We start from the raw sequence: 57,671 nt of genomic DNA, 5'->3' as shown, positions 1-57,671 counted from the left end.
GGTGACGATGGCCGCCGCCGGCGACAGGTAGGTGAACGACTTGTCCGACTCGTCGGCCTCCACCACGTAGTAGCGGCCGGAACCGGAGTGGGCGTTGGTGCCGTAGGCGCGCACGATGCCGCCGATGAGGAAGGTGGGGTCGGCCCCCATGGCATCCAAGGTGCTGGCCAGCATGGACGAGGTGGTGGTCTTGCCGTGGGTGCCCGCCACCGCGAGCGTGTCCAGGTTGCGGCCCAAGTGCGCCAGCATCTGGGCGCGGTGGCGGATGGCCAGGCCGCGCTCCTTGGCGGCGATCAACTCGGGGTTGTTCTCCAGAATGGCCGTGGATACCACGACCATGGGGTCGCCCTCGGGGATGTTGGCGCCGTCCTGGCCGATGAACACCGTGATGCCCGCGTCGCGCAGCTGCTTGGTGTAGCGGCTCTCCTTCAGATCGGAGCCGGACACGGCCATGCCCTGGTCGTGGGCAACGCGCGCGATGCCGCTCATGCCGACGCCGCCGACGCCGATGAAGTGAACTGTCTCTGTGCTCATGGGCAACCGTCCCCTCTGTGATGGGTTCAAACTTCGTTATTGTACCGTAGAGGGGCGACCCTCGGCCGCCGCCGTCACAACATCTGCCAACATCGTGGCCGCCTCCGCCGTTTTCTGGGCCCGGGCGGCCGCCGTCTGGGCCGCGCGCACCGCCTCATCGTCGATGAGGGAGAACACGGCCTCGGAAAAGGCCGGGGTGTCCAGCTCGGCATCGGGCACCATGAAGGCGCAGCCGGCATCCACGTAGGCCCGGGCGTTGGTGGTCTGATGATCCTCGGTGGCATGGGGGTAGGGCACGAGCAGGGCGGGGATGGCCCGGGCGGAGATCTCGGCGAGCGAGGTGGCCCCGGCGCGCGACACGATGGCGTCGGCGGCGGCCATGGTCTCCCCCATGCGGTCCTGGTATCCCAGAAGTGTCCAGCGGCCCGCCTCTTCCTCGGTCAGGGCCAAGGCCTCGGTCACGGCGTCCAGCTCCTTGGGACCGGTGATGTGCACGACGTGCAACCGAGGGCGGGACAGCAGTTCGTCTTTCAGGGCCACTACGGCCTCGTTGATGTGGCGGGCGCCCAGAGAGCCGCCGAACACGAGCAGCATGGTGTCGTCCTCGGAAAGGCCGAACAGGGCGCGGCCCTCCTCCCGGCTCGCCTCCATCACGCTGCGGCGCACGGGATTGCCCGTCAGGCGCGCGGAGGCATCGGGCGGCAGGCAGGCCATGGAGTGCTCGTAGGTCACACACACGCAGGCGGCCTTCTTGGCCAGGTACTTGTTGGCCATGCCCATGACGGAGTTCTGCTCGTGCAGCACCACGGGAATGCCCATCTTCTCAGCGGCGCGGGCCACCGGGATGGACACATAGCCGCCGAAGCCCACCACCACGTCGGGCTTGATCTCGCGGAACCATTGCTCGGCCTTGCGACTGGACGCGGCGATCTTGCCGACGCCCTTCACGAGCGACAAGGGGTGCTTGCGGTTGAAGCCCGAGGCCTCGAAGGCGGTGAAGGGCACGCCAGCGGCCGGAACGAGCCGGGCCTCCACGCCCTGGGGAGTGCCGGCGAAGCGCACGTCCCAGCCGCGGTCGGCAAGCTCGCTCGCCAGGGCGAGCGCGGGGTTGATATGTCCGGCGGTGCCACCGCCCGAGAGAACTGCCAGCATGGTCTACCTCCTGAAAGATGCGGGCCGCGACCCGGCGCGCCCGCCCTCGCTTCTCGATCGTCTTCCGCGCGAGCGGCCCGTACGGTCGTCGCGACCGCTGCGACCCGCACTGCCCCGACCGGCACCGCGCCCCGACGGACGGCCGGCGCGGTCGCCGCCCCAGCCCCCGTCGCGGCCGCGGTCGCGCTGGCGATCGCGGCTCGGAGCGCCGCCGCGCTCCTGCTTCACCAGGCGCAGGTCGGCCCGGCGCTGCTCGTAGATGCTCGGCTCGGCATCGGCCGCCGATACCGACAGCACGAGCCCCACCAAGATGAACGAGGCCAGCATGGACGTGCCGCCCGACGAGATGAAGGGCAAGGGCTTGCCCGTGGTCGGGAACACGCCGATCACGCAGGCGATGTTCAGAAACGCCTGGAACACCAGCATCACGGTGCAGCCGCCGGCGATCATGGACCCGATCTCGTCGGAGGCGCGCTCGGCGATGGACAGGCCCGCGAACAGCACGCCGAGAAACAGCGCGATCACCACGAGCGCCCCGACCAGTCCCAGCTCCTCCCCGATGATGGCGAAGATGAAGTCGCTCTCGGAGGCGAACAGGTACTGGAACTTCTCATGGGAGTTGCCCAGGCCCACGCCGACGAGACCGCCCTCGGCCAGGGCGTAGAACGAGCGGATGATGTTGTAGCCGCTGCCGTAGCCGCCCTCGCCGTCGTTCCACGGGTCGAGGAACACCATACGGTCGGCGCGGTATCCCGTGCCGAACACGGCCATGAGCGCGCCGGCCACGGCCACCACGAAGCAAGCCGCGATCACGCGCTTCGACACGCCGCCCATCCACATGACGGCCAGGATGCCCACGAAGCAGATGACCGTGGTGCCCAGGTCGGACTGGGTGCGGTACATGATGCCGATGGGAATGATGATCAGCACGAATGCGCGCAGAATGGTGGTCTTCAGCTCCACGTTGCCGCTGCGGTAGTCCACCAGCAGGCGCGCGGCCACCAAGAGAAAGGCGATCTTGCAGAACTCCGATGGCTGCATCTCCGAACCGCCGATGGTCAGCCAGCGCTGGGCGCCGTAGTGGTCGGTGCCCACGAGCCACACGGCCACGATGAGCACCACGGCGATGGCCCACACCACGAGCACCACCGGCCCGATCCAGAACCGATAGGGAATGATCTTCCACAGCACGAAGGCCGCGACCACGCCCAGAATGGCGTAGATCACCTGACCGCGAAAGTAGGTGGTGGCCGCCGCGCCGTTCTCCAGAGCCTTCACCATAGAGGCCGAGAACACCATCACGAGCCCGATGAGCACCAGGGCCAGCACGCACAGAAGCAGCAGAACACGAGGCCCCTGGAGAGAGGGGCCCGACTGCGCTGAGGTATGTCGCGAAGAGCGCGCCATGAGCCCTAAGCGCCGGCTTTCCGAGCACGGTCGGCCACGAGGGCCTTGAAGGTGGCGCCGCGCTCCTCGAAGCAGGAGAACTCGTCGAAGGAGGCGCAGGCCGGCGACAGCACGACCACGTCTCCCGGGGCTGCCAGGCCCAGGGCCTCATCGAGGGCGGCCTCCATGCCCGCGGCCTCGGCCACCACGAGCCCCTCGGCGACTGCGGCGGCGAAGGCGGCGGCGAAACGCTCGCGGGCCTCGCCGAAGCAGATGACGGCCCGGGCGTGGGCGCGGCAGGCCGCGACGAGCGGGGCCAGGTCGGTGCCCTTGTCGCGGCCGCCCAGAAGCACGATGGGGCGCTGGGGCTCGAAGGCCGTCAGAGCCACCAGGGTGGCATCCACGTTGGTGGCCTTGGAATCGTTGTAGCAGGCCACGCCGGCCACGGTGCCGGCGGGCTCGATGCGGTGCTCCAAGGGCGCGAAGGTGAGCAGCCCCTCGGCCACGGCCGTGGCCTGCGCCCCCAGGGCCAGAGCCGCCGCGGCCCCGGCCAGGGCGTTTACCTGGTTGTGGGCGCCCTTGATCTGCAGGTCGTCCACGGTGATGAGCGGGTATTCCCGCCCATCCAGCACCACGGTGAGCATGCCGCCGGCACCGCGGAAGGCCGCCGAGGCCGACCCGCAGGCCGCGCGCATATCGCCGCCCACGCCCGCCGCTGTGCCGATGGGCACGATGGCGCACGGGGCGCCCTCGGCGCGCAGGGCGCGAATGCGGGCCCGCACGGCGTCGTCGCCGGCGTTCAGCACCGCCGTGGTGGCGGCGCTCGCCTGGGCGAGCACCTTCCACTTGGCCGCCGCATAGTTCTCGTGGGTGCGATGCCAGGCCAAGTGATCGGGGGTGATGTTGAGCACCACGGCCACATCGGGGGCGAAGTCGCGGGTGGAGGCCAGCTGGTAGCTGGACACCTCGGCCACGTACACCGCCGTGGCACCTGCGGCCACCGCCTCGATGCAGGTCTCGCCGATGTTGCCCACCGCCGAGGCGGACATACCGCCCGCGCGCAGCAGATGACAGGTCAGAGCCGTGGTCGTGGTCTTGCCGTTGGTGCCGGTGATGGCCACCCAGCGGGCGTTGGCGCGGCTCTCGCGCCAGGCGAACTCCACCTCGCTGATCACCTCGGCCGCGGCCACGGCCGCACTGCGGTAGAAATCGGAGAACTCGGAAATGCCCGGGCTCGCGATGCACAGGTCGTAGGCGCCCTCGATCACCTCGTGGTCGAAGATCACCACCGCACCGCGGGCGCGGGCCCCGTCAGCCCAGGCCTCGGCATCGGCGCTCGGCGCGCCAGCGGCCACGGCCACGGATTCCACGCGATCGCCCAAACGGTCGAGACAGTATTCCGCCGCGGCCTTTCCCGACTTGCCCAGGCCCAGGATGAGCACGCGCCCGAGCGTTGCGGGCGCCTGCTTGAAGCCGTCCAGGCACTTCTGCGCCGCCATGCTAGGCCACCGCCAGCGACGAGGCGAACTGCAACACGAAGCCGCAGGCGGCCAGCATGCCCGACACGATCCAGAAGCGCACGACCACCTTCGTCTCCGACCAGCCCTTCTTCTCGAAGTGGTGGTGCAGAGGGGCCATGAGGAAGATGCGTTTCTTCGTCTTCTTATAGTAGAACACCTGGATCATGACCGAGAGGGCCTCGGCCACGAACAGGCCGCCGATGATGATGACGATGAACTCCACCTTGGTGACCACGGCCAGACACCCCAGCGCCATGCCCAAGGCCAACGACCCGGTGTCACCCATGAAGATGTCGGCCGGAAAGGAGTTGAACCACAGAAAGCCGATGCAGGCCCCGGCCAGCGCCCCGGCGAACAGAGCCGGCTCCAGCTGCCCAGTGCGAAACGCGATGGCCGCCATGACGAGCATGACCACCATGACCGTGCCTGAGGCCAAGCCGTCCAGGCCGTCGGTCAGGTTCACGGCGTTGCACAGGCCCACCAGCAGGATGAGGCAGTACACCAGGTAGAGCCAGGGGATCTCGATGCCCTCCCCCACGGGCACCACGGTGGTCAGCACGCCCAGATCAATGGTGCACACGAAGGGAATCTCCACCGTGGGAGCCACATCCAGCAGATTCACGGCGCAGATGACGAACACGCCGGCGATGAGGAACTGGCCGATGAGCTTCGCCTTGGGGGTGAGCCCCAGCGAGCGCTCGTGGGCCACCTTCGAGGCGTCGTCGATGAGCCCGAGCACACCGGTGGCCACTGTGGCGCCCAGAAGCAGCCACAGCTCCACGGTGGGCGCGCCCACCGAGGCCAGAAGCGTGAAGGCGATCACCGCCACCAGCATGATGACGCCGCCCATGGTGGGCGTGCCCTGCTTCACCAGATGGCTCTGGGGGCCGTCGGCGCGCACTTGCTGGCCGATGTGGCTCGTGCGCAGAAAGCGAATCCACGCCGGCATGAGCACCATGGTGAACACCATGGACAGCACCACGGCCAGAAAGATCATAAAAGTGGGATAGGACGAGAACAGAGAGAACATTAGTGGACCAATCCTTCGACAACACGGGTAAGCCCCATGAAATGGGACGCTTTCACGAGCACGGCGTCCCCGGGCTCCAACAGGGTATCAAGCTCTTCCAGCACATCGGCCACGGTGGCCGCCCGGCTGATGCGGGCGGCGTCCATGCCGGCCGCGGCGGCGCCCTCGGCGATGAAGGCCGCCAGCTCTCCCACGCAGATCACGCGCTGGATGGGCAGACCGGCCAGGTGCGCCCCCACGCCGCGATGGCAGGCCTCGGCGAAGTCGCCGAGCTCGCCCATATCGCCGAGCACGGCGATGCGGCGGCCGGCCACCTCGGTAGCGGCGAAGGTGGAAAGCGAGGCCCGCATGGAATCGGGGCTCGCATTGTAGGCGTCGTTCACGATGGTGAAGCCGCCGCGGGCCGCGATGACCTCCTGACGGCCGGGCTCGGGCACCGAGGCGCTCAAAGCCGCCGCGATGGTCTCCAGGTCCAACCCCAGCGCGTAGCCCACGGCTGCAGCCGCGCAGGCGTTGTCCACGTTGTGGCGGCCGGTGAGGGACAGCTCGCAGGCGCAGCGCTCCACGGGCGCGAACAGGGCCAGCTCCTCCACATCGGCATGGTCGCGGGCGCACAGGGTGAAGCGAGCGCGGCCCTCGGCGTCCAGAGTGACGTCCTCGGCCCACACCACTTCCTCGCACAGGGTCTCGTCGCGCTCGAGCAGCTCGCAGGTGGCCTCGTCGGGATGGCCCTCGAAGCCCACGAGCGCCACGGGGCGCTCGCGCAAATCGCCCGCGTCCATGAGGATGTCGAGCATCGGCTCGTCCAGGTTCAAGAAGGCCCGGCCCGTGCCCGCCGGCAGGGCAGCGTACAGCTCGGACTTGGCCCGGGCGATGTTCTCCCGCGAGCCCAGAAGCTCGATGTGGCTCTCCCCCACGTTGGTGACCACGCCCCAGTCGGGGCGCACGAAGTCGCACAGCGCGGCAATCTGGCCCGCGCCGCGCATGCCCATCTCCACCACGACGACGGCGGTCTCCGGGTCGGCGGCCAGAAGCGTGCGGGGCACGCCCAGCTCGTTGTTCTGGTTGGCCCGAGTGGCAACGGTGCTGCCGTAGGCGGCGCACACGTCCCGCGTGAGGTTCTTCGTCGTGGTCTTGCCCACCGAGCCCGTGAGCCCGATGACACGGCCGCGCAGGTGCCCGCGCCAGGCCCGGGCCAGATCGGTAATGGCGCTGGCCGTGTTGGCCACCTCGATGATGGCGGCGCCCATCTCGCGGGCGAGCAGGCTCGCCGCCGCGTCGGGCCGCTGCATGACCAGGGCTCCGGCGGCACCGGCGCGCAGGGCGGCGCCGACGAAGTCGTGGCCGTCCACCCGCTCTCCGGGCAGCGCCACGTAGAGCCACCCGGGGCGCACCTCGCGGGAATCCCAGGTGATGCCGCACATCAGCGCGCTGGGGTCGATGGGATCGATGAGAAACTGGCCGCCTGTGTATGCTGCGATTTGTTTGGCGTTAAGGCGCACGGTGTTCCTTTCCCGCTAGTCCTGCTCCTTCAAACCGAAGGCGCGCTCCAGCTCCTCGGCGGCCACCTTGCGGTCGTCGAAGGAAAGCGTCTCGGTGCCCACGATCTGATAGTCCTCGTGGCCCTTGCCGGCGATGAGCACCGCATCTCCCGGCTCGGCCCAGGCGATGGCCGCGGCGATGGCGCGGCGACGGTCGGGCTCCACGAGGAAGTTGTCGGCCCCGTCCATGCCGCCCACGATGTCGTCGATGATGGCCAGCGGATCCTCGCGGCGCGGGTTGTCGCTCGTGACCACGGCGTAGTCGGCAGCCAGGGCCGCCTGGCCCATGATGGGGCGCTTGGTGGCGTCGCGATTGCCGCCGCAGCCGAACACCACGCAGGTGCGCTGGTCGTTGAGGGCCTTGATGGACGCGATGGCCTTGGTCAGCGCATCGGGAGTGTGAGCGTAGTCGACGTACACGCTGATGGGGGCCTCTACGGCGGCGGCTACGCGCTCCAGGCGGCCGGGCACGGGCTCCATGGTAGCCAGGGCGTCAGCGATGGCCTCGGCGGAAAGGCCCAGCTGCAGGGCGCACCCGAAGGCCGTCATCACGTTCTCCACGTTGAAGCGGCCCACGAGCGGGTAGGTCACGGTGATGCGGCGGCCGCGCACCTCCAGATCGACGATGGTGCGGGAGGCCTCGTAGGTCACGTCCACAGGATGGATCTGGGCCGTGGTATCGAAGCCGGTGGTGATCACCTCGTCGCCGGCCTCGCTGCAGCGGCGCCACAGCTCGCGGCCCCAGGCACCGTCGATGCTGATGACGCGACGGGCGGGATAGTCCCGCGAGAACAGCAGGGCCTTGGCCTCGAAGTAGTCGTCGAAGGTATGGTGGTAGTCCAGGTGGTCCTGGGTGAGGTTCGTGAACGCCGTCACCGCGAAGGTCGAGCCCCAGGTGCGCACCAAATCGAGGGCGTGCGAGCTCACCTCCATGGCCACCACGTCGCAGCCGGCGTCGCGCATGCGCGCGAACAGCTGCTGCAGATCGGGCGACTCGGGCGTGGTGTGGTCGGACCTCTCCAGCACCCCGGCGATCTTGTTGCCCACGGTGCCGATCACGCCGCAGCGCTTCCCCGCCGCGTTCGCGATGTGCTCCACCAGGTAGGTGGTGGTGGTCTTGCCGTTGGTGCCGGTGATGCCCACGAGCGAGAAGTCGCGGGAGGGATGGTCGTAGAAGTTCGCGGCCACATGCGCCATGGCCTTGCGGGAATCGGCCACCACCACTTCGGTCACGTCCGTGGCGTCGGCCAGGTACACCTTGCGCTCCACCACGAGCACCGTGGCACCGCGATCGATAGCATCCTGGGCGAAGGAGTGGCCGTCCACCACGTTGCCCACGATGCAGAAGAACATGTCGTGCGGGCCTGCGCAATCGCTGCGGAACGCGAGCCCGGCCACCTCCTCATCGCCGTTGCCGATAATCGTGCATTCCATGCCCTGGAAGAGCTCAGCGCAAGTCTTGGTCATAGCTGATTGATCCCTCTACGATGAAGTGATGTTATATTGCTTGACAGCACTGGTCATTATAGCGTTAAACACCGGGGTGGTCTGGCGCGTGTAGGGAACCTCGTTGGCTCCTACAAAACAAACTAAATTGGTGGAAGCGCCGTCGATGAACCCGCAGAAGCCGAGGTTGTAGACGCCCTCCTTGTAGCCGCCCTGCTCCGAGGGCACCTCGGCGGTAGAGGTCTTGCCGCAGACCGGATAGCCCTCCACGTCGGCCTTCTTGCCCGAGCCGTCGGTGACCACCGAGCGCAGCATCGAGCGCAGGTCGGTGAGGGCCTCGGCGTCCTCGGTCACCACTTCCGTGGGGTACTCGGCCACTTCCCCGGTCTGAGGCTTGGAGATGAGGAAGTGCGGGGTCACCATGACGCCGTCGTTGGCGATGCAGCCGTAGAAGCGCACCATCTGCAGAGGCGTCACGGAGATGCCCTGGCCGAAGCTGACGTTGTAGCCGACGATGGTGCCCCAGTTCTCGAAGTCCTCCACGTGGCCCGAGCCCTCGCCCGGGTAGTCCACACCGGTACGCTCGGTCAGGTGATAGCGGCCGATGGCATCGTTCAAGTGCTCGAAGCCGGCCGCCTCGGTGGCCAGGGAAATGCCCACGTTGGACGAGTGGTTCAAAATCTCGCGCAGGGTGAGGGTCTCGTCCTCGCGCTCGTGGGCGTCGGAGACGTCGTAATCGTTGGCCGAGATGGAGCTGGGGCAGAACATGGTGGATTCCGGCGTCATCTTCTTGGCCTCGAGAATCGCCATGGCCGACACCGACTTGAAGGTGGAGCCGGGCTCGTAGACCTGGGTGATGGCCTTCACGTGCTCGCTGCCCACCTCGGAGGACTCCATGTCGGCGGGATTCATGAGCGGCAGCGAGCAGGCGGCGTAGATCTCGCCGGTGGAAGCGTCCATCACGACGGCGCTGCCCTGATCGGTCTCGATGGTCTCCATGCCCTCGATGACCGCCTGCTCCACGGTGTCCTGCAGCTTGATGTCCAGCGAGATCATGATGTCCTGGCCGTCCACCGCCGGCGTCTCCTCCTTCACGCCGCCGGGAATGGGAAAGCCCTTCTCGCCGCGCTCGGCCACATAGGTGCCGGCCGTGCCCTTCAAGATGTCGTTGTACTGCAGCTCCAAGCCGGTGATGCCGTCGCCGTCCACGTTGCAGTAGCCGATGACCTGGCCGCCGATGGAGCCGTTGGGGTATTCCCGGCGCGTGTCGGCGATGAAGTAGATGCCGTCGAGCTCCAGCGCCTTCACGCGCTCGCCCTCGGACACCTCGGCCTGGCGCTTGATGTAGACGAACGAGGTTCCCTCCTTGGAGAGCAGCGCCTCGAAATCGGCCGGCTCGCCGCCGAGCGCGCCGGCCAGGGCGCGGGCGGTGCCGGCCACGTCGGTGACCTCCACGGGGTTGGCGTAGATGGTGGTGGCCTCCACGCTGGTGGCCAGCACGATGCCGTTGCGATCGTAGATGGTGCCGCGGTGGGGGTTGGTGGTGAAGCTGATGGTGCGCGACTCCTCGGCCTGGGCCGAGTACTGATCGGCCACGATCACCTGCAGAAACACCAGGCGCAGAAAGAAGATGGCGGCGAAGGCGGCGAACAGCACGAGCACCACCTTGGCCCGCCCCCCCACAGCGGGCAGGGCCGCGTCGATGGCGCCTTGGGCGCGGCGGTAGGGGGAGCGCGGCGACGAGGCGCGGCCGGCGCGGGAGTCGTTGAATCGGCGATCCATGGGCGCTCCCTACTGAGCCGCCAGGGCCGCAGTGCTCTCGGACAGCGAGAGATTGCCCGCCTCGTCGGTGGCGACCACATCGGGCGGCAGGTTCAGCTGCTCGGAATAGGCGGCGCTCGGCGCCATCATGCCCAGGGCCATGGCCTGGGCCTTGATGCGGGTGGGGTTGGCCAGCACACTCTGGGCCACTTCCAGCTCGTTGCCCTGGGAGCGGGCCGTGTCGATCTTCTGGGTGATCTCGCGGGTCTCCAGGGCGCAGGAGGCTGCGGCCGAGGTGATGGCCACGCGGGCCACGGCGATCACGGCCAGCGCGATGCACACCACCGCGCAGACCTTCGCCAGGGTGAGCGCCGCGGCGGACAGGCCCTGCTGGGTCTGGGCACGGCGCCCGGCCCCGGGCACCACCGCGATGGAGGGCTCGTCGTAATCGGGCAGCGCCTCGGCCACGGAGGTGGGCACGTAGCGCGCCCCGCGATAGCCGGCGGCGAAGGAGGCGCCCCGGGCACCGGAGCGGCCCGCGCGGGGCGCAGAGCCGGCGGCGAAGGAGGCGCGACCGGCAACGCGCGAACGGGACGCAGTGTAGGCGCTCATGGTCTCCCCCTTTCTCGGGCCATCCGGCCGTTTAGGCTACACAAGCCCGATGACGATTTGTCCTCGGGCTTGTCGATCAATCGTTTCTTTCTTCAGGTCTTCCCTCGTCAGAAGACCTTTTAGCGCTTCTGCGCGATCCGCAGCTTGGCGCTGCGGGCCCGCGGATTCCGCGCAATTTCCTCAGGCGTGGGAAGCTGGGGCTTCCTCGTTACCAAATCGAGTATCGGCTGTTTCTCGCACACGCAGACCGGAAGCTCCGGCGGGCACGTGCAGCGGTTCGCGAAACTGGCGAACGTGTCCTTCACGATGCGGTCCTCGAGAGAGTGGTAGCTGATCACCACGATCATGCCGCCCGGATTCAGCCAGCGGACCGCCGCGTCCAATCCGCGACGCAGAACGGTCAGCTCCGAGTTGACTTCGATCCGAAGGGCCTGGAAGGTGCGCTTGGCGGGATGTCCGCCCGCGCGCCGCGCCGAGGCGGGAATGGCCGCCTTGATCACGTCGACCAGCTGCCCACTCTCCGTGATCGGGGCGTCCGCGCGGGCCTTCACGATGAAGTCCGCGATGCGGCTCGCCCATTTCTCATCCGAGTAGGCGCGAATGATCCGAGTGAGATCTGCTGCGTTGTAGGTGTTGACGATCTCTTCTGCGGTAAGGGTTTGTTTCCCCGGATCCATCCGCATGTCAAGCGGGCCGTTCTCCTTAAAGGAGAAGCCGCGTGATTGTGTGTCGATCTGCACTGAGGAGACCCCGAGGTCGAATAGGATCGCGTCGATCCCCGGAATCTCGCACGAGCACAGAAGCTCGTCGAGGTCTCCGAAGTTGCCGCGCAACAGCGCCAATTCGGGCCGCCTGTCGGCGGGAATCGATTCCAGTTTCTCGGTGGCGCTTGACAGGGCCACCTCGTCCTGGTCGATGCCGATGAGCAGGCCGTCGGAGCCCAGCTGCTTGGCTGCTTCGAAGGAATGTCCCGCAAAACCGAGGGTCGCGTCCACGAACACCGGGTGCTCCGGCAGATCGAGGGCGTCGATGCACTCGGTCAGAAGAACGGGTATGTGCCGATATTCGCTTGTCACGGTCCCCTGGCCCTGCGCTCTCACCTAGGTGAACAGAAGGCTCAAGTCCACCGAAGCGAGCTCGTCCTCATAACGCTGGGCATCCCAGATCTCGAACCGGCTGCCGTTGCCCACCACGACCACATCCTTGTCGATGCCGCAGGCCTCGCGCATGTCGGCAGAGAGCATGATGCGGCCGGCCGAATCGACCTCCACATCGCGGGCGCGACCTTTCAGGGCGCGATGGTACGCATCCTGCTTGCGGTCGTTGGCCTTCCGCTCGGGGAAGGCGCCGCTCATAACACTCTCGACCCACTGGTTGAAGCCCGGAGCCTCGAACGCGTAGATGCACTCGTCGAAGGGATCGCGGGTGACCGTGAGATCGCTGGAAAGAACCTTGCGGAACTTCGCGGGAAGGGTGACGCGCCCCTTGCCATCGACCTTGAGTCGGAACTCACCGTTCAGGTCTACCTCGGTGCGAGGCAGCTCTGCGGCGGCTTCCATGTCGACGGCTTGCGGCACTCACGTCCTTTCCCCTGCTGCGTTTTGAGTGGGATTTGAATTCGTGTGTAGTGCGTTTCGAAATCCCGCTCGGTCGTTTTCCATGGCATGCATATTAACCCACAACGCCCCACTTCGCAACATTTTGCGACACTTTAGCCATCATTTTGCCCCACTCGTTACCCGCAAGATATGGCGAGAACCTCTTCCGCGATACTAATAGAATCAATATCTTGTATTCGTATTACACGAAACGAACGACACACCACTAGATATGCCCAAACCGTGCAATGTCGGTGGAAAACTTTTCCCCAATCCGTTTTGGGAACACCCTGTGAGCAAGATTTGAAGATGCCGTGCAAACCCCGCCGCGAACGGCACCCCGAAAAGGCGGAGAGGGTGAAGCGACCGCAGGGGCGGCAGGGAAGCCGCGACCGTGGGGTACAATGGCACCCGTACGAAGGGAGGCACCGTGTTCGAATTAGAGAACGCCTTGGATGAATATATGTCCTACCTGCGCATCGAGCAGGGATCATCGCCCCGCACGGCCGAGGCCTACCGGCGCGACCTCGAGGAATACCTGGCGTTTCTCGACAAGCGCGGCGTGGACGCCCCGGGCGATGTGAAGCGCGACGACGTGGTGGACTTCGAGCACCACCTCGCGGAAGCAGGCCTGGCCACCACCACGGTGCGGCGGCGCATCTCGGCGGTGCGCGGCTACCACCGCTTCCTCGTGCGCGAGGGCCTCACCAGCGAGAATCCCGCCGAGGCCGTGGACATCCCCAAGGCGGCCGACCGTCTGCCCGACGTGCTGTCCATCGAAGAGGTGGGCCGCATGCTGGACACCTACATCGACGAACGGCCGAGCGGTCTGCGCGACCGCGCGCTGCTGGAAGTGCTCTACGGCTGCGGACTGCGCGCGAGCGAGATCTGCGGCTTGAATCTGGACAACCTCTATCTGGACGACGGCTTTCTCCGCGTGTTCGGCAAGGGCGCCAAAGAGCGCATCGTGCCCATCGCCGGCGCCGCCGACCGAGCGCTGCGCCGCTATCTGAACGAGGGCCGCCCCGCCCTGGCCCGGGCGGCCGGCGCCACGGGCGACAGCGCAAGCGCCGTCTTCCTCAACCAGCGCGGGGGCCGCTTGGGCCGCCAGAGCATCTTCAATCTCGTGCGCAAGGCCGGAGCCGCCATCAACCGCTACGATTTGCATCCCCACACCCTGCGCCATTCCTTTGCCACCCACATGCTGAAAGGCGGCGCCGATCTGCGCGTGCTCCAGGAAATTCTCGGCCACGCCGACATGTCCACCTTACAGGTGTACACCCACCTGGATCGCACCCACCTCCACGAGGAGTACGCCCACGCCCATCCCCGCGACAAGATGTAAGGGTTACTTCCCCACGGTCAATTCGCCGGCGAGGGGGCGCGTCATGGCGGCGGTCACCTCGGTGGCCGAAAGCCCCTGGCCGAACAGGTGCATGAGCTTGGTGAGAGCCGCCTCGCAGGTCATGTCGCAGCCCGACACCACGCCGGCCTTCGCCAGGGCGTCGCCGGTGGCGTAGCGCTTCTCTTCCACACCGCCCGCGGGGCACTGGGTCACGTTCACCACCACCTTGCCTGCACCCACGGCCTCGGCCACCAGATCGGTGAACCAGGTCTCGGTGGGGGCGTTGCCGGCGCCGAAGGTGCGCAGCACCACGGCCTTGGTGCCGGGAGCCAGAAGCTGGGGCCGCAGGGCCGCCTCGGTGATGCCCGGGTACAGAAAGGCCACGGCCACGGCATCGTCCATGGCGTAGAGAGGTGCCAGGGCCGTGCCCGCCGCCGGCCGGGCGAGCAGCCGCTCGCGGTACACGATATGCAGGTCCATATCGGCTAGAGGCGGGTAGTTGTAAGAGGCGAAGGCGCCGAAGTTCGTGGAGCTCACCTTCATGGCCCGGTTGCCGCGCCACAGGTGACGCCCGAAGGAGATGGCCACTTCCTGCACCATGGGCGCCCCGTCCCCGGTGCGGGCCGCGGCGATCTGCAGGGCCGTGATGAGGTTCTCGGTGCCGTCCTCGCGAATCTCGCCGATGGGCAGCTGGCTGCCCGTGAGGATGACCGGCTTGGCCAGGCCGCGCAGCATGAAGGACAAAGCCGAGGCCGTGTAGGCCATGGTGTCGGTGCCGTGGAGCACCACGAAGCCGTCGAAGTCGTCGTAGGCGTCGGCGATCATCTTCGCCACCTGGGCCCAATGGGCCGGGTTCATGTTCGACGAGTCGATGGGCGGATCAATCTCCACATGGTCGAGCGCGTAGCCGAGCCGCCCGATTTTCGGGACGTTCCTCACAAGGTGATCGAAGCTGAAGGGCACGAGCGCCCCGGTGGCCAAATCCTCGGTCATGCCGATGGTGCCGCCGGTGTACACGATGAGAATGCGCGGTTTCACGATCTAGTCCTTTCGCTTGCGGAAGAAGGCCGCACGAACGGCCGATTCGCGCCGGCGGTGCAGGGTGGCGCGGCGGAACAGCTCGCCGCAGAAATCCTTGGCGGCGTGGGCCCCGCGGGACACCTTCGGCGTCAGGTCGGCCTCGTCGGCGGTCTTCCAATCGAAGTACACCGACAGGTAGCGCAGAAACACCACGGCGAACACGCAGGCCACCGCCGCCAGCACGAGCGGTGCCCCGGCGAAGGCCATGGCCGCGAACACGAGTGCCCCGCCGAAGCCGGCCACCGCATAGAAGTTCGACCGCTGGAACACCCCCGGCGTCTCCCCCACCGATATGTCGCGCAGGGCGCCGCCGCCCACGCTGGTGAGCGCGCCCAAGATGACCACCATGACGAAGCCCTCCCCGCAGGCGAAGGCCTTGTTGGCCCCGGCCAAGGCGAACAGGGCCACCGACAGGGCGTCAGCGAAGAACAGCAGCTGGCCCGAATGGCGGAACAGCCCGCGGAAGTAGAACACGAACACGGCCAGGCCGATGCAGATGAGGATGACGCTCGGGTGCTCCATGAAGTACACCCCGTCGTCTTGCAGCAAAAGATCGCGGATGATGCCGCCGCCGTAGGCGGTCATGAGCCCGAGCACGATGGTGCCGACGATATCCAGTTTGCGGTCGCAGGCGAACATGGCACCGGTGATCACGCCCACGGCCACCGAGAAGAAGTCGGCGCCGAAGGGCACGGTCAGGGCCCCGTCCGAGAAGAGCTGCTCCATGATCAGCGGAACGAGCGCCGACTACTTGTGGTAGTAGCGGTGCTGCTCGTACTTCGGCTCGCAGCACACGTTGATGCCGAGCGTGCGGTACAGCTTCTCATCAGCCGCCGAGATGATGACCGAGAAGTAGGCGTCGCAGCCGCGCAGCTTGTCCGCATTGTCGATGAGCTCGGCGGCCAGCGGGTTGCTCACCGAGGAGATGGACAGCGCGAGCAGGGTCTCATCGGAGTGCAGGCGCGGGTTGTGGCTGCGCAGATGGGCCGTCTTCAGGTGGCAGATGGGCTCCAACACGTCGTCGGAGATGACGTAGAGTTCGTCGTCCACCCCCGATACGCCCTTGAGCGCGTTCATAAGCAGCGCCGAGGCGGCACCCAGGAGGTTACCGGTCTTGCCCGTGACCACCCGCCCGTCGGGCAGCACCATGGCGCCGGCCGGGCCTCCCGTGGTCTCCTCCTTCAGCAGCGCCGCCGAGCGGGCCGGCGACAGGTTCTGGTTGATGCCGGCCTGGTTCATGAGAAGCTCGATCTTCTTCAGGGCCTCCTCGCCGGTGCCGGTGCGCTTGATCTCCTCAGCCGTCTGGAAGTAGCGGCGCACGATCTCGTTGTTGCCCGCATCGCGGCAGGCCTCGTCGTCGGAGATGGCCACGCCGGCCATGTTCACGCCCATGTCCGTGGGCGACTGGTAGGGGCACGCCCCCGCGATGCGCTCCATAGTGGCCCTCAGCACGGGGAATATCTCCACGTCGCGGTTGTAGTTCACCGTGGTCTCGCCATAGGCCTCCAGGTGGAAGGGATCGATGATGTTGTCGTCGTCCAGGTCGGCCGTGGCCGCCTCGTAGGCGATGTTCACCGGGTGGGTGAGCGGCAGATTCCAAATGGGGAAGGTCTCGTACTTGGCGTAGCCGGCCGTGACCCCGCGCTTGTGCTCGTGGTAGAGCTGCGAGAGGCAGGTGGCCATCTTGCCCGAGCCGGGGCCGGGCGCGGTCACCACCACAAGTGGCCGCTCGGTCTCGATGTAGTCGTTCTTGCCGAAGCCCTCGTCGGACACAATATGGTCGATGTCGTTGGGATAGCCGGCGATGGGATAATGCAGGTAGCTCGTGATGCCCATGGCCGTAAGCCGCTTGCGGAACAGGTCGGCGTTGGGTTGGTTCGCGTAGCGGGTGATGACGACCGAGCCCACCGCAAATCCCATGGAGCGGAAGATGTCCATGAGGCGCAGCACGTCCTCGTCGTAGGTGATGCCCAAGTCGCCCCGCACCTTCGATCGCTCGATGTCGTTGGCGTTGATGGCGATGACGATCTCCGCCTCGTCCTTCATGGACTGGAGCATGGAGATCTTCGTGTCGGGCTTGAAGCCGGGCAGCACGCGGGAGGCGTGGTAGTCGTCGAAGAGCTTGCCGCCGAATTCGAGGTAGAGCTTGCCGCCGAACTGGTCGATGCGCTCGCGAATGCGCTCCGCCTGCAGCTCGATGTACTTGTCGTTGTCGAATCCTTCGCGCATAGGGCGACACTCCTTCGCATGAATGGGGCCAAGGCGGCGGGGACCACGAGCGGGCACCGGCAACCGCCAGCGTCGATGACCGATCCAGTATAGCGCAGGGGCCTGTTTCGCCTCCGTTAAATCATCGCGTTCGCGGCTTTTGCACAGAGCGATTCACTGAAAATGAGAGAAGAGGGGCTCGTTCAGCGCGAGCGTCGGGCAGGAGGCGCGCCCGGGGTCGCGCGCCTGCCGGCAACCGCACCGGGTTCGGGCACCCTACCGCTCGGCGGCGCGTTCTATGAGGGTGATGAGCTCTTGACGGGAATGGACGTCGCATTTGCCGTAGATATGCTTGATGTGAGAGCGCACGGTGTTGGTGGTGACGAACTGCAGCTCGGCGATGAAAGTGGCGGAGCGACCGGCGGCGAACAGCTCCAGCACCTCGGTCTCCCGCGGCGACAGCCGAAACCGCTCTGCCACAAGGGCCACACCTTGACCGTAGGGGCCCGAGGCGCCTTCCCCACGCACCGCTTTCGGGTCGCCGGGTGTCTCGGGATGCGTCGCGCCCTCCGCTCCGAGTCCTCCCGCCGCAGCTCGCAAGGCCCCCGCATCCGAGCCACCTTCCGATTTCCGCGCGATAGCGTCGCCGGCAGGCTCGTCGCCGCGGCCCCACAGCAGATCGTTCATGTGTTTCTCGGTGAACACCCACACGGCGCACACAAGCAGCGCGAGGGCCAGCACCACTGCTACCATGCGCTCGTCGAGGCCGCCGGAACCGGAGGCCGTCTCAAGCGAGCAGCCCGCCAGATAGCCCGCCGTCTCAATCAGATAGAAGGCCGACAGCAGCGAGAGCGATCGCACCCGCAGGGAGAGAGCCAACTCGGCCAGCACCAAGTAGGTCGTCATCTCAAAGAGAGAGTAGCCCGTGGACATGAGGGCGCTCGACAGCGGCGAGTAGCCGCCCTGGGCGAGGAACACGAGGAAAGCCGCCGTGGCGAAGGTGATGATCGTCTTGGCCAGCATGGCCACAATGGCCGATCCGAGCAGTCCCGCCACAACCACGAACAGCAACACGGCCGCGAACTTGGTGCCTGTGATGACGCCGACGACCACCCCCACGTCCTGCTGGTAGAGCAGCTGTTGGAGGAAGCCGAAACCCGCGGATACCACTGCCAGCCCCACCACGAGCGGAGGAGGGAAGGAGCCGGCCCGCTTGAACACCGGATCCGCGCAAGGTGCCCACACGCCGCACCGCCACGCCCGATAGGACAGCCCCAAGGCCGCTGATCCCGTAACGAGGAACGCAATGGCCCCCTCGAGGGGCGCGCCATCCCCGATGGCAGCCAGCGGCGCGTTGACGAGCGCGCTGCCCACCACCGCGCGAAGAACCCACAGCGACGAGCAGGAACACAGCAGCTCGAGCACCATCACGGTGAGCAGCGCCGAAGCCCCCTGCACGCAGGCGATGCCGATCCAAGCCGACGCGATGCCGTACGCGGAGTCCGATGCGCCCGCGCACAGCAACATGCCGAGCACGTTGGCAGCGGGAGCCACCGCGAAAAGCCACGGGCGGCTGACCGCGCTGCCGATGGGCCGAGCCGCTGCAAGCAGCAGTCCGTAAGCGATCACCGAGAGCAGCTCCGGTTCTCCAAGGGCCGCAAACGTCGGATCCGACGCGTGAGAGAGTGCCTGCAACGCCCCCACGGGAAAGGCCGAGGATGTCTCCATGGCGGCGAACAACAGCGCCATGGCCCACACGAGGGGCATGGTCAGCGTCGCACGCGCCGTTTGCAAAACGTTGTTTACCATGTCGCTCCTTCCGAGGGCATTATGCCAGACAACATCCCTCCCCTCCCCCAATTTCACCCAAAAGTGGGGATGGCCGAACACCCTGGCTGGCGACATTTTCACCAGTTTCGCGGCCTGGGCGACCGACCGCGGCCGCCGTAGGATGGCGGAGATGCCTGAGCCAAAAAGATGCGCAGGCCTTGAAGGGCAAAAGAAAGGATATGGGAGGATGAGCACAATGCACGAAACCCGAAACGACACAGCGCTCTCGCGGCGCGGATTCTTCAAAGCGGCGGCCCTCGGCGGAGCCGGGCTGGCCGGTGCCACCATGCTGAGCGGCTGCGCCCCCGCAGCGCCCTCTTCAAGCGGCGTCGCGGCGGGCGGAGACAATCTCGCCGCCACGGGAGAGCCTTCGTTTCTCACCGCCCCCGCGCCCGTGGGCGCCGACGAGATTGCCGAGACCGTTGATGTCGATGTGCTCGTCATCGGCTCGGGCATCGCCGGCGCCGTCACCGCGAGCAGCTGCACCGAGCAAGGCCTGAAGGTGTTCCTCGTGGAAAAGGCCGAGGCCCCACGCAACATCGGCTTGGACTACGGTCTCGTAAACCCCAGCATCATGGCCGAGAAGGACATTGAGCCTGTGGACGTATACGAAGTGGTGCGCGACCACATGGAGAAGTCCTGTCATCGCTGCCGCGGCGACAAAGTCTACCGCTTCATGAGCGAGTCGGGCGCGGCCGGCGACTGGTATCTCGAGAAGGCCCGCGGCTATGGATTCGTGCCCGAGGTCATCGCCATGAAGAGCAACAGCGACCACTTCAAGAACTACGTGCACGTTGTGGAGCTATGGCCCGACGAGGGCACCGTCACCGATGACGGGGACTGGTACGCGGCCACGAAGGCCATGATCGCGAACCTCCAGCAGGAGGTGGTAACGGCCGGCGGCGAGTACCGCAATCTCACCGAAGCTGTGCAGCTCCTCACCGACGGCGGCCGCGTAACCGGCGCTGTCTGCAAGAACGAGGACGGCTATCTGCAGGTGAACGCAGCCAAGGGCGTCGTGCTGGCTGCCGGCGACTATGCGGCGGACCCCGAGATGCTGAGCTACTACACCGCCTGGGATTTCGACAGCTTCGACCCCGACTTCTTCATCAACGAGAGCACCGGCACCGGTGACGGGCACAAAATGGGCCTGTGGGCAGGTGCTGCGATGCAGCCCGGCCCGCACCCTCTCATGACCTTCATGGCCTATGCCTATTCGTATTTGCGCGTGAACAACCTGGGCCAGCGCTACGTCAACGAGGACACAGGCTACACCGGCGGCGGCAATGCGCAGCTGATCCAGCCCGCAGGCGCTTCGTGGGCCATCTGGGACGACAAGTGGCGCGAGGAGCTGCCGGCTCAGATGCCCTATGCTGGCGGCATGAGCTGGGACCAAGACGGCCGGCGCATCCAAGATCCGTGGACGCCGGAGGGCGAGGAGGCGCTCGCATTCTCCTGGGAAACCGAGAGCGGACTGCTCGTGCAAGCCGATAGCCTGGAAGAGCTGGCGGGCGCCATGGGGCTTGCCCCCGAGGCCACCGAAACCTTCCTCGCCACGGTGAAGCGCTATAACGAGCTCGTCGATGCAGGCGACACCGACTTCGGCAAGCGTCCCGAACTCATGGCAAAAATCGAGCAGCCGCCCTTCTACGGCCTGCGCATGAACGTGGAGCTGGGCGTGAGCGTCGGCGGCCTCACTACGAACGCCGACTCCGAGTGCCTCACCGAGGCCGGCGAGGTCATCCCCGGGCTGTATGCCGTGGGCAACAACGCCGGCGGCCTGTTCGGTATCGACTACAACGAGGTAACTATCCCGGGCATCTCGCTGGGCCGTTGCGTCACCTTCGGTTGGCTTCTCGGAAAGCATCTGGCAAAGTAGAATGCTATTCTTGAGCTGAGTTCTTATTGAGGCGGCAACGACCTGACGGAACGTCTCGCCAGCAGCCACGACGAGGCGTTCCAGTCGATAAGCGTTTGCCGCTCAAACGATTGCACGCAAAAAGCGCCGGCCCTAAGGTCGGCGCTTGAGGTTGCACGTGCGTTTTGGAAGCTATGCTAGCACTTGCCCAGCTCGCACTTGAGCTCTTCCTCGTCCTTGATAGACAGCGAGGTCTGCAGGATGTCGCCACCGAAGGGACGCATAGCCTCGGCGAACTTGTCCTCGGTCATGGAGCTGACCACCATGAACACAGCCGCCTCGTCCTTCTGGGTCAGAAGGTTGCGCACGCGGTCCTGGAAGTCCTCATCCACGCCGCGCTTCACGAAAAAGCCCGTAAGCGCGCCCAGGCCCGCGCCGATGGCGGCGCCCCAGAAGGGGATGAGGAAGATGAGGCCGAAGAGCATGCCCCAGAACAGGCCCCACACGGTGGAGTTGCCGATGGGCTGTCCCGGGGTGACCACGTCGAACTTGTCGTTGTCGCGGCGGGCAACCACGGCTACCGACTGAAGGTTCACGATGAAGTCGTTGCCGAGGTTCAGCACCTCCTGGTAGGCCTCCTTGGCCTTCTCCTCGGTGGGGTAGCCCAAAACGAGCAGTGTAGACATAGGGATTCCTTTCTCGAAAGGTTTTCTGCATGCCCCCACTCTAAAGATGACCCATCCGCGAATGGCTGCGCCCCCGCGAGCCGTTGCCGCCCCTCCCCCATTCGGTTACCGCAGTGTTAAGGGGCTTCAAAGTCCGCGAGGGAGCTTGAAATGGCACCAAATCCGCAGTTATGAGCGTCTCTCAGAGCTTTTTCCAGGAACCTTCTTCCCTTCGACTGGAGAAACACCAGGTCAGTGAAGATTCAGGATGTTACCTTATAAAGGAATCGTAATATGGACGCTCATAACTGCGGATTTGTCGACAACGGTGCCCTAAAACGAAGGACCCCACCGTGGACAAGAGGCGGAGGACTCGCCTTGTTTCGGGCACGTTACAGTCCCAACGCGTTTCATGTCGGAAACATTCGGGGCGTATGCTGGATAAGCGTTGGGAAGTCGTGCGCGGGGCACGCCTTCGGGCGCATTTTTTTATGCCCGGAGGCGAGGGTGCGCCCGCGTCCGCGCCAGCTCCCCAAAGAGTCCAAGAGGTTCAAGGTAAGGAGTCGCATCATGGCCAAGCACATCTTCGTTACCGGCGGCGTTGTCTCATCGCTCGGCAAGGGCATCACCGCCGCGTCCCTCGGCCAACTGTTGAAGGCGCGCGGCTATAAGGTGACCATGCAGAAGATGGACCCGTACCTGAACGTGGATCCGGGCACCATGAGCCCGTTTCAACACGGCGAGGTGTTCGTCACCGAGGACGGCCACGAAGGCGACCTGGATTTGGGCCATTACGAGCGCTTCATCGACGAGAACCTGTCGCGCGAGAGCAACTTCACCCAAGGCTCCATCTACCAGACGCTCATCGCCCGCGAGCGCCGCGGCGACTTCCTCGGCGGCACCGTGCAGGTCATCCCGCACGTGACCGAGGCCATCAAGGAACGCATCCGCCGCGCGGCCGAGCAGTCCGGCGCCGACATCGTCATATCCGAGATCGGCGGCACCATCGGCGACATCGAGGGGCTGCCCTTCATCGAGGCGGCCCGCCAGTTCAAAAAGGAGATGGGGCCGGGCAACGTGCTGTTCGTGCACGTGACGCTCGTGCCCTACATCGCGGCGGCCCACGAGGTGAAGACCAAGCCCACCCAGCACTCGGTGAAGGAGCTGCGGTCTTTGGGCGTGCAGCCCGACTTCATCGTGTGCCGCAGCGATCACGAGATCGCCGATGAAGTGCGCGCGAAGATCGCGCTGTTCTGCGACGTGGACGCCGACGACGTGCTCGCCTGCCCCGATGCCCCTTCCATCTACGAGGTGCCCCTGAGCCTCTACGAGCAGGGCTTCGACATCTCGACCCTGGCGAAGATGGGCCTGGCGCCCCGCAAGATCAAGCTGGCACCGTGGCGCGCCTTCCTGAAGGCGAAGGATGCCTGCGCAGGCGAGCTGGACATCGCCGTGGTGGGCAAGTACGTGAGCCTGCCCGACGCCTACCTATCGGTCCACGAGGCCTTGGAGCACGCGGGCATCGCCTGCGGCCGCAAGGTGAACGTGCATCTCGTGGACGGAGAGGAGCTTACCGACGCGAACGCCGAGGGAGTGCTCGGGGCCATGGACGGCATCCTCGTGCCGGGCGGCTTCGGGCAGCGGGCCTTCGAGGGCAAGATCGCCGCCGCCCGCTATGCCCGCGAACGCGGCGTGCCCTTCCTCGGTATCTGCCTGGGCCTGCAGGCCGCCGTCTGCGAGTTCGCCCGCAACGTATGTGACCTCGAGGGCGCCACCTCGGCCGAGTTCGCCGACAGTTCGCCCGAGGGCGCGCCTTTTGTCGTCGATCTCATGCCCGAGCAGGAAGATGTGGAGGACAAGGGCGGCACCATGCGCCTGGGGGCCTACCCCTGCAAGGTGGTAAGCGGCACCCGCGCCGCGGCAGCCTATGGCGAGCCGATCATCTACGAGCGCCACCGCCACCGCTACGAGGTGAACAACGCCTACCGCGACCGGCTTACCGAGGCGGGGCTCGTCATCTCGGGACTTTCCCCCGACGATCGTCTCGTGGAAATGGTGGAGGTTCCCGACCATCCCTTCTACGTGGCCAGCCAGGCCCATCCCGAGTTCAAGAGCCGCCCCGGCAAGCCGCACCCCCTCTTCAAGGCATTCGTGGAAGCCGCGAACGGGCGCAAAAGCGGCGATTAGGAGAATGAAGCGGCATCGGGCGTCGGAGGCCCCGATCGCAGACCTCCGACGCCCGATGCCGCGAACTGCCCTAGACCGGCCGCTCGTGGCCCTCTTCGGTGGTGAGGATCACCGGGCCGTCCTCAGTGATGGCCACGGTCTTCTCGAAATGCACCGACGGCTTGCCGTCGCGCGTGCGCACCTCCCAGCCGTCGGCGCCCTGCACGGTGCGCCGTGTGCCCATGTTCACCATGGGCTCGATGGCCAGCACCATGCCCGGTACCAACTTCAGCCCCGTGCAACGGCGCCCGAAGTTGGGCACATTGGGGTCCTCGTGCATATCGCGCCCGATGCCGTGGCCCACATACTCGCGCACCACCGAGAAACCGGCAGCCTCGGCCATGGACTGCACCGCATGCCCGATGTCGCCGAGACGCTTCTTGGGGCAGGCGGCGGCCAGACCTTCCCACATGCACTGCTCGCCCACGGCCAGAAGGCGTGCCACCTCGGGCGCCACCTCCCCCACTGGATAGGTCCAGGCGTTGTCGCCCACCCAGCCGTCCACGATGGCCCCGGTGTCGATGGAGATGATATCGCCCTCGCGCAGCTTCACGCGCTTCGAGGGGATCCCGTGCACGATCTGGGCGTTCACCGAGGCGCAGATGCTGCCCGGGAACCCGCCGTAGCCCTTGAACGCGGGGATGCCGCCCTCGGCGCGAATAGTCTTCTCGGCGATGGCATCCAGCTCGCGCGTGGTGATGCCGCACTCCACGGCCTCGCCCACGCGGCGCAGGGCCAGAGCCGACACGCGGCCCGCTTCGCGCATGGCCTCAATCTGTGCGGGTGTTTTCAGCTTGATGCTCATAGGTGTGCCTCACGCGCGGTCGGGGTATAATCGAGAATCATAGCAAAGTCGGAAAGTTGGCCTTCATGAACATTCTGGTCGTACGCAATAACTCCAACCCCCAGGCGATCGACGCGTCGCTGCTGTTGGTAACCTACCTGACCAACCAGGGTATCAGCGCCTTCATCGTGGACTCCGCCTCTCTCGGCAACGACCAGGGCCGAGCGGCCATCCGCGCCCAGCTGCCCGCGACCGTGGACATGGCCATCGTGCTCGGCGGCGACGGCACGGTGCTGCACACGGTACACCTGCTCCACGACCGCCAGGCCCCCATTCTGCCGGTGAACTTCGGGCACATGGGCTTTCTGGCCAACACCGATGCCGAGGGCATCATTCCCCTTGTCGTGGAGGCCCTCGCCGGGGAACTGGCGGAAGAGCGGCGCACGATGCTCGCCATCGAAGTGGTCTGCGAGGACGAGGCTGATCCCTACGATGAGGACAACGACCTGGATCCCGAGACCTTCTGGGCGCTCAGCGAGGCGGCCTATGCTGCCACGGTCGATCCCGATGCCGCCACCATCGGAGGCGCGCTTATGCCGCCGGACAAATTCGGCGTGAACCTGCGCGGTATGGCCGGCATCCGCCGCTTCTACGCCCTGAACGAGGTGGCCATCACCCGCGGGGCCCTCGGGCGCATCATCGAGCTGTCGCTGGACATCTCGGGCATCCCCGTGTCGCAGATGCGCGGCGACGGACTCGTGGTGTCCACGGCCACCGGCTCCACGGCCTATGCCTTGTCGGCCGGCGGCCCCCTCACCTCGCCGCGATTCGACGGCATGATCGCCGTGCCGCTCGCGCCCCACACCCTGCGGGCCCGCACCATCGTCACCGATCGCAGCGACGTCATCGAGGTGCGCTTCGAAAGCCCCGAGTCCTACCGCGAGGCCACGCTGTTCGTCGATGGCGAGATCGTGCCCTTCGAGCGCCCGCTGCACAAGGTGTACGTGCAGTGCGCCCCCATGCCCGTCATCCTGCTGCGCGATTCCGACAGCAGCTTCTACAGGCGCATCTCCCGCGACTTCTTCGGAGAATAGCGCAGGGAGCGCGCGATCGCAGCGCCCTGGGCCCCGAGCCCTGCTCCTCAGCCGTCCCGCCCCAAGGTGCCGCACCCCCCCTTGCACGAAAAAGACCCCGCCGAAGCGGGGTCTTTCCATCTGATAGAGAAGCGAGTCGCTACTCGGCGGCCTCGGTGTAGGCGCGGGTCACCGAAGAGTCCACGGGCACACCCGGGGTCATGGTGCCCGAGACGGTGACGGACTTCACGTACTTGCCCTTGGCAGCCGACGGCTTCATGCGCAGGATCTCGTCGTACACGGCGCCGTAGTTCTCGGCCAGCTGCTCGGCGGTGAAGGACACCTTGCCGAGGATGACATGGGCGATGCCGTAACGGTCGGCGCGGTACTCCACGCGGCCGCCCTTCAGCTCGTTGATGGCCTTCGCCACATCGTTGGTGACGGTGCCCAGCTTCGGGTTCGGCATCAGACCACGGGGGCCGAGGATCTTGCCGAGACGGCCGACCTTGCCCATCTGATCCGGGGTAGCCACGGCGGCGTCGAAGTTGAACTCGCCGGCCTGGATCTGCTCCATGAGGATGTCGGTGCCCACGATGTCGGCGCCGGCCTCCTCGGCGGCCTGGGCGGCAGCGCCCTCGGCGAACACGGCCACGCGCACGGTCTTGCCGGAGCCGTTGGGCAGGCTCACGGTGCCGCGCAGCTGCTGGTCGGCCTGACGGGTGTCGATGCCGAGGCGGAAGTCGCCGGTCACGGTCTCGTCGAAGTTCGCGGTGGAGATCTCCTTCAGCAGCTGCATGGCCGCCAGCGGGGCCACGGGCTCAGCCGGGATCTGCTTCTCAGCCGCGTCGTACTTCTTTCCATGCTTGCTCATGTGAAACATTCCTTTCGTGGTAATGGCGGGCGCTTCTAGCCCTTCCACTGTTCAGATTCGCACGGGGCGAATCGCGTTTACCTCATTACTCGACGGTCTTGCCCTGAAGCATCGCGGCCACCTTGCGGCTGGGCACGTACTTCTTCTTCATCTCGCGGCCCTCGATGCGCACGCCCATGGAGCGGGCGGTGCCGGCCACGATCTCCATGGCGGCCTCGATGGTGTTGGCATTCAGGTCGGGCATCTTGATCTCAGCGATCTCGCGGAGCTGGTCCTCGGTCAGGGTGCCGGCCACCTGAATCTGCGGAATGGCGGCGCCGCTCTTAATGCCGAGCTTCTCCTTGATGAGCACGGCCGCCGGCGGGGTCTTGCACACGAAGGTGAAGGACTTGTCCTCATAGACGGTGATCTCAACAGGGATGATGGTGCCGGCCTGGTCCTGCGTCTGGGCGTTGAACGCCTGGCAGAACTGCATGATGTTGACGCCCTGGGCGCCAAGGGCCGGACCAACCGGAGGAGCCGGGTTAGCAGCACCGGCGGGGATTTGCAGCTTTACAAATCCGGTGACTTTCTTGTCAGCCATCTGTGACTACCTTTCAGATGTATCGACTACTACTTCTCTATCACTCAAAACTCGAGGTTCGCGAGAAGCCCCGGTCCACGCGGGCACAGCCCCTCGAGTCAAAGTGCTTGCAAAATTAGATCTTGGCCACCTGGTCGAACGACAGCTCGACGGGGGTTTCGCGGCCGAAGATGGAAACCATAACCTTGACCTTGCCGGCCTCGGGCATGACCTCGGACACCGTGCCGTCGAACTCGGCAAGCGGGCCGTGGGTGACCTTCACCGACTGGCCGACCTCAAGGTTGCTGGAGGTCTTCTTCGGGGCCTCGCGACTCGTACGCTTCATGATCTTGTTGTACTCGTCGCGGGTGAGCGCCTGGGGATTGCCCTGGCTGCCCACAAAGCCCGTGACGCCGGGAGTGTTGCGCACCGCAGCCCAGCTGCGATCGTCAAGCTCCATGCGCACCAGCACGTAGCCCGGGAACACCTTCTTCTCGCTCTCAACGCGGCGGCCGCCCTCTTTGATCTCGGTGACCATCTCGGTGGGAATCTCGATGCCGAAGACGTTGTTCTCAAGGCCCATGGCCTCGATGCGCTGCTCGAGGTTCGACTTCACCTTGTTCTCATAGCCGGAATAGGTGTGCAGAACGTACCACTTCTTAGCCATCGCTTACGCCCCAATCCCAGAGATCAGCACCAACAGCGGCGTGATGATCGCGTTGTCGAGAATCGCCACGAACACGCCGAAGAACAGCAGAGCCACCACCACGACGCCGCTCCAGCGAAGCACGTCGATGCGAGTCGGCCACGTAACGCGCTTCATCTCAGCCTTCACGTCGCGGAAGAACTGGAAGCGCTTCTTCTTCGGCTTCTCGTCAGCCTTTCGTGCGGGCTTGCCGCCCTCAGACACAGCGGGGGCGTCGCTCTCGACGCTCTTCTTGAACAGCGACAGCTTTTTCTTCCCGTCCTCGGTGGCCTCGGCCTGAACCGGCTGGGGATGTGCTGCCTCCAGCTCGCGCTCGATCTTGCGCTGCTGGCGAGCAGCGGAGGCCTTAGCTTTCTGTGTCTTAGATTTCTTAGCCATGGAATTCCTTACAAGACATTCTCTGTCTAATCGCCAAAAAAGCAGCCATTGGCTGCTCACGTAAACAAGCTGGCAGGCCAGGAGGGACTCGAACCCCCAACATGCGGTTTTGGAGACCGCCGCTCTACCAATTGGAGCTACTGGCCTATGCCTGTTTCAGAACCTAACCTCTTATCGGGTCTCTTTGTGCACAACGTGCTTGTTGCACCACTTGCAGTACTTCTTGAGCTCGATGCGGTCAGGATTGTTCTGCTTGTTCTTCTTGGTCGTGTAGTTGCGGCGCTTGCACTCGGTGCAGGCCAGGGTGACCAGAGTACGCATGAATTCTCCTTTTACCTATAAAACCAAAATGCAGAGTTGATCATACACATGAAAGCGGTGGGAAGCGAGGGCCTGCTCGAAAAGAACAGGCCCTCGCGAAAGATCATCGTAAGAAACTTACTTGAAGATCTTGGTCACGCGGCCGGAGCCAACGGTGCGGCCACCCTCGCGGATAGCGAACTTGAGGCCCTCTTCCATGGCGATGGGGTGAATGAGCTCGCCCTTGATCGTCACGTTGTCGCCAGGCATAACCATCTCGGTGCCCTCGGGCAGGTGAGCCACGCCGGTCACGTCGGTGGTGCGGAAGTAGAACTGCGGACGATAGCCATCGAAGAACGGGGTGTGACGGCCGCCCTCTTCCTTGGTCAGGATGTAGACCTGGCCCTCGAACTCAGTGTGCGGGGTCACGGAACCGGGCTTGCAGAGCACCTGGCCGCGCACGATCTCCTCGCGCTTGATGCCGCGGAGCAGGCAGCCGATGTTGTCGCCGGCCTGAGCCTCGTCCAGCAGCTTGCGGAACATCTCGATACCGGTGCAGACCGTGTTCTGGGTCTCGCGGATACCGACGATCTCCAGCGGGTCGTTCACGTGCAGAACGCCGCGCTCCACACGACCGGTGGCAACGGTGCCGCGGCCGGTAATGGTCATGGTGTCCTCGACAGCCATCAGGAACGGCTTGTCGACGTCGCGCTCGGGGGTGGGGATGTAGGAGTCCACAGCGTCCATGAGCTCCCAAACCTTCTCCTGCCACTCCTTGTCGCCCTCGAGGGCCTTCAGAGCGGAGCCACGGATGATCGGGGTGTCGTCGCCCGGGAACTCGTAGGAGTCGAGCAGCTCGCGCACTTCCATCTCAACGAGCTCGATGAGCTCCTCGTCGTCGACCATGTCGCACTTGTTCAGGAAGACCACGATGTAGGGCACGCCCACCTGACGGGCGAGCAGGATGTGCTCGCGGGTCTGGGCCATGGGGCCGTCGGTAGCGGCGATAACCAGGATCGCGCCGTCCATCTGGGCAGCACCGGTGATCATGTTCTTCACGTAGTCGGCGTGACCGGGGCAGTCCACGTGAGCGTAGTGGCGGGTGTCGGTCTCGTACTCGATGTGAGCAATGGAGATGGTGATGCCGCGCTCGCGCTCCTCGGGGGCCTTGTCGATCATGTCGAAGGCGGTGAAGTCGGCATTAGCGGTGCCGTGGGAGCCATCATTGTCAGACAGGGTCTTGGAGATGGCAGCGGTGAGCGTCGTCTTGCCATGGTCAACGTGACCGATGGTACCGATGTTAACATGCGGCTTGGAACGCTCGAACTTCTCCTTAGCCATGTTTCATCCTCCTTCAAGGGTGGTGGCGATTCGATTTCAACAAAATAAACGCGCCCGGAGGGCGCGGTAAATCTAATGGTAGCGGTGACTGGATTTGAACCAGTGACGCCACGGGTATGAACCGTGTGCTCTGACCAACTGAGCTACACCGCCAGGTGGAGCCTGCGACCGGACTTGAACCGGTGACCTCTTCGTTACCAACGAAGTGCTCTACCGACTGAGCTACACAGGCATTGAAATGGTGGGCGCGCTAGGATTCGAACCTAGGTAGGCATAACCAACGGGTTTACAGCCCGTCCCCTTTAACCACTCGGGCACACGCCCATTTCGGCGCTGAATTCATGTGTACTTTTCAAGCTGCCACTCGTTTGCATCCGTCGCCGGAACAAGCGAGCGAACGGAATAATACGCTACGGCAACGAACGTGTCAACCATTTACACGCCCCCGGGCGTGTCTCCATCATTCCTCCCCAAACGGCCCTCTCTCTTGCTGGAGCGCGGGACGGATCCCCCGTCTCTTTACTATATATAAGTAAGCTTTCGCCACCGAGGCCGCCGGAACAGTTGCGGCATGTGAAGCCCTTCTGAAAGGAACGTGAAATAAGGCGGGACGTGCTATGATGTGTAAATATTTTTGGATCATTCATGCCCGATGCTCAATCTAGGAGGTTTCTTTACATGACTGAGCACGTGTCGCTTGCCACGCATTCCTTTAGCCGTCGCGCCTTCGTGGGCGCCGCTGCGGCTCTGGGCATTTCCGTCTGCCTGCCCGCGATCACCCCCGCAACGGCCCACGCCGTGACGGCCGCCGAGAAGCAGGCCGAGGCCAACGCCGCCCTCGAGAAGCTGAGCGCCCTGCAGGACCAGCTGAACGCCGCCTCGGACACCTACTACGACGCCCTGAGCGACCAGGAAGCGGCCCAGGGCCGCATGGACGAGGCCCAGACCCGCATCGACGAGGCCTCCGGGCGCATCGGCGAGCTGCAGGAGCACCTCGGCACCCGCGCCCGCTCCATGTACCGCTCCGGCTCCACCACCTTCATCGACCTGCTGCTCGGGGCCACCTCGTTCCAGGCCTTCGCCTCGAACTGGGATCTGCTCAACGAGATGAACCAGAACGACGCCGACATGGTGCAGGAGACGAAGACCCTGCGCTCCGAGGTGGAGTCCGAGAAGGCCGTCTACGCCGAACAGCGCGACATCGCCGCGAGTAAGGCCCAGGAGGCCGAGGAAACCAAGAAGAAGGCCGAGGGGCTCGTGGCCGAGACCCAGGCCGTGTACGACTCCCTTTCCGAAGAGGCCGCCCAGCTGCTGGCCGAGGAGGAGGCTGCCCGCGAGGCCGCCGCCCTTGAGGCCGCCCTGCGCGCCGAGGAAGAGGCCCGTCGTCAGGCCGAGGAGGAAGAGCGCCGCCAGCAGCAACAGCAGCAGAACAACGGCAACAACGGCGGGAACAACAATAGTAACAACAACGGCAACAACAACAATAATAATAACAACAACAACGGCGGGAACGACAGCAGCGACGAGAGCGAAAGCAACAACGGCGGGAACAACAGCAGCTCCAACAATTCCCGTCCGCCCACCGTTTCCGGTAACGTGGTGGTCGATCGCGCCTATGCCCAGCTCGGCAAGCCCTATGTGTGGGGCGCCGGCGGCCCGGACAGCTTCGACTGCTCCGGCCTGGTGGGCTACTGCCTGCGCGGCACCCCGGGCCACTGGTGCACCACGGGCACCATCGCGGGCTGGCCGAAGGTCACCAACCCCCAGCCGGGCGACATCTGCATCCGCAGCGGCCACACCGGCGTCTACATCGGCAACGGCCAGATGATCCACGCCTCCACTCCCAAGACCGGCGTCATCATCGGCGCCGTGCAGTCGGGCATGTGGTACGTCCGCTACTAGGCACCACTCCCCTTCCGCACCCCTGCACAGATTCGGGGCCGCTCGCGCGAGCGGCCCTTTTTCGTGCTATACCCACATCTTGTGGAGGAAGTTTTCCGAGAACACAAGGGTATTCCATACACCGTAAGACTTGCGTGAATCCCATTTGGAAGAGCCATGGAGAGGCCATCCCCCGTGCTATCATGCACAAACTAGTTTGCACAAACGCACCACATGCTCAACCAGGAGGATTCTTCGCATGAGAGAGCACACCCGCCCCTTTAGCAGACGAGCGTTCATTGGCAGTGCCGCCGCCCTTGGCATTTCCGTGTGCCTGCCCGCCCTTACCCCCCACGAAGCCCACGCCGTGACGGCCGCCGAGAAGCAGGCCGAGGCCAACGCCGCCCTCGAGAAGCTGAACGCCATGCAGCAGAAGCTCGACGAGGCCTCCAACACCTATTGGGAAGCCTGCCAAGAGCGCGATGCCGCCCAGGAGCGCATGGACGAAGCCCAGGGTCGCATCGATGAGGCCTCCGGTCGCATCGGCGACCTGCAGGACCAGCTGGGCACCCGCGCCCGCTCCATGTACCGCTCCGGCTCCGCGTCGTTCATCGACCTGCTCTTGGGCGCCACCTCGTTCCAGGCCTTCGCCTCGAACTGGGACCTCCTGAACGACATGAACCAGAACGACGCCGACATGGTAGAGGAGACCAAGAACCTGCGCTCCGAGGTAGAGTCCGAGAAGGCCGTCTACGAAGAGCAGCGCCAGGTAGCCGACCAGAAGGCCCAAGAGGCCGAGGACACCAAGAAGCAGGCCGAGGAGCTGGTCGCCCAGACCCAGGCCATCTACGACTCGCTGTCGGCCGAGGCTGCCGAGCTGCTGCGCCAGGAGGAAGAGGCCCGCGAGGCCGCCGCCCGCGAGGCCGCTCGCCGCGCCGAGGAAGAGGCGCGCCGCCAGGCAGAAGAGGAAGAGCGTCGCCAGCGCCAGCAGCAGCAACAGCAGAACAGCAACAACAGCGGCAGCAACGGCGGCGGGGGCGACAACGGCAGCAGCAATAACAACAAGGCGCCGTCGGTGTCCGGCAACGTGGTGGTCAGCCGCGCCTACGGCGAGATCGGCAAGCCCTACGTGTGGGCCGCTGTGGGACCGGATTCCTACGACTGCTCGGGCCTGGTCAGCTACTGCCTCACCGGCCGCCACGCGCGTATCGGCACCACGGGCACCTTCATGGGCTGGCCCCGCGTGAGCAACCCGCAACCCGGCGACATCTGCGTAAACAGCCATCACTGCGGCGTCTACATCGGCGACGGCATGATGATCCACGCCCCGCGCCCCGGCAAGAACGTCCAGGAGGGCAGCGTTCATTCCGGCATGATCTACGTGCGCTACTAGCAGCGCATCGAAGCATTTAGCAACGGGGGGCGAGCTTGATCCGAGCTCGCCCCCCGTTTTAGCAGTGCAGCCCCTAGGCCAAGCCGTCCTCGATGAGCGAGAGCAGTTCTTGCTGGGTATGGATGCCGAGCTTGCGATAGAGGTTCTTGCGATGGGTGTTCACCGTATTGCGCGAAATGAACAGCGCCTGCTCGATATAGCCCACATCGCGCCCGCGGGCGAGCAGCGCGAAAACCTCCCCCTCCCGCTCGGTGAGGCCAAAGGCGCGAGCCACATCGCCGCACCGCTCGTCCAAAGATTCATGGGAAAGCCTCAGAAGGCGCGGCGACAGTAAGAGCAGCGTGCGCTCGGGCAGCACGAGCACGTAGGCAACCACCAGCACGGCGACCGCGGCGAAACCCACATAGGGCAGAAGGCCCGAGGACGCTTGAGCGCCAGCCCACCACTGCATGAGCTTGGCCGCGGCGAAACCGCAGGGAAGCGCCAGGTACTGCAAGCCGAACACGCAGCCGATAACACGCGGCGAGGGCACCTTCCGCATGAACGCCACCGACCAGGCAAGCATCCACATCGTAGCGACGATGAGAGCATAGGCTACGTAGATGACCGCGTAAGAGAAAAACAGGTGGTTGTAGGCAAGCGGGAGAGCCACCGAGCCGAGCACGCCAAACGCGAAGGCCATGCGATAGAACAGCTCCATGCGATAGGAACGCCAACGCTCCATAAGCCCCAGGATAACAACCATCGTCAGAGTGGAAACGACGAGCACGCAAACGTACACGAGCCAGAACAGCCCCTCGGAAAGCGGCTCTTCGCCCATGACGATATTGCAAGTCCAGACGAACTGCACGACAAAGGCAAAGCAGAAAAGGGCGGCGGCCACACGTCCGGTTACGAAATCGCCGCGGGCGATCCGGCCGGCTGCGCCCTCGCTGCGCGCACGTCGCGCCCCGAGCGCTGAGCGAGTTTGAGCAAGTTCGTCGACGAAGCCTCGCAGGCACCACCACGAGAGAAGCGGCAATCCCGCCGCGAGGGCGGCCTTGCCAAGCGAGCCCATCAGCACAACGCCCACGAAGGGCACCCACTGCAGGCACAGGGCCGCGCAGATCACCACGAGAATCTCGCGCATATCGAAGGCGGCGACGACCGATCCCCACGCCAAGGTGTAAGCCGCCACGAAGAGCCCCGTCATGCAGCCCAAAGCAGTGGCGGCCACCCACACCGCAGTCGTATTGGAGATGGCGAGAGCCGAGAGGGCGACCCCGACAACGCCGGATGCGCCTCCCAGCACGCCCAGCAACGCCAAGCCCCAGGTTATGCCACGCGGCGACAGCCCCTTCTCCGCCAAAACGCGGGGGGCGCACGTCGCAGCGACGATGAGCACAACCCCCGCTACGAGCATGGCCGCCACAAACAAAGGATCGCGCACAACGCCGCCGCCGTAAGCCACGGTGTCGCGCAGAAGCCCCTCGAAGCAGATGAGCAGATTCACCCACGCTACGAAGGAGGCAAACCCAATGAGCAGACGTATTCGGACGGCGTCGAAATGAACAGAGAGAAACGCGCCGGCTCCTGCCGCCGAATCGGCCCTGCGCCCCGTCTCCGTCCCCGTGAAGGGACGATCATCCCCATCGTTTCCAGCCATGGCCCTTCCTCCCCCAATGCGCCCGAGGCCTTCAAATCAGCGTCTTCATTATACGACGCTCTTTAGCGGCCCTCCTCACCACAATGGAAACAGCTCTTCATCCCACCTGGGAAAATAGCAAAATCACCCTCTCATGGTGAGGGTCCGGCGCTCATTTCACCACCCCGTCGGTATGGATGGAACGCGCCCTCTGTCCCATCATATGCCACGACCGCCGGGCACGGCGGCCACAAGGAGACAATCGAGAAAGGGGATGGGGATGAAAAACCATCACGAGAGCAACAGCGCAGCTGGTGAAATCAGCGCGCTGCGCGGTCGCATCGCGCTCAGCCGCCGCCACTTCCTGAGCGGCGCAGGCGTACTCGCCATGGGCGCCGCAAGCACCGGGATGATCACCGGATGCAGCCCGCAGGCCCAAGGCGAGGCCAAGGCCACCGGCAACGGCGGCTCCATGGCCGAAACCGGCGCCGCGGCCGCTACCGGCAACCAGGGCAAGACCATGGGTGAGGTTCTCGGCGCCGGCTGGCTCGGCGAGGAGCCGACCATCGCCGAAGACGAGATCGCCAGCACAACCGACGCGGACATCATCGTCTGCGGCGCCGGGCACGCCGGCACCGCCGTGGCGCGCCGCGCAAGCGAGCTTGGAAAGAAGGTCATCGTCGTCGAAATGCAGCCCGAGGACACCTTCAGCGCCCTGGGCAACGACATCGGGCATCTGAACTCCTCCTGGCAGCTCGACCGCGTGGGCATTCCGGAATACTCGGTCATCGACTTCATGAACGAGTACCAGATGTACGCCGCCGGCCGCGCCCAACCGACGTTGGTGTCCCAATTCGCAAACCGTTCCGGCGAGGCGCTCGACTGGTTCATCGACGGCTACACCGAGGCCGAGAAAGACGAGCTCATCCCGCTCAACTGGCCGGTGGTGGACGGCTACAACTACAAGAAGAACGGCTTCACCTCCTACGTGGGCACCTGTCAGTTCGGCGGCAGCGTGGGCATGACCGACGCCGTGAAACGCTCCCAGGACAAGGCCCGCGAGGCCGGCGCCGAGTTCGTGTTCGGCCAGGCCGCCGTGCGCCTCGTGCACAACGATGACGGCACCGAGGTGACCGGGGTCATCGCCAAGGATTCCAACAGCGGCGAGTACCACCAGTACAACGGCGGCGCCATCGTGCTCGCCTGCGGAGACATCGGAAGCAACTCCGCCATGTACAACGCCATCTGCCGCGAGAACTACGAACTCGGCGAGTACGCTGACTGCGCCGCCATGTCGGGTCGCGACGGCAGCGGCATCGCCATGGCCATGCGCATCGGCGCCAAGGTGGAGATCGCCACCGGCGGCGACATGGGCAGCCACGCCTTCATCCCCCTGTCCCCTATGGAGGGCGTCGAGTGCCTGTGGCTGAACAAGTACGGCGAGCGCTACTGCAACGAGGCCTTCGGCGGCCCGCTCCTGTCCGGCTGCGCCGGCGCCCGCGAGCCGGGCGACCGCGCCTACCTCATCTGGGGCGGCGACTGGAAGGAGGTCTTCCTCAACCAGCTGGCGGGGCATCTTGCCCCCAAGGAGTGGGACGAGGAGACCATTGCCAACGTGCAGGCCACCATGGAGGCGGCCGTGGGATCGGGCGCCGAGGGGGACGACACCTCTGGAAAGTTCCTCTACTGCGCCGATACCCTTGAAGAGCTCTGCGATTTCATGGGCATGGAAGAGGGCGTGAAGGCCAACGCGCTCGCGGCCGTAGAGAAGTGGAACGCCGCCCGCAAGGCCGGTGCGGACACCGAATTCGGCCGTGACCCCGAGACCATGTGGCCCATCGAGGAGGGCCCCTTCTACGGCTACCCCTGCGGCAAGCGGGTGGGCGGCGGCTCGCTCGTGGCCACCTCCGGCCTACTCGTCACGGGGCGCCAGCAGGTGCAGGGCCAGGGCTTCGAGCCCATCAAGGGCCTGTTCGCCTGCGGCAACACTTCCGGCGGCCGTTTCCCCATGGGCTACAACGGCATCATGAACGGCGTATCCATCGGCATGTGCCTGTGCCTCGGCTACACCCTGGGCGAGTTCTTGGCTACCGAGGACTATAACCGCTACTGCACGCTGGGCGCCGGCAATGCCGACATCAAGCAGTCCGACAAGGGCATGCAAGGTCCTCCGCCCTCAGCTGGCGGCGAAGGCGGCGCTGGCGGGCCGGGCGGCGGAGGCGGTGCTCCGGGGGGTGCCCCCGGCGGCGAGGCCGGCGCTGACGGCGCTCCAAATGGAGGCGGCGCCCCCGCTTAAGCCACCATTCCCGTCAAAAGACCGGGGTCGAAATATCCCCTCCCCAATCCTGACCCCGGTCTCTTCCGATGCAAAACATCCCTTGTCCCTCCCCCATGAAGAAGGCTCCCCCACGGGAGCCTTCTTGGTTTTCCAAAACCCCTCTTTTGTGCAACAAAGTTCGATAGGTAGACACGGGAACGTCCCCCGGAGGCACACGAAGGGGCATTTTCGGGGAAATGCGGAAGAAAACGGTGATTTTCAGCCCCCTCGTGTCTTCCTATCGAACTTTGTTGCACAAATTCCGCCGTTAGGGAAACCGACTCGGCGGCCGGACCGTCGCGGGCTAAGCTTTCGCGTGAAACAGGCTGACGAACTGGATGACCTCGTCGTGAAGGCGCGTGAGGCCCTCCTCGTCCTCCACCCACTGATGGGTGAAGGGGGCCTCGGGCAGGGTGAACTTGCAGCTCTCCAGCTGCTGGTACACCTCGTTGGGGCCCATGGGCGCCCAACCGTAGCTGCCGAAGGGGATGCCCACGCGCCCGGCCGGGGCCAGGCCGCGCATGTAGCAGAGGAAGGCCGCCACCGTGGGCATCATAGTCTTGTTCAGTGTGGGCGAGCCCACAGCGATGTAGCGAGCGCACAGCACCTCGGCCATGATATCGGAGATGTGGTTCACCTTCAGATCGAGCAGGCGCGCGGGGATGCCCATCTCCATGAAGGCCTCCGTGATCTCCACGGCCATGGCCTCGGTGGTGTGCCACATGGAGTCGTACACCACAAGCGCGTACTCCTCGGGCTCGCCGCTGCTCCACTGACGGTAGCAGTCCAGAATCTCGGGCACGTGGGTGCGCCAGATGATGCCATGGGCCGGGGCGATCATGTCGAAGTGGTAGGCCGCCAGCGCCTTTAAGGCCGCCTCTACGTTCTTGCCGTAGGGCATCACGATGTTCGCGTAGTACTTCTGCGCCTGCACGAGTACCTCGGGCAGCCCCACCTCGTCGTCGAAGCGCTTTGAAGAAGCATAGTGCTGGCCGAAGGAATCGTTGGAGAAGAGAATCTTGTCGTACTCGTCGTAGGTAACCATGGAATCGGGCCAGTGCACCATGGGCGTCTGCACGAAGGTGAGGGTGCGCTTGCCGATGTTCAGCGTGTCGCCGGTCTTCACCCCCATGAGATTCAGCCCGTCGCCGTAATGGGCGCGAAGCCCGCGCATGCCCTTGGGCTCGCCGGTGACGATAGTGGCATCGGGGGCGATGGCGGCCAGGGCGGGCAGGCCGCCGGAATGGTCCATCTCCACGTGATTCGATACGACATAGGCGATGGAGGCCGGATCCACGATGTCGCTGATGCGGTCGATCAGCTCGCCGGTAAAGGGGCGCTTGCAGGTGTCGATGAGCGTGATCTGCTCGTCCAAGATCAGATAGGCGTTGTAAGTGCTGCCCCGCTCGGTGGTATAGCCGTGGAAGTTGCGCTCGTTCCAATCGATGCCGCCGACCCAGAATACGTCCGGCTTGATCTCAACTGCTTTCAGCATGGTTGCCCCCTTGCTCGTGACTAACAGAAAGATGGTAGCCCGAACGCGAACGGGGCGCCTCGGCAAGAGGCGCCCCGTTGGGGAACTGTATAGCGGAAAGGCCGCGACCGGGAAGATCGGGAGATCGCCGACGCGCGCCCTCAGACGGCTGACCGCCTACACGTCCAATTCCATGTAGGTATCGAAGTCGTCGGTGACCTCCTTGCCGGGCTCCTTCGTCAGCTTGGACACCACCACGATCACGATGAGCGCCAGAATAAAGCCGGGCAGCAGCTCGTACACGGCGAACCAGCCGCCCAGAGGAGCAATGAGGTTCTTCCAGATCACCACGGTGGCGGCACCGGTGAGCATGCCGGCGATGGCGCCGGGCAGCGTGGTGCGGCGCCAGTACAGGGCGCACAGCATAAGCGGACCGAAGGAGGCGCCGAAGCCGGCCCAGGCGTAGGACACGATGTCGAAGATGGACGAGTTCTGGTCCATGGCCAAGAAGATGCCGAGCAGCAGCACCGCGGTCAGCGTGATGCGGGCCACGATCATCACCTGGTTGTCGGTGGCGTCGCGCTTAATGAGCCCCTTGAAGATGTTGGTGGCCACCGCCGAACCCGAGATGAGCAGGTAGCTGGAAGACGAGCTCATGGCCGCGGCGAAGATGCCCGAGACCACCAGCCCGCAGAAGAAGCTGGGCAGCAGCATCTTCGACAGCACGATGAATACCGACTCGGCCGCCGACTGGGTGAGAAACTCGGTGGGGATGAAGGCGCGGCCGATGAGCCCGATGCACACCGCCGAGGACAGGGAGACCACAAGCCAGATCATGGCGATCATACGGGACTTCTTGATCTCGTCGGAGTGGCGGATGGACATGAAGCGGATGAGCACCTGGGGCATGCCGAAGTAGCCGAGACCCCAGGCGAGCCCGCTCACGATGGTGATGATGCCGTAGGTGCCGGCCGGGCCGAACATCGGCTCGTTGCCCTCGATCAGCTGGTTGCCGGCCTCGTCGAGCAGCGGCGTGGCGATCTCGGTGCCCGAGAGGAAACCGGGAATGCTCTGCAGGAAGGCGACGGTGTTGTCCACGCCACCGGCCGCCGTGACCGAGCCGACGAAGATGGTGGCCAGAGCCAGAAACATCAGCGTGCCCTGCACGAGATCGGTGGTGCACACCGACAGGTAGCCGCCCATGAACGTGTAGAGGAACACGATGATGGCGCCGATGACCATCATCACGCCGTAGTCCCAGCCGAACAGCGTGGCGAACAGCTTGCCCACGGTGACGAAGCACGACGCCGTGTAGATGGTGAAGAACAGCAGGATGATGATAGCGGCGATGGTCATGAGGATGTGCTTCTTATCGTGGAAGCGGTTGGAGAAGAAGTCGGGCACCGTGATGGCGTTGCCGGCCTTCTCGGAGTACTTGCGCAGGCGCTTGGCCACGAACTTCCAGTTGAGGTAGGTGCCGATGGCCAGGCCGATGGCCGTCCACATGGCATCCGACGCACCGGTGAAGTAGGCCACGCCGGGCAGGCCCATCAAAAGCCAGCCGGACATGTCCGAGGCCTCGGCCGACAGGGCCGTGAGCCACGGGCCCAGACCGCGGCCGCCAAGGAAGTACTCCTCGCTCGACGAGTTGGAGCGCTTGGCGTACACGAAGCCGATGACCACCACGACCACGAAGTAGAGCAGCATGGCGAGGACGACTTGCATATCGCTTTCGATCATGTTCTTTCCCCCATTCTGTGAGATTCCGTTCAACACGCTTGGGACTCCCCGGGGGTCGGTTTCGGCAGGGGGCGCCGTGCTCGGGCAGTCCTCGTTTTGGAGAACAGTCCACCGGACTGTTCTCGTCGCTGCGGAATCTGCGCGCGGACCCCCTGCCGAAACCGACACCGCATGGCCAGCCATTCTTGCGAAGTGCCATATTCCGTGCCGATAACCTTACCGATGGGATTATACTTTACCGGGCTGTAGTGATAGTCTTTATCTTGTGCAGACGAGCAGTTTTACGGCGAAAGGACGGACGATGCCGCGCTACGCAGACATGTCGAAGGCGGAACTGGAAACCGAGCTGGCGCAGGTGCGAACCCGCTACGACGAGATGGTCGCCCGCGGTCTTTCGCTCAACATGGCCCGGGGCAAGCCCTCGGCCGCCCAGCTGGAACTGTCGCTGCCGATGTTGGATGTGCTGGACGCCGATGCCGACCTGATCGCCGAGGACGGCACCGACTGCCGCAACTACGGCGTACTCGACGGCATTCCCGAGGCGAAGCGGCTCATGGCCGCGCTGCTGGACGACGAGCCCGACAACGTCATCGTGCTGGGCAACGCCTCGCTCACGGCCATGTACGACGCCATGGCGCGCCTCATGCTGTTCGGCACCCAGGGCGCGGCGCCCTGGAACCAGCTGCCCGCGGTGAAGTGGCTCTGCCCCGTGCCCGGCTACGACCGCCACTTCACCATCTGCGAGGCCTTCGGGATCGAGATGATCCCCGTAGCCATGGACGAGCACGGCCCGAATATGGACGAGGTGGAGCGCCTCGTGGCCGCCGATGAGGCCGTGAAGGGCATCTGGTGCGTGCCCAAGTACTCGAACCCCACGGGCGCTACCTATGCCGATGAGGTGGTGCGCCGCCTGGCGGCCATGGACGCCGCCGCGCCGGACTTCCGCATCTTCTGGGACAACGCCTACGCCGTGCACCACTTCTCCGCCGACGCCTCCGAGCAGGATACCGTGCTCGACATCGCCGTCGCCTGCGCCGAGGCGGGCAACCCCGATCGCTACCTGAAGTTCGGGTCCACCTCCAAGATCACCTTCCCCGGGGCCGGCGTGGCGGCCGTGGCGGCGAGCCCGGCCAACGTGGCCGAGATCAAGCGCCACATGAACGCCCAGGCCATCGGCCACGACAAGCTGAACCAGCTGCGCCACGCCCGTTTCCTGAACGAGGGCGCGGGGCTGGCCGAGCACATGGCGCGCCACGGAGCGCTCATGGGACCGAAGTTCGAGCTGGTGTGCCGTCGTTTGGACGAGGAGCTGACCGAAGCGGCCGTCGCCACCTGGACGACCCCGCGCGGCGGCTACTTCGTCAGCTTCGACGGACCCGACGGGACCGCCCGCCGCATCGTGGAGCTGGCGAAAGCCGCCGGCGTCACCATGACCGGCGCCGGCGCCACCTGGCCCTACGGCAACGACCCCGCCGACGGAAACATCCGTATCGCCCCGTCGCTGCCACCTTTAGAGGAGCTGGACGCCGCCATGGACGTGTTCTGCTGCTGTGTGAAGCTCGCCGCCCTCGAGCAGCTGCTGGCCGCATAGTCCATCTGCGCGAATTGCGGGCTGCAGGCGGCCTGGAGCCCACCCCTGCGAATAAGGCGGTTCGGGCGACCCGGGCGATTTGCGCGACTGCACCCCTTCGTAGGGGCGGGCTCCAGGCCGCCCGGGATTACCCGCGAACCCCCGAGCGCCGCAGCAGTCGGCGGCCGAGGCGCTGGAACTTGTCGGCGAAGGAGCGCACGAGGGCCGCTTCGGGCACGTCCCGCCTCAGGGCGATGCCGAAGGTGACCGCCAAGCTGGTCACACCGCCCACCAGAAGCAGAGCGAAGGCCCCGGGGATGCTCTGGGCCGCAGTACCCATGAGCGGCTGCAGGCCCGCCAGCACCGCGGCCCCCGCCACGGCACCGGCACCGCCCATCACCAGACCGCGCAGGCTGGCGCGGAAGATGGAGCGGAAGTGCAGAAACGGGTAGAACCACCGCAGGTAGATAAAGGCGCTCACGTCCAGCACCCCATAGAACAGCACCGAGCCCCAGGCCACGCTCTCCAGCGGCAGGGCCATGCCCGCCTGGGCCCCGAAGGCGAATCCCAAGGTGAACACCACCTGCACCACGCTGCTCACGATGCTGAGCACCGCGTAGACGCCCATGCGCCGCAGGGTGCTGAAGATCTTCTGCAGATAGCTGCTCACCCCATAGAAGGGCAGCGCCAGGGCCAGGGCCGCCAGAAAGTCGGCGATCTGGCCGATACGGTCGGCCTCGAAGGCGCCCATGTGGTACAGCGCTACGAGCGGATCGGCGAACACGATCAGATACAGCATGAAGGGGATGAGCAGGAACATGATCTGGGCCGTGCCCGACTGGATACCGCGCACCAGGCCGCGGATGTTGCCTTCCGCATGCATCTCCGACAGCTCGGTGAACATCACCGTGGTAATGGGGATGGCCAGAAACGAGTAGGGCAGCGTGTACCACAGCCGCGCGTAGGCGATGACCGACGGGCCGTTGTCGGCGAAGCAGTAGGACGCCGCGTTCATCACCGATACCGTGACGAAGGAAAAGCCCATTACCAGCATGGCCGGCGCGCCGATGCGTAGCGTCTCGCGCAGGGCTCCGGCGGGCATGCGCAGCCGGAAGGTCAACTTGATGCCGGCCCGATGCAGATGGGGCACTTGAATGGCGAACTGGGCCACCACGCCGAGGGGGTTTCCCAGGGCGATGATGTAGAGCGCCTCGGCCGGATGGCTCGGGGCCACCACGGCGTACAGCAGAAACGTCGCGATGACGATGACGTTGTTGGCGATAGGGGCCACCGACGACCAGAAGTACTCGCGGTGGGCGTTCAGCAGGCCCGACACGACCGACGAGGCGCCGTAGAACACTGTTTGAATGCTGAAGAACTGAAACAGCAGCACCGCTGTGCCCATGGCGTCCTGATCGGACATGAAGCTCTGGGTGTAGATGATAGCCTGGGGAAACACCATGCCCGCCACCGACACGATGCCGAGCAAGATCACCACCAGCGTGAACAGGGCCGAGGCGTACTCGCGTCCGCCGCGCCGGCCGCCCTTGCGCCGCATCTCGATGTAGACTGGCAAAAAAGCGGTCACCAGCATACCGCCCATCACCAACTCGTAGAGCTGATTGGGCAGGTTGTTGGCCACCTGGTAGGAACTGGACAGGAAGGTCGCGCCCAACGCGTAGGCCATGGCCCAGGTCCGCGCGAACCCCGTGATGCGCGAGAGCGCCACGCAGAGGCTGACGGTACCGGCCGAGGCGGCCGTCGAATTGGTTTGGGACATTTCTGCGCTGGCCTTTCGCGACTTCGTGTAACCATTCAATGATAGCGTATCGGGCCCGCGTTTTCGTTTACAATGGCTGACGCAACAAATTCACGCAACCCAACATCGGGAAAAGAGGTTGACAAGCATGTGCGGCATCTGCGGATTCACCGAGGCCACTGAGCGCGATCTGCCCGTTCTGAAGGCCATGTGCGACATCATGGCCCACCGCGGGCCCGACGGCGAGGGGCTCTACATCGCCGACGGCATCGCCTTGGGCCATCGGCGCTTGTCCCTGATCGACCTTAAGGGCGGCAGCCAGCCCATGGTGCGCCGCGACGGCAGCCCGGACTCCCCCCTCTCCTCGCCCGAGCCCCACGGCGCCGGCGAGCCGGCCGCTGCGGGCGAGGCCCCCACGCTCGCCGCCGGCGACTGGGCCATCGTGTTCAACGGCGAGATCTACAACTACCGCGACATCGCCGCCGAACTGGCCGCAGAAGGCTGGCAGCTGAAGACCTCGTCGGATACCGAGGTGCTCCTGACCGGGTATATCGCCTGGGGCGAGGCCATCCTGGACAAGGTGCGCGGCATGTTCGCCTTCGCCATCTGGAACCGCGCCGAGCGCACGCTGTTCTGCGCCCGCGACTTCTTCGGCATCAAGCCCTTCTACTACACGATGCAAAACGGCCAGTTCATCTTCGCCTCCGAGATCAAGTGCATCTTAGAGCACCCGGCCTACGAGCGCGCATTGAACCGCGAGGCTTTGGAACAGTACCTCAGCTTCCAGTTCAGCGCCCTGCCCGAGACCTTCTTCGCCGGCATCTTCAAGCTACCCCCGGCCCATTGCCTCACGGTGCGCGCCGACGGCAGCACCGAGATGCGCCGCTTCTGGCGCCCGGCCTACGACTTCAACGACGAGCGCAGCTTTAACGAGGCCGCGGCCGACATCGACGCCGCCATGCGCGAGAGCGTGCGCTACCACAACGTGGCCGACGTGGAGGTGGGCAGCTTCCTGTCGAGCGGCATCGATTCTAGCTACATGGCCGCCTGCCTGGCAAAGGAGAACCCCGCCATCAAGACCTTCACCGTGGGCTTCGCCGAGTACGAGGGCGAGCGCGACGAGGTGTCGTGGGCCCACGACCTGGCCGAGCAGCTGAACATTGCCAACACGAGCAAGCACATCACCCAAGACGAATACTGGGAGGCGCTGCCGCTCGTGCAGTGGCACATGGACGAGCCTTCGGCCGACCCGTCGGCGGTGGCTCTGTGGTTCGTGGACGAGCTGGCCTCCGATCAGGTGAAGGCCGTGCTGTCCGGCGAGGGCGCCGACGAGTTCTTCGGCGGCTACAAGATCTACCAGGCCCCCTTGGCCTCCGGTAAGCTGGACAGCGTTCCCAAGCCGCTGCTGCGGGCCGGATCGGCGGCCCTGCGCAAACTGGGTCTGCGCGGCGCGAACTACCTGGAGCGCGCCAGCGAGGAGGTGGCCGACTGGTACTACACCAACGCCAACGGCGTGGCCTTCACCGTGGAAGAGCGCAATCGCCTGCTGAAGGAGCCCACAGGCGCGCCAGCGCCCCAGGCCGTGGTGGCTCCGGCCTACCAGGAGGCCATCGATCTCGGTCTGGACCAGGCCACCCAGATGCAGTACGTCGATCTGTTCCACTGGCTGGTAGGCGACATCCTGCTGAAGACCGATAAGATGTCCATGGCCCACTCCCTGGAAAGCCGCGTGCCCTTCCTGGACAAGCGCGTCTTCGAGGTGTCCGCCACCCTGCCGCTTTCCCAGCGCGTCACCCCCGAGCAGACGAAGGTGGCCCTGCGCGAGGCATCCACCTGCGCCATCCCCCAGGATTGGGCCCAGAAGGAGAAGCTCGGCTTCCCCGTGCCCATCGTCCACTGGCTGCGCGACGACGCCAACTACGAGCGCGTGCGCACCTGGTTCACCGGCCCGGAGGCCGAGCAGTTCTTCAACACCGACGAACTCATGGCCATCCTGGACGACCACCGCGCCGGGGCCGACCGCAGCCGCAAGATCTTCATCGTGTGGATGTTCCTCATGTGGTACCGCATGTACTTCGTGGAGCGCACCGCGCCGGAGCGTCCGCACCCCGTGCGCGCCCGCCAGCGCGACCGCGCGTAGGGGCCGCCCCCGCCTTCCCCGCCAACGAAAAGGACCCGCTGCGGCGGGTCCTTTCGCGTATCTGCCAGACGCTGGCTCTTGGCGATACCTACTTGTACTGGCGTCCGCCCGTATCCCAAAAGTAGCGCTTGAACTTCAGAATCTGGTTGAAGTACATGGCGTAGGACCAGAAGTTGTGGGCCAGTGTATCCTTCAGGTAATGCAGCGGATAGGGGTCCTTCGTGGTCTTCAGCAGCGCGAGGGCGCGCTCGAGCTGGTCCTTGTCGGTGATAGAGCGCTTCAGCACGTACTTCGGCACGCAGCAGTACACGAAAGGCTCGTAGGCCTCCACCTCGGGCACCTCGCGGCCCAAGATGTACTGGTCCACCACCAACGTGACGAAGTTCACCCCGGCCAGGCTCGTGAAGTAGGTGCTGCGGCCGGCGCGGATGTTGATCTCGAAAAACACGTAGTCGTCGGTGCGGGAGTCGTATTTGATGTCGAAGTTGCCGTAGTTCTCGTAGCCCACTTCCTTCAGGAACTTCCGCGCGTACTCGATGACCCGCGGCTCCTTGTCGCCGATGATGCACAGCGGGTTGCCCAGCGCCGAGGGGCTGTGGTCCTGCAAGGCCGTGATGCCGCCGGATACCACGCGCAGGTTGCCCGCCCGGTCGCTGTAGGTGTTCAGGATGCGCAGGGCCTCGTCGCCACCGGGGATGTAGTCCTGGATGAGGAACTCGCCGTCGTAGTCGGAGGCGCGCACGTCGGCCCACACCTGGGCCAGTTCTTCGGGCGACTCAATCTCGTAGGCCTTGCGCTTATGGGCCACGTTCGCGTTCTGGAACTTCGTGGTGTCCGAGGGCTTCGCGATGCACGGATAGGGAAACTCGTCCACCGGCAGGCTCTCGGGCGCCGTATGATCGCAATTGAAGTACCAGGTCTTGGGATAGGGCACGCCGATCTTCTCGCACAGCTCGTAGAAGCCGCGCTTCTGGGAGATGCGGTCCAGCATGGCGAAATCGTTGCAGGGCACCACGATACCCGCCGCCTCCAGGCGGTCCTTCCCCGCCGCGAACATGAGAGCGTGGCGGTCGTCGCAACCGAGCACCAGTGGCACCAGGTTCTCGTTCTCGGCGCGCAATTCGGCGGCGATGCCCTCGAGGCACCGGTAGAGCCCCTCGGGATGCGCGGCCTCGGGCACGATGCGGCAGTCGGTGAAGCGGCTCGTGGTGAGCATCTTCACTTCCTGGGTGATGACCACGATACAGCGGGTGGTGCCGTAGCGGCGGTTGAACTCGCGCACGTAGCTGTAGGCCAGAAACGTGCCGCCCACGATCACGGGAACGAGTCGCTGTCCCACATCCTTCTCCTCCATGAGCGGAAGCGTGCGCGGGGAGGATTGCGTATTCAAGGGGCCGACCTTTCTACCGTGTATAATGCAAGTTTGGATATAGTACCTCAAGGAGCGTTTCATGGGCAAATACATCATCAACCGAGCAGCGATCCGCCACAATGCCGCCGCCGTGCAGCGCGCCGCCGGCGTACCCGTCATCGCCGTGGTGAAGGCCAACGGCTACGGCATGGGCCTGGAATGGATGGCGGCCACCCTGCACGAGTGCGGCATCCGCGCCTTCGCCATCACGGAGCTGTCGGACATCGCGCCTCTGCAGGACGCTGTGGGCACCGACTGCGACATCCTCATGCTGCGCTCCACGGCCCTGACCGACGAGGCGGCGGCCATCGTGGGCGCGGGATGCATCGCCTCGGTGGGCTCGGCAGCGGCGCTGGGGGCCCTGAGCGATGCGGCGAGGGCGGCGGGCACCGTGGCGCGCGCCCATATCAAGGTGGACGTGGGACTGGGGCGCTACGGCTTCTCCCCCGACGACCTGGCGGGGCTTGAGGCCTGCTTCGCTGCAGACGACGTGGCCATCGAGGGCATCTACGCCCACTTCCCCGGGGCCTCGAACCTGGGGGATCTGGAAGCGTCCCGCACGCAGCTGGCCCGCTTCGTCGCCTGTTGCGAAGCGCTTGGGGCCCGTGGACATGAGGTGGGCATGCGCCACATGGCGAACTCGCCGGCGCTGTTCAACCTGCCCGAGGCGCGGCTCGATGCCGTACGCGCCGGTTCGGCCTTCCTGGGCCGCGTGATCACCGCCGCCGACACGGGCCTTGAGCGCGTGGGCATTTTGGAGGCACCGGTCATCGACGTGAAGGACTTCCCCGCCGACACCCCCATGGGCTACGGCGGCGCCTTCCGCACCAAGCGGGCGACGCGGGCGGCCATCGTGCCCGTGGGCACCCAAGACGGCTTCGGCGTGCAGGTGAAGCCCCTGTCCGACTTCCACCAGGTGCTGGCCGCCGGCAAGCGCTGGATGCAGAAGAGCTCCGAGACCGTGACCATCGAGGGGCGGCCCTACCCCGTGCTCGGCGTGGTGGACCTGTCCCTGTCCATGGTAGACGTGACCGACGGCGAGGTAGCCCCGGGCGCCGTCGCCCGGATAGACATCAATCCCCTGTTCCTGTCCGCCCGCACCCCGCGGGAGTACTGCTAGGGAATGGGGCGATGCGGCGCTCGCAACACGGACGGCCCTAAGACCACCCCTGCGGAGATCCGGAAAAGCCGAGCCCCATCGCGCCATGGCCATCGCAGGCGGCCTTGGGGCCGCCCGCCCGCAGCCCGGTTCCCCTTACGCGAAATCGGCAAGAAGGTCGTGGGCGGGAGCCTCGCAGGCGATCACGCTGCGCCAGGCCAGCACGTCCAGGGCATCGATAACGGGCAGGCCGTCGCAGCGCACGGACAGACCCAGCGTGGAGAGCTCGGTGCAACCCAGAATGACGCCATCGGCCCCCAGGGCGCGGGCGTGGGCGATCAGCCCCTGCACGAGCGCCGCCGGGGCCGGGCGACCAGCCTTCACGTAGTCGTAGATCACTTCCATCACCTGCGGCTGCACGTCTGCGGCGGGAACTGCGCACTGGATGCCGGCGCGCTCAGCCGCCGTTTGGAAAATCTCGCAGGCCAAGGTGCCATCGGTAGCTAGGATAAGGGGCCGTGTGCAGCCCACGGCGGCGGCGAAGCGCGCCGTCTCGTCGGGCATGGGCACGAACGTGAGCTCGGGGGCGACGCTGGCGATAGCATCGAGGCGGGCGTGGGACGTGTTGCAGGGCACTGCCACGACCTCGCAGCCCAAATCGCGCAGGGCCGCGGCCTTGCGCTGGAGCACCGGCACGAAATCCACTGCCCCAGCGCGACCGAGCAGATAGCCCGTGCGATCGGGCACGTCCGGATCGGACAGGATCGTCACATCGATATGCTCTTGGTCGGTACTGACGGTGGTGAATTCCACGATACGGCCGAACAGCCGTGCCGTCGCGGCCGGCCCCATGCCGCCTATGATTCCGAGTTTCTTCATAGGGCCCATGATAGCATTGCTTCGCCCCACCCCCGAAAAAGACAGATCTCCCCCGGGCGATTCCCCTTGCGGACGGCCCAAAGGCGCCCCCACCAAAGCCACCGGAGCAGCCGCTCTCACCCACCCCAGGGCCCACCAGGGCAGCCGCTCTCACCCACCCCAGGGCCCACCGTAGGGGCGGGCTTTAGCCCACCGGCAGCCCCAAACGATTCCCATCCTCGCGAAGACGCGCACGGCCCCGTGACAAAACCCGGCTCCGCCGTGCAACTATTTCGACTTATATAGCATCTGGAGCCAGCAAAAAAACGGCATCGCGATCGTTGGCGCCACAGAGACACCCCATGAACAGGGAAAACGCCGCCATTCGTGGACGCGCGGCAGCAATGCAACGTCCCGCGACAGCCGCGGGCGCTATATAAGTCGAAAAACCTGCACCAATCCCCTTGTTTTTGTCACGGCGCTTCCCTACTTCCCGCTTTTCAGGCCGTCGATGGCTTTGTCCAGAGCGGCGTCGGAGAAGCCCTCGGAATAGGCGCTCGGGATGACCACGGTGCCGCCGCTGCCCTTCACCGACTCGTAGAGCAGGTGCATGGTGCGCAGGCGCACGGCCAGCTCGTTCTCCTCGTACACGTTGGCGGCGTCCACCAGCATGGCCGAGATATCCTTCTCCACCTCGGCCAGCACCATGCGGGCGTTCTTCTCGCGCTCGGCCTGGGCCTCGGCACTCATCACTTCCTGCAGACCCTGGGGAATCACGATGTCGCGGATCTCCACCGACAGCACGGTGATGCCCCACACGCTCGTGCGCTCCTCGATGACCTCCTGCAGCTCCTGGTCCAGCTGGTTGCGGCGGATGGCCACCTCCGAAACGCTCGCGCGCCCGATGGCATCGCGCAGAGCCGTTTGGGCCGCCAGCGACACCGAGTTGTAGTAGTTCTCCACCTCCAGGCAGGCCTTCTTCGCGTCCCACACCATCCAGAACAGCACCGCGTCCACGTTGATGGGCACCAAATCGCTCGTGAGCGTCTCTTCGGCACCGAAGCCCGTGACCATGATGCGCTGGTCGGCCTTGAGCGCCGTCTGCTCGATGAAGGGAATGGTGAAGTAGAGCCCCGGGCCTTTCACGCGGGAGAAGCGGCCGAAGCGGAACACCACGATCTTCTCCCACTGCATGGCGATGTGCACCGACATGGTAGCGGCCCAGGCCACCAGAAACGCCACGGCTAAACCGCCCACGGTGAAGTCGCCGACCAAGGCGAAACCGGCGGCCATGACCAGCAGGAACACCGCCACGGCCACAAAGGCCGAGAACACGAGCGGGCCGTTCTGCGAAGTGCGGCGGTCGACGTTGGAGTTGTACTTCTCAATGGGCGAGGCCTTCTGGTCGGCGTCGCGGAAAGACTTCTCGGTGCGTTTCTTCACGGCAATCACATCCTTTGCAGGGAAGGGGGCTACGGGGCATCAGCGTGCCCAGGCGGGGCGGCGTTACCCGCGACAGGGCGGCTAGGATTTCTCGTCCTGGATGCGGTGGGCCACATCGATGAGGCGCAGCTTCACCTCGTCGATGGTCATCCCTAAGGCCAAACAGCGGCGGATGCAGCCCTCGATCTCGGTATCGGCGATGGAGCGCACGTCGTCGGCCATGTTCCCGATGTCGCGCACGAACACCCCGCGTCCGCGCACCGATTCCACGTAGCCGTCGCTCTCCAGGTTCACGTACACCTTGCTCACGGTGTTGTAGTTGATGGCGGCCTCGGCAGCCAGGGTGCGCACGCTGGGCAGCTGGTCGCCGGGCTGGTAGTGGCCCGTCTTGATGAGGTAGACGAACCGGTTGCGCAGCTGCACCCATACGGGCAGCCCGCTTGCCTCGTCTATCTCGAACAGCGCCATGCGTCCTCCGCAACTTGTTGGCGGCCGCGCCTTGCGCGACCGGTCGTCTCTCACCGGCTCGCATTGTATCACCCGAGCCAGTGGCTTCCCGCCAGCACCAGGCAGAACCGCAGAATCAGCCCGCCGAGGATGCAGAGCACCTCGCTGGCCAGAAGCGGCGCGGCCGTGCGCGTCACACCGCGCGCCACCTCGGCGACCAGGGGCAGCGCCACCGCGGCTATGGCAAAACCGCCGATGAACCAGGCCCCCAGGCCCTCGGGCGCCAGCAGCAGCCCCAGCGACGGGCGCGCGAACGGGCTCAGAGCCGCCAGCCCCACGAAGGCCACCAGGGCCGCGGCCTCCAATGCCAGCACCAGACGGTGCACTCGGTGCAGGGCATTGGCCCAGCCGCCAAGCAGCGGCCAATCCCGACTGAAGGGCGCCGTCAGAAGCACCGCGGCCAGTCCCGAGGAGGCCGACGACAGCGCCAGCAGCACCGGCAGGGCGGCGTTGTTCCACAGGGGCACCGCCTCCATCCAGGCCATGTACAGGCCGGTGTACACCATGAGCGCCGCGGCCAGCGCCGCGCACACCCCTTCCAATCCTTTGCGCACCGCGCTGGGCGCACGCAAGATGGCAGCGAAGTGGATGGCCGCCAGGACGCCGGCGCACAGAAGCGACGCCAGCAGCACGAAGGAGCCCACCGACAGCAGCGAGGGCGTGGGCCGCACGAACAGCAACAAGAAACGCTGGGGGCGGCCGAGATCGAGCAAGAGGCACAGGGCCGCGGCCGCCAGCAGCAGAAAGCCCCCGGCGTACAGCTTGCCCGCCAGGGCCCCGAAGGCGCGGCTCTGCTCGAACGTGCGGGTGCGCGTGCCATAGAACAGCAGCGACCACAGCGACGCGGTCAGCAGCACGCCGGCGCCGCAGCCGCCCAGAAACAGATACAGCACCACAAACGACCCCAGCATACGCACCTCCCCTCAAAGGCAACGCCGCTATCTCCTCTGCTTGAACACCCGGGCTTCCTCGTCGAAGCGAATGTTGAAGCGTTCAGCATAGCATGCCGCAAGCCCAAAGGTGAAATCGCCCACGCCGCGGAAGTACGCGGTGCGCCCGTGCTTGGCCACCGCATAGTGCCACACGGCGAGCCACGGCAGAATATGGTCGGCGAGGAAGGCCCGCTGCTCGTCGGCCAAGGCCGCGGCCCGATCGGCATCGCCTGTTTCCAAAGCCGCGCGCTCGGCGGCGATCAAGTGGGCGACGAAGCCCAGCATGAGCCCCAGATGGTCATCGGGCTCGGCGTGAAGGCGCTCCACCTGCAGGCCGTGGCGCTTGTAGGCGGCGCGCACGGCCAGGGTGTTCTGGCCGAACATGTGGCTGTTGGGCTCCACGTAGAAGGATTCAAGGCACGAGGCCTCCGGCGTTCCCAAGCCCACGAACAGCCGCAGCCATTCGCGCCGCAGAGCGTCCACACGCTCGACGAAGGCGGGGCTGGCGGCAAGAAGGGCCGCCGCGGCAGCCGGATCGAGCGCCTCAGGCGCCTCGGGCGTCCCCGCGTCGCCGGCCGTTTGCGCGCCCGCGGCTTCGGCCGCTTCCGCGCACCACTGATCCAGCTGTTCTAGTCCACGGCAGGCCCAGGCATTGTCGGCGGCGTAGGGAGCTTCGGCGAACTGGCGCGATGCCACGGCTTCGGCCACGGTTTCCACCGACGGCTCGGCGTACAGCAGCGCCCCGACCGCGGCAAAGCACACTTCGGCGGCGGCAAGCTCTTCTGGATGCAAGGGAGTATTCATGAGAGTACCTCAGAAAAAATAAAAGGGCGGGGCACCGGGCAAATCGGGAGGGAGGGGGGATGAATCTGTCCGGTACCCGCCTCAAGTGGGATTATACAATCTTGAGAACCATTTGTCTCATCATTACAAAGGTTCACGAAAGGGGCACACCTTGGCGGCCTCGCGGCGCGGGCGCGCCCCTTCCGATCCGTCGTTGCATTCGGTCGGGAAGAGGCCGCGCCCGCAAGCGCCGCCCCTTTCGCGGTTGACGGTTTCTCCTACAGCTCTTCTTCCAAGTTCACCACGGCACCCGTACCCGAGCCCGACTTCTGGGCCTTGGGGTGCGGTGTGAGAATAAGGTTGGGACCCGTGGTGTCCTGGGGCAGGGGCTCCACTTCAATATCGCCCTCGCCGTATTTCGCCACCATGTCGTCAAGCGGCCCCCAGTCCAATGCGCGCATGGGGCAGCCAATCACGCAAATGGGCTTACCGCCCGTGGCTACCTCACCGCGACACATGTCGCACTTCAGCATGTAGCCCTCTTCCTCGCCGAGCTTGGGCGCATTATAAGGACAGGCCGTCTCGCAGGTTTGGCAGCCGATGCACACATCGTGGTCGGTCCACACGATGCCGGTCTCCTCGTCCTTCTGCATGGCGCCGGTAGGGCAGTTGGCCACACAGGCCGGGTCAGTGCAGTGATTGCACGACAGGGACACAAAGTAGCCGAACACTCCGTCGGGCACGTAGTGGCCCGCCTCGGTGGGCTTCCAGCTGCCGCCCTGATAGTTATACACTCGGCGGTACAGGTTGTTTACCGGCAACTTGTAGGTTTCCTTGCACGCGACCTGGCAGGTCTTGCAGCCCGTGCACTTGCCGCCGTCCAAATGAAATGCGTACTGAGTCATGGCGCACCTCCCCTATTCCTCGATGCCCACGGGCATAACGATGGGCGTGTTCTTATCGGGCTCAAGCGTCAGCGGCCCGTCGTACTTCTCCACCTGTACGAGGGTGCCCGTCCACGACTGGGAAGCTTGCCCCGAGGCCTTCGGAGCCTGCAGGATATTCGGGTCGCCACCCAAGTCGATGCCCGTCTCCTCGTCGATGCGAATCCAAGCACCGTCCTGCAGCGCCGCAGCTCCTGGCACTAAAGTGGGCAGCACCTTTGCCGGACGCAGCACCTTGCCGTGAGGGCTCGTCATAAGCACCAAGTCACCGTTCTTGATGCCCCGCGCCTCGGCATCCACGGTGCTCATGAAGCATTCCTGGGGGAACGCCTCGCGCAGCGAGACGACGTTGTCGTTCACCGTATGGGAGCGACGCAGAGAATGGGGCGTCCACAACAGCAGCGGGTACTCCTCAGTCTGGGTACCGGCGCCCTGGTCGGGATCACCGATCTGCCACTTCGCGATGGGCGGAATGACGGAGTAACCGAGCGAGCTCACGACCGCCGAGAGTGTGGCACTATGGATCTCGAACTTACCCGACGCCGTGGCCGCCGGATTGCCCTCGGGATCGGCAATGAACGCCGCGAAGGGCCGATAGGTAAGGGCGTCGCCCTTGGATCGCTGGGTCTTGTAGCAACCCTTCTCCTTGAATTCTGCGATGGTGATGCTGCCCTCCTGGGGCTTGCCCTCCACACCCAGGGCATCGATGTCTTCCTGAGTGATGGTGAACAGCGGCTCATAGGCCGCCGTGGCCTGATCAGTCATCTTAATGGCGCCGGCGAAGGAGTGATAGGTGCGCTCGGCATCGGTCATGGTGTTCACCGTCTTCGGATCCAGGCCAAGACGGCTTGCCAGCTCTTCGGCGATCTCAGTCTCGGGGCGCGCCTCGTACAGCGGCTCCATAATGCGATCAGCCCAATACACGGTCTCGGCATTCACGCTCCAGGCGATATTGCCCTTCTCCCACCACGTGGCCGCAGGCAATACCACGTCGCAGTACTGCCGCGAGGCATCGAAGAACGGCCCGACACCCCACACGAAATCAACCTTGCGGAACACCTTGATGCCGGCATTCGCATTGGGCAGCGAGTTGAGGCTGTTCTGATAACCGCCCGTGTAAATGACGTGAATGTCGATGGGCTTTTTCCCGCCAGGCCAGGAATCGCGCCCGTAGGCGCCATCGAGAATCGACTGCCAGCACTCGGTGTAGTCCACCTTTTCCCAAGAATCCTTGTCAGTTATCTCGCCCCAATTGGGCACGAGCACAATGACAGGAGGCGCCAGCGGATTGACGGGGTTCTTGCCGGCCCCGTTGGAGGCATCTCCCGCAAAGCAATAGGGCGTGGTGGAATAGCCGTGCTCGTGCATGCCGAGCCAGCCGACATAATTGCCCGGCGTTCCCACCCCATGCATGAAGGCCAAGGTGTAGAAGGCCTGACCGAACATCTCACCGGCGGGAATCTTGGTCGTAGACTGGCCGGCGAAGAAATCGACTTTTTCAGTCTTCGCGATTTCCTCAGCCAGGCGGCGCGTTGTTGCTGCAGGCACACCGCAGATGGCCTCGGCCCACTCCGGCGTCTTGGGCTCGCCGTCGTAGGTACCCAGCAAGTAGTCCTTGAAATTTTCCTTGGGGTCGGCGCCCTCAGGCATATGCTCGGCATCGAATCCCACGCAGTAGGTGTCCAAGAACTCCTGATTCTGCAGATTGTTCTCCACCTGGTGATACATCATACCGAGGCAGAACGCCGTATCGGTGCCGGGCAGGATGGGCACCCACTCATCGGCAATGGCGGCGGCCGTCTGATTGAGCCACGGATCCACAATAACGAGGCGACCCCCCTCGGACTGCGCGTAGCTCAACTGGAGCGGTGTGTTGCCCGCCTTGTTGGCTGCCCAGTTGTTGCCGAAATGGAAGTGGAGCTGGCTCTCGGCGAGACTCAGGGCGTCGGGAGCCTCGAAGATGCTGCCCGTCATGAACAGCTCGACGCAAGGCCATGCTCCAAGCGATACGGTGCCCAGATCGTGATGCACCGCACCGCCCTTGGCATTCAGCAAACACACGATGGGGTCGAAGTACTCCTCGCCAATATCGGAGTAGGCCGCGGCAAGAATAGATTTCGGACCCCAGTTGTCGTAGGCCTTCTGCATCTCACTCGCTATGATATCCAGCGCCTCATCCCAGCTGATGCGCTCCCACTCATCGCGGCCGCGCATCTCGCCGTTGGGATTATCGGGGCTCCAGCCCTTGCGCTTCATGGGATATTTGATGCGCGCCGGTGACATCATATTACTAATTTGCGCTCGTCCGCGCGGGCAGGCGCGGCGCTGGGGCACCTCGATAGAGTCTTCCTCCTCATCGGTGCGGATGCGCAGCGGCACGCCGTCCTCCACATACACCCTCAAAAGGCAGCGGGAATGCTCGCAACTGCAGTTGTTCATGCATGCGCCCGTCAGCCATTGGCCATCGCCCTTCTCCCCCGGATAGGCTTCGATGCCGGTATCGCCTAACGAGGTCTCGGAAGACGCTGGTGAATTCGCGCAGGCGGTCAAGCCCGCGAGGGTTGCGGCGCCGGCGGTGGCCGTGCCCCACTTGACGAAGCTGCGTCGAGTCAAATCATTGCTCATGGTTGACCCTCCCTCTTCTGATTGTTCGGGAAGTGCCGCGCACGGTCGCTTCCCCTTTTCTCCAATACGACCCATGCATAGGTGCAACCGTCCTATACTTGTATGACGGTTACCGCGTTCATACTATCATGCACTTATAGGACAGTCAATGCACATACCCATTTTCTTCGACCCATTCGCTCGCCAAGTGTCCTATTCATCTCAATCGCCCCTAGCGCGAAGCGTCGCATTCGCGCTGACAAGCAAACCTAGCCATAAAGTTGGAAATGCCGTCGCCACCCATGCTGCCAATGTTGTACCGACATTGGCACCGAGACCCGTCGAAATGCGAAGAAAACGACTATGAAGAAGTCAGGGATCGCAAACACTTTCTGGGCATTTCATTTCGCCCAGCGACTATTCCCGGCATCGCCCTAAACCACTGGGAATAATTCTCGTTGCTGAATAATGTATCCTTTGCTACTATGACAGCAGAGGGAGATAGTCGTTGCAATCGGTCTATCTGTAATTGAAGGAGACATTATGCGATTTATCGTAGCCCTCATGTTGTCTTTTGCCCTGGTCTGGGCCTGTGCGAAACCCCTGAAAAAATACCCGGTTCCGTTCTATCTGGGCGCCATCGCGCTTGTAGCACTGTACTGCTGGGGAACGTCCGTCGGCGTGCGCGGCGATGCGTGGTCGCTGTTCCAGCCGCTGATGCAGCGCTGCGCCCTGGCCTTCCTGCTGTTCTCCATCGTGATGTTCGTCGGTGTGCTCGGCGAGAAATCGGCCCTGCGCACTCGGCTCATGCCCATCCGCCGGCAGCTTTCCATCCTGGCGTGCATCTTCGCCGTGGGACACATCGTATTCTACGGAGCCTCCTACATCCCGCGCATCAGCAGTGCCTTCACCGGCAACCTGGCCTTCTCGCTCGGCCTGGCCGCCCTGATCACCGCGCTGATGACCGTGCTGTGCGTCACCTCGTTCCAGATCGTGAAGCACGGCATGAGCGCCGCCGCCTGGAAGCGCGTGCAGCGCTTGGCCTATCCGTTCTACCTGCTCATCTACGTGCATCTGGCCCTGCTGCTGATGCCGAGCGCCCTAGCCGGCAACCAAGTGGCCGTCATCAGCATCGTGGTGTACTCCGTCATCGTGGGCGCCTATGCCGTGCTGCGCGTCGCCAAAGCCCTCGCCGACCGCTCCGGCGCGCCCACCCCGAGCGAGCTAGAACTAGAAACTACCGCCGCTTAAGCAGCAACTATTTCAACCGCGTTCGAGGGGTTTCCAGTTTGAACTGAACCCCGATAGTGGGACTGGAAACAAAAGTTTCCAGTCCCACTTGTTTTGAGGGGTGATAGCTTGAGGCACGGAACAGACGTCAGGGT

The 57,671-nt window shown here is 65.0% G+C and carries 46 protein-coding genes and 4 tRNA genes (1 of these 50 running past the window's edge); 11 read left to right on the top strand and 39 right to left on the bottom strand.

The features are described from left to right. The 11 genes from murC to G503_RS0109755 all read right to left on the bottom strand — a co-directional run. Positions 1–534 carry the beginning of a UDP-N-acetylmuramate--L-alanine ligase gene (gene murC / locus G503_RS0109805; protein ID WP_028027429.1) on the bottom strand. It extends 849 nt beyond the left edge of the window, so the window shows 534 of its 1,383 coding nt (coding positions 1–534); its start codon is at positions 532–534; the stop codon falls past the left edge of the window. A 36-nt stretch (positions 535–570) separates the two neighbouring features. Beyond that, positions 571–1,686 carry an undecaprenyldiphospho-muramoylpentapeptide beta-N-acetylglucosaminyltransferase gene (gene murG / locus G503_RS0109800; protein ID WP_028027428.1) on the bottom strand — a complete coding sequence of 372 codons (1,116 nt, stop codon included), beginning with the start codon at positions 1,684–1,686 and terminating at the stop codon, positions 571–573. 3 nt (positions 1,687–1,689) lie between these two features. Then, entirely contained in the window at positions 1,690–3,093 is a 1,404-nt protein-coding gene (locus tag G503_RS14740; protein ID WP_084636508.1) for an FtsW/RodA/SpoVE family cell cycle protein, read from the bottom strand. 5 nt (positions 3,094–3,098) lie between these two features. Next, on the bottom strand, positions 3,099–4,571 hold the full coding sequence (murD, locus tag G503_RS0109790) for a UDP-N-acetylmuramoyl-L-alanine--D-glutamate ligase (protein WP_028027427.1): 1,473 nt from the start codon (positions 4,569–4,571) through the stop codon (positions 3,099–3,101). Between the two features lies 1 nt (position 4,572). Further along, positions 4,573–5,622 (bottom strand): phospho-N-acetylmuramoyl-pentapeptide-transferase, encoded by a 1,050-nt coding sequence (gene mraY, locus G503_RS0109785; protein ID WP_028027426.1) that lies wholly within the window; start codon positions 5,620–5,622, stop codon positions 4,573–4,575. After that, positions 5,622–7,124 (bottom strand): UDP-N-acetylmuramoyl-tripeptide--D-alanyl-D-alanine ligase, encoded by a 1,503-nt coding sequence (locus G503_RS0109780; protein WP_028027425.1) that lies wholly within the window; start codon positions 7,122–7,124, stop codon positions 5,622–5,624. The genes mraY and G503_RS0109780 overlap by 1 nt, the downstream gene beginning before the upstream one ends. 15 nt (positions 7,125–7,139) lie before the next feature. Then, positions 7,140–8,630: a UDP-N-acetylmuramoyl-L-alanyl-D-glutamate--2,6-diaminopimelate ligase gene (locus tag G503_RS0109775; RefSeq protein ID WP_028027424.1), complete on the bottom strand. Its 1,491-nt coding sequence runs from the start codon at positions 8,628–8,630 to the stop codon at positions 7,140–7,142. 15 nt (positions 8,631–8,645) lie between these two features. After that, positions 8,646–10,391 (bottom strand): peptidoglycan D,D-transpeptidase FtsI family protein, encoded by a 1,746-nt coding sequence (locus G503_RS0109770; protein ID WP_084636507.1) that lies wholly within the window; start codon positions 10,389–10,391, stop codon positions 8,646–8,648. 9 nt (positions 10,392–10,400) lie between these two features. Next, a complete protein-coding gene (locus tag G503_RS14735; protein WP_051191114.1) occupies positions 10,401–10,982 on the bottom strand; it encodes a hypothetical protein in 582 nt (193 codons plus the stop codon). A gap of 119 nt (positions 10,983–11,101) precedes the next feature. Next, positions 11,102–12,058 carry a 16S rRNA (cytosine(1402)-N(4))-methyltransferase RsmH gene (rsmH, locus tag G503_RS0109760; RefSeq protein ID WP_028027422.1) on the bottom strand — a complete coding sequence of 319 codons (957 nt, stop codon included), beginning with the start codon at positions 12,056–12,058 and terminating at the stop codon, positions 11,102–11,104. Positions 12,059–12,082: 24 nt separating this feature from the next. Further along, on the bottom strand, positions 12,083–12,559 hold the full coding sequence (locus G503_RS0109755; protein ID WP_235715540.1) for a division/cell wall cluster transcriptional repressor MraZ: 477 nt from the start codon (positions 12,557–12,559) through the stop codon (positions 12,083–12,085). 451 nt (positions 12,560–13,010) lie between these two features. Here G503_RS0109755 and G503_RS0109750 point away from each other — a divergent pair, with 451 nt between their 5' ends. Continuing rightward, positions 13,011–13,925: a site-specific tyrosine recombinase gene (locus G503_RS0109750; protein ID WP_028027420.1), complete on the top strand. Its 915-nt coding sequence runs from the start codon at positions 13,011–13,013 to the stop codon at positions 13,923–13,925. A gap of 3 nt (positions 13,926–13,928) precedes the next feature. On the opposite strand, the gene G503_RS0109745 is transcribed toward G503_RS0109750, so the two are convergent. The 4 genes from G503_RS0109745 to G503_RS0109730 all read right to left on the bottom strand — a co-directional run bounded on the left by G503_RS0109745 (position 13,929) and on the right by G503_RS0109730 (position 19,022). Further along, positions 13,929–14,963: an asparaginase gene (locus G503_RS0109745; RefSeq protein ID WP_028027419.1), complete on the bottom strand. Its 1,035-nt coding sequence runs from the start codon at positions 14,961–14,963 to the stop codon at positions 13,929–13,931. Positions 14,964–14,966: 3 nt separating this feature from the next. After that, on the bottom strand, positions 14,967–15,731 hold the full coding sequence (locus G503_RS14730; protein WP_084636506.1) for a trimeric intracellular cation channel family protein: 765 nt from the start codon (positions 15,729–15,731) through the stop codon (positions 14,967–14,969). A gap of 21 nt (positions 15,732–15,752) precedes the next feature. Further along, complete coding sequence (locus G503_RS0109735) at positions 15,753–17,234, bottom strand: DUF1846 domain-containing protein (RefSeq protein WP_016309173.1); 1,482 nt, start codon at positions 17,232–17,234, stop codon at positions 15,753–15,755. Positions 17,235–17,489: 255 nt separating this feature from the next. Next, on the bottom strand, positions 17,490–19,022 hold the full coding sequence (locus G503_RS0109730) for a helix-turn-helix domain-containing protein (protein ID WP_028027418.1): 1,533 nt from the start codon (positions 19,020–19,022) through the stop codon (positions 17,490–17,492). 217 nt (positions 19,023–19,239) lie between these two features. On the opposite strand from G503_RS0109730, the gene G503_RS0109725 reads away from it, so the two are divergent. Then, positions 19,240–20,922: an FAD-dependent oxidoreductase gene (locus G503_RS0109725; RefSeq protein WP_028027417.1), complete on the top strand. Its 1,683-nt coding sequence runs from the start codon at positions 19,240–19,242 to the stop codon at positions 20,920–20,922. Positions 20,923–21,098: 176 nt separating this feature from the next. On the opposite strand, the gene G503_RS0109720 is transcribed toward G503_RS0109725, so the two are convergent. After that, positions 21,099–21,587: a DUF1269 domain-containing protein gene (locus G503_RS0109720; RefSeq protein WP_016309174.1), complete on the bottom strand. Its 489-nt coding sequence runs from the start codon at positions 21,585–21,587 to the stop codon at positions 21,099–21,101. A gap of 549 nt (positions 21,588–22,136) precedes the next feature. Here G503_RS0109720 and G503_RS0109715 point away from each other — a divergent pair. Next, on the top strand, positions 22,137–23,753 hold the full coding sequence (locus tag G503_RS0109715) for a CTP synthase (protein ID WP_028027416.1): 1,617 nt from the start codon (positions 22,137–22,139) through the stop codon (positions 23,751–23,753). Between the two features lie 70 nt (positions 23,754–23,823). Here the strand turns inward: G503_RS0109715 and map are convergent, their stop codons facing one another. Beyond that, on the bottom strand, positions 23,824–24,597 hold the full coding sequence (gene map, locus G503_RS0109710; RefSeq protein WP_028027415.1) for a type I methionyl aminopeptidase: 774 nt from the start codon (positions 24,595–24,597) through the stop codon (positions 23,824–23,826). A 65-nt stretch (positions 24,598–24,662) separates the two neighbouring features. Between map and G503_RS0109705 the strand changes: the two genes are divergently transcribed. Beyond that, positions 24,663–25,670: an NAD(+)/NADH kinase gene (locus tag G503_RS0109705; RefSeq protein ID WP_028027414.1), complete on the top strand. Its 1,008-nt coding sequence runs from the start codon at positions 24,663–24,665 to the stop codon at positions 25,668–25,670. Positions 25,671–25,809: 139 nt separating this feature from the next. Here the strand turns inward: G503_RS0109705 and rplA are convergent, their stop codons facing one another. The 10 genes from rplA to G503_RS0109655 form a co-directional block, all read right to left on the bottom strand. Beyond that, positions 25,810–26,520 (bottom strand): 50S ribosomal protein L1, encoded by a 711-nt coding sequence (gene rplA / locus G503_RS0109700; RefSeq protein WP_028027413.1) that lies wholly within the window; start codon positions 26,518–26,520, stop codon positions 25,810–25,812. An 85-nt stretch (positions 26,521–26,605) separates the two neighbouring features. Next, on the bottom strand, positions 26,606–27,103 hold the full coding sequence (gene rplK, locus G503_RS0109695) for a 50S ribosomal protein L11 (protein WP_028027412.1): 498 nt from the start codon (positions 27,101–27,103) through the stop codon (positions 26,606–26,608). A gap of 115 nt (positions 27,104–27,218) precedes the next feature. After that, on the bottom strand, positions 27,219–27,749 hold the full coding sequence (gene nusG / locus G503_RS0109690; RefSeq protein ID WP_016309181.1) for a transcription termination/antitermination protein NusG: 531 nt from the start codon (positions 27,747–27,749) through the stop codon (positions 27,219–27,221). Positions 27,750–27,752: 3 nt separating this feature from the next. After that, the gene (gene secE / locus G503_RS0109685; protein ID WP_028027411.1) at positions 27,753–28,166 is read right to left on the bottom strand and encodes a preprotein translocase subunit SecE; all 414 of its coding nucleotides are present in this window, start codon (positions 28,164–28,166) and stop codon (positions 27,753–27,755) included. Positions 28,167–28,236: 70 nt separating this feature from the next. Then, positions 28,237–28,313: transfer RNA gene (locus G503_RS0109680), tRNA-Trp, on the bottom strand. Between the two features lie 24 nt (positions 28,314–28,337). Continuing rightward, entirely contained in the window at positions 28,338–28,487 is a 150-nt protein-coding gene (gene rpmG / locus G503_RS0109675; RefSeq protein ID WP_028027410.1) for a 50S ribosomal protein L33, read from the bottom strand. Positions 28,488–28,604: 117 nt separating this feature from the next. Continuing rightward, positions 28,605–29,807: an elongation factor Tu gene (gene tuf / locus G503_RS0109670; protein ID WP_028027409.1), complete on the bottom strand. Its 1,203-nt coding sequence runs from the start codon at positions 29,805–29,807 to the stop codon at positions 28,605–28,607. Positions 29,808–29,883: 76 nt separating this feature from the next. Continuing rightward, a tRNA-Met gene (locus G503_RS0109665) sits at positions 29,884–29,960 on the bottom strand. A gap of 3 nt (positions 29,961–29,963) precedes the next feature. Beyond that, positions 29,964–30,039, bottom strand: a tRNA-Thr gene (locus G503_RS0109660). A 7-nt stretch (positions 30,040–30,046) separates the two neighbouring features. Continuing rightward, positions 30,047–30,131 (bottom strand) — tRNA-Tyr (locus tag G503_RS0109655). Between the two features lie 354 nt (positions 30,132–30,485). Between G503_RS0109655 and G503_RS0109650 the strand changes: the two genes are divergently transcribed. Together G503_RS0109650 and G503_RS0109645 are read left to right on the top strand one after the other, a co-directional pair. Further along, positions 30,486–31,709, top strand: a complete 1,224-nt coding sequence (locus G503_RS0109650; protein ID WP_035022759.1) for a coiled-coil domain-containing protein — start codon at positions 30,486–30,488, stop codon at positions 31,707–31,709. Between the two features lie 238 nt (positions 31,710–31,947). Continuing rightward, positions 31,948–33,081, top strand: coding sequence for a coiled-coil domain-containing protein (locus G503_RS0109645; protein WP_028027407.1), 1,134 nt, complete (start codon positions 31,948–31,950; stop codon positions 33,079–33,081). Between the two features lie 73 nt (positions 33,082–33,154). Here the strand turns inward: G503_RS0109645 and G503_RS0109640 are convergent, their stop codons facing one another. Then, positions 33,155–34,726 carry a response regulator transcription factor gene (locus G503_RS0109640; RefSeq protein WP_028027406.1) on the bottom strand — a complete coding sequence of 524 codons (1,572 nt, stop codon included), beginning with the start codon at positions 34,724–34,726 and terminating at the stop codon, positions 33,155–33,157. A gap of 259 nt (positions 34,727–34,985) precedes the next feature. Between G503_RS0109640 and G503_RS0109635 the strand changes: the two genes are divergently transcribed. After that, positions 34,986–37,001 (top strand): FAD-binding protein, encoded by a 2,016-nt coding sequence (locus G503_RS0109635; protein WP_028027405.1) that lies wholly within the window; start codon positions 34,986–34,988, stop codon positions 36,999–37,001. A 325-nt stretch (positions 37,002–37,326) separates the two neighbouring features. Here G503_RS0109635 and G503_RS0109630 read toward each other — a convergent pair whose 3' ends face one another. After that, a complete protein-coding gene (locus G503_RS0109630) occupies positions 37,327–38,517 on the bottom strand; it encodes an FprA family A-type flavoprotein (protein WP_028027404.1) in 1,191 nt (396 codons plus the stop codon). Positions 38,518–38,673: 156 nt separating this feature from the next. After that, positions 38,674–40,236 (bottom strand): sodium/proline symporter PutP, encoded by a 1,563-nt coding sequence (putP, locus tag G503_RS0109625; RefSeq protein ID WP_028027403.1) that lies wholly within the window; start codon positions 40,234–40,236, stop codon positions 38,674–38,676. Between the two features lie 301 nt (positions 40,237–40,537). Between putP and G503_RS0109620 the strand changes: the two genes are divergently transcribed. Further along, on the top strand, positions 40,538–41,827 hold the full coding sequence (locus G503_RS0109620) for an aminotransferase class I/II-fold pyridoxal phosphate-dependent enzyme (protein ID WP_028027402.1): 1,290 nt from the start codon (positions 40,538–40,540) through the stop codon (positions 41,825–41,827). 127 nt (positions 41,828–41,954) lie between these two features. Here G503_RS0109620 and murJ read toward each other — a convergent pair whose 3' ends face one another. Then, on the bottom strand, positions 41,955–43,586 hold the full coding sequence (gene murJ / locus G503_RS14725) for a murein biosynthesis integral membrane protein MurJ (RefSeq protein WP_051191113.1): 1,632 nt from the start codon (positions 43,584–43,586) through the stop codon (positions 41,955–41,957). A gap of 127 nt (positions 43,587–43,713) precedes the next feature. Here murJ and asnB point away from each other — a divergent pair, with 127 nt between their 5' ends. After that, positions 43,714–45,705, top strand: coding sequence for an asparagine synthase (glutamine-hydrolyzing) (asnB, locus tag G503_RS14720; protein ID WP_051191112.1), 1,992 nt, complete (start codon positions 43,714–43,716; stop codon positions 45,703–45,705). Positions 45,706–45,793: 88 nt separating this feature from the next. Here the strand turns inward: asnB and G503_RS0109605 are convergent, their stop codons facing one another. Continuing rightward, the gene (locus G503_RS0109605; RefSeq protein ID WP_235715539.1) at positions 45,794–47,044 is read right to left on the bottom strand and encodes a carboxylate--amine ligase; all 1,251 of its coding nucleotides are present in this window, start codon (positions 47,042–47,044) and stop codon (positions 45,794–45,796) included. Between the two features lie 112 nt (positions 47,045–47,156). Here G503_RS0109605 and G503_RS0109600 point away from each other — a divergent pair, with 112 nt between their 5' ends. Then, positions 47,157–48,236, top strand: coding sequence for an alanine racemase (locus tag G503_RS0109600; protein WP_028027400.1), 1,080 nt, complete (start codon positions 47,157–47,159; stop codon positions 48,234–48,236). A gap of 135 nt (positions 48,237–48,371) precedes the next feature. Here G503_RS0109600 and G503_RS14715 read toward each other — a convergent pair whose 3' ends face one another. From G503_RS14715 to G503_RS0109565, 7 genes are all read right to left on the bottom strand, one after another. Then, complete coding sequence (locus G503_RS14715) at positions 48,372–49,094, bottom strand: aspartate/glutamate racemase family protein (RefSeq protein WP_169628165.1); 723 nt, start codon at positions 49,092–49,094, stop codon at positions 48,372–48,374. A 465-nt stretch (positions 49,095–49,559) separates the two neighbouring features. Then, the gene (locus G503_RS0109590) at positions 49,560–50,516 is read right to left on the bottom strand and encodes a slipin family protein (RefSeq protein WP_028027399.1); all 957 of its coding nucleotides are present in this window, start codon (positions 50,514–50,516) and stop codon (positions 49,560–49,562) included. 81 nt (positions 50,517–50,597) lie between these two features. Beyond that, positions 50,598–50,984, bottom strand: coding sequence for a GntR family transcriptional regulator (locus tag G503_RS14710; protein WP_035022756.1), 387 nt, complete (start codon positions 50,982–50,984; stop codon positions 50,598–50,600). Positions 50,985–51,052: 68 nt separating this feature from the next. Next, on the bottom strand, positions 51,053–51,934 hold the full coding sequence (gene nrfD, locus G503_RS0109580; RefSeq protein WP_028027398.1) for an NrfD/PsrC family molybdoenzyme membrane anchor subunit: 882 nt from the start codon (positions 51,932–51,934) through the stop codon (positions 51,053–51,055). Positions 51,935–51,961: 27 nt separating this feature from the next. Then, positions 51,962–52,759: a TorD/DmsD family molecular chaperone gene (locus tag G503_RS0109575; RefSeq protein ID WP_028027397.1), complete on the bottom strand. Its 798-nt coding sequence runs from the start codon at positions 52,757–52,759 to the stop codon at positions 51,962–51,964. A gap of 257 nt (positions 52,760–53,016) precedes the next feature. Beyond that, on the bottom strand, positions 53,017–53,643 hold the full coding sequence (locus G503_RS0109570) for a DMSO/selenate family reductase complex B subunit (protein ID WP_028027396.1): 627 nt from the start codon (positions 53,641–53,643) through the stop codon (positions 53,017–53,019). 12 nt (positions 53,644–53,655) lie between these two features. Then, positions 53,656–56,307, bottom strand: coding sequence for a molybdopterin-dependent oxidoreductase (locus G503_RS0109565; protein WP_028027395.1), 2,652 nt, complete (start codon positions 56,305–56,307; stop codon positions 53,656–53,658). A gap of 522 nt (positions 56,308–56,829) precedes the next feature. Here G503_RS0109565 and G503_RS0109560 point away from each other — a divergent pair. Further along, complete coding sequence (locus G503_RS0109560) at positions 56,830–57,537, top strand: ferric reductase-like transmembrane domain-containing protein (RefSeq protein ID WP_028027394.1); 708 nt, start codon at positions 56,830–56,832, stop codon at positions 57,535–57,537. Positions 57,538–57,671 lie beyond the last annotated feature (134 nt).

The sequence above is a fragment of the Adlercreutzia mucosicola DSM 19490 genome (assembly GCF_000422625.1).
Taxonomy (GTDB): Bacteria; Actinomycetota; Coriobacteriia; order Coriobacteriales; family Eggerthellaceae; genus Adlercreutzia; species Adlercreutzia mucosicola.
This window is presented reverse-complemented; position numbering and strand designations above follow the sequence as displayed.

Excerpts from the sequence above, each read along its gene's own strand:
- G503_RS0109640 (WP_028027406.1), bottom strand. The coding sequence starts at position 34,726 with ATGGCTGGAAACGATGGGGATGATCGTCCCTTCACGGGGACGGAGACG.
- G503_RS0109720 (WP_016309174.1), bottom strand. The coding sequence starts at position 21,587 with ATGTCTACACTGCTCGTTTTGGGCTACCCCACCGAGGAGAAGGCCAAG.
- mraY (WP_028027426.1), bottom strand. The coding sequence starts at position 5,622 with ATGTTCTCTCTGTTCTCGTCCTATCCCACTTTTATGATCTTTCTGGCC.
- G503_RS14710 (WP_035022756.1), bottom strand. The coding sequence starts at position 50,984 with ATGGCGCTGTTCGAGATAGACGAGGCAAGCGGGCTGCCCGTATGGGTG.
- murD (WP_028027427.1), bottom strand. The coding sequence starts at position 4,571 with ATGGCGGCGCAGAAGTGCCTGGACGGCTTCAAGCAGGCGCCCGCAACG.
- G503_RS0109725 (WP_028027417.1), top strand. The coding sequence starts at position 19,240 with ATGCACGAAACCCGAAACGACACAGCGCTCTCGCGGCGCGGATTCTTC.
- murG (WP_028027428.1), bottom strand. The coding sequence starts at position 1,686 with ATGCTGGCAGTTCTCTCGGGCGGTGGCACCGCCGGACATATCAACCCC.
- nrfD (WP_028027398.1), bottom strand. The coding sequence starts at position 51,934 with ATGCTGGGGTCGTTTGTGGTGCTGTATCTGTTTCTGGGCGGCTGCGGC.
- secE (WP_028027411.1), bottom strand. The coding sequence starts at position 28,166 with ATGGCTAAGAAATCTAAGACACAGAAAGCTAAGGCCTCCGCTGCTCGC.
- G503_RS0109645 (WP_028027407.1), top strand. The coding sequence starts at position 31,948 with ATGAGAGAGCACACCCGCCCCTTTAGCAGACGAGCGTTCATTGGCAGT.
- G503_RS0109775 (WP_028027424.1), bottom strand. The coding sequence starts at position 8,630 with ATGACCAAGACTTGCGCTGAGCTCTTCCAGGGCATGGAATGCACGATT.
- G503_RS14735 (WP_051191114.1), bottom strand. The coding sequence starts at position 10,982 with ATGAGCGCCTACACTGCGTCCCGTTCGCGCGTTGCCGGTCGCGCCTCC.
- tuf (WP_028027409.1), bottom strand. The coding sequence starts at position 29,807 with ATGGCTAAGGAGAAGTTCGAGCGTTCCAAGCCGCATGTTAACATCGGT.
- murJ (WP_051191113.1), bottom strand. The coding sequence starts at position 43,586 with ATGTCCCAAACCAATTCGACGGCCGCCTCGGCCGGTACCGTCAGCCTC.
- G503_RS0109650 (WP_035022759.1), top strand. The coding sequence starts at position 30,486 with ATGACTGAGCACGTGTCGCTTGCCACGCATTCCTTTAGCCGTCGCGCC.
- G503_RS0109575 (WP_028027397.1), bottom strand. The coding sequence starts at position 52,759 with ATGAATACTCCCTTGCATCCAGAAGAGCTTGCCGCCGCCGAAGTGTGC.
- G503_RS0109565 (WP_028027395.1), bottom strand. The coding sequence starts at position 56,307 with ATGAGCAATGATTTGACTCGACGCAGCTTCGTCAAGTGGGGCACGGCC.
- G503_RS14730 (WP_084636506.1), bottom strand. The coding sequence starts at position 15,731 with ATGGAGCAGCTCTTCTCGGACGGGGCCCTGACCGTGCCCTTCGGCGCC.
- G503_RS0109635 (WP_028027405.1), top strand. The coding sequence starts at position 34,986 with ATGAAAAACCATCACGAGAGCAACAGCGCAGCTGGTGAAATCAGCGCG.
- G503_RS0109620 (WP_028027402.1), top strand. The coding sequence starts at position 40,538 with ATGCCGCGCTACGCAGACATGTCGAAGGCGGAACTGGAAACCGAGCTG.
- G503_RS14740 (WP_084636508.1), bottom strand. The coding sequence starts at position 3,093 with ATGGCGCGCTCTTCGCGACATACCTCAGCGCAGTCGGGCCCCTCTCTC.
- rplA (WP_028027413.1), bottom strand. The coding sequence starts at position 26,520 with ATGAGCAAGCATGGAAAGAAGTACGACGCGGCTGAGAAGCAGATCCCG.
- G503_RS0109730 (WP_028027418.1), bottom strand. The coding sequence starts at position 19,022 with ATGGTAAACAACGTTTTGCAAACGGCGCGTGCGACGCTGACCATGCCC.
- G503_RS0109735 (WP_016309173.1), bottom strand. The coding sequence starts at position 17,234 with ATGCGCGAAGGATTCGACAACGACAAGTACATCGAGCTGCAGGCGGAG.
- putP (WP_028027403.1), bottom strand. The coding sequence starts at position 40,236 with ATGATCGAAAGCGATATGCAAGTCGTCCTCGCCATGCTGCTCTACTTC.
- G503_RS0109630 (WP_028027404.1), bottom strand. The coding sequence starts at position 38,517 with ATGCTGAAAGCAGTTGAGATCAAGCCGGACGTATTCTGGGTCGGCGGC.
- G503_RS0109705 (WP_028027414.1), top strand. The coding sequence starts at position 24,663 with ATGAACATTCTGGTCGTACGCAATAACTCCAACCCCCAGGCGATCGAC.
- G503_RS0109600 (WP_028027400.1), top strand. The coding sequence starts at position 47,157 with ATGGGCAAATACATCATCAACCGAGCAGCGATCCGCCACAATGCCGCC.
- rplK (WP_028027412.1), bottom strand. The coding sequence starts at position 27,103 with ATGGCTGACAAGAAAGTCACCGGATTTGTAAAGCTGCAAATCCCCGCC.
- nusG (WP_016309181.1), bottom strand. The coding sequence starts at position 27,749 with ATGGCTAAGAAGTGGTACGTTCTGCACACCTATTCCGGCTATGAGAAC.
- G503_RS0109570 (WP_028027396.1), bottom strand. The coding sequence starts at position 53,643 with ATGACTCAGTACGCATTTCATTTGGACGGCGGCAAGTGCACGGGCTGC.
- map (WP_028027415.1), bottom strand. The coding sequence starts at position 24,597 with ATGAGCATCAAGCTGAAAACACCCGCACAGATTGAGGCCATGCGCGAA.
- asnB (WP_051191112.1), top strand. The coding sequence starts at position 43,714 with ATGTGCGGCATCTGCGGATTCACCGAGGCCACTGAGCGCGATCTGCCC.
- G503_RS0109770 (WP_084636507.1), bottom strand. The coding sequence starts at position 10,391 with ATGGATCGCCGATTCAACGACTCCCGCGCCGGCCGCGCCTCGTCGCCG.
- G503_RS14715 (WP_169628165.1), bottom strand. The coding sequence starts at position 49,094 with ATGAAGAAACTCGGAATCATAGGCGGCATGGGGCCGGCCGCGACGGCA.
- G503_RS0109715 (WP_028027416.1), top strand. The coding sequence starts at position 22,137 with ATGGCCAAGCACATCTTCGTTACCGGCGGCGTTGTCTCATCGCTCGGC.
- rpmG (WP_028027410.1), bottom strand. The coding sequence starts at position 28,487 with ATGCGTACTCTGGTCACCCTGGCCTGCACCGAGTGCAAGCGCCGCAAC.
- G503_RS0109560 (WP_028027394.1), top strand. The coding sequence starts at position 56,830 with ATGCGATTTATCGTAGCCCTCATGTTGTCTTTTGCCCTGGTCTGGGCC.